A 54870-nucleotide genomic window follows, 5' to 3' on the forward strand; every position below is an offset into this window, starting at 1 on the left:
TTCCCCGAGAGTTCTCGCCCACCAGGGCGAGGAACGCGTCCTCCAGGCGCCGCCGAGGCACCACCCGGTCCACTCCGATGCCGGCGCGCACCAGCCGCCACCATGACCGCCAGCAGCTACAACCAGAACTACGTGGCGGGCAACGCCAACGACGGCAACGCGTCGACCTACTGGGAGAGCGCCAACAACGCGTTCCCGCAGTGGATTCAGGCGGACCTGGGCGCCACTGTCAGCGTGGACCGGGTGGTGCTCAAGCTGCCACCTGCGGCGGACTGGCAGACCCGTACGCAGACGCTGTCGGTGTTGGGTTCGACAAACGGCTCGTCCTTCACCACCCTGAAGGCGTCCGCCGGCTACACCTTCAACCCGAGCAGCGGCAACACCGCGACCGTCAGCTTCACCGCCGCCAGCACCCGCTACGTACGCGTGCAGGTCACCGGCAACACCGGTTGGCCGGCCGCGCAGCTCTCCGAGGTCGAGGTGTACGGCGCCACAGGCAGCACCGACACCCAGGCACCCAGCGTGCCGGGGAACCTGGCCTACACCCAGCCGGCCAGCGGACAGATCCGGCTCACCTGGTCGGCGTCCACCGACAACGTCGGGGTGACCGGCTACGACGTCTACGCCAACGGCGCGTTGCGGGGCAGCGTCAACGGCTCGACGCTCACCTACACCGACAGCCAGGCGGACAGCGCCACGGTCTCGTACTACGTGCGGGCCAAGGACGCGGCCGGCAACCAGTCGGCGAACAGCAACACGGTGACCCGGACCGGCACCGGCAACCCGCCGACCGGTTCCAACCTGGCGATCGGCAAGCCGATCAGCGCCTCCGGGTTCGTGCACACGTTCGTGGCCACCAACGCCAACGACAACAACGTGGCCACCTACTGGGAGGGCAACGGCAACCCGAGCACCCTGACCGTGCAGCTGGGCGCGAACGCCAGCCTCAGCCAGGTCGTCGTGAAGCTCAACCCGGACTCGGCGTGGGGTGCGCGTACCCAGAACATCACGGTGCTCGGCCGGGACCAGGGCTCGTCGAGCTTCACCACGCTGGTCGGCGCGGCGAACTACAGCTTCAACCCGAACAGCGGCAACACGGTGACGATCCCGGTCTCCGGCGCGGCGGCCGACGTACGGCTCTCGATCGCCTCGAACACCGGTGCGCCGGCCGGTCAGGTGGCCGAGTTCCAGGTCTTCGGAACTCCGGCGCCGAACCCGGACCTGACCGTCACCGGCATGTCGTTCAGCCCGTCCGCACCGGTGGAGACCAGCACCATCACGCTCTCCGCGACGGTTCGTAACGCGGGCTCGGCGGCTTCCGGCGCGACGAACGTCAACTTCTACCTGGGCTCCACCCGGGTGGGCACGGCTTCGGTCGGCGGTCTCGCGGCCGGTGCCTCGACCACCGTCAGCGCCAGCATCGGCACCCGGGACTCGGGCAGCTACCCGCTCAGCGCCAAGGTCGACGAGTCGAACACCGTCGTCGAGCAGGACGACACAAACAACAGCTACACGAACCCCAGCCCGCTGGTCGTCGCCGCGGTCGCCAGCTCCGACCTGGTCGCCTCGGCGGTCGCCTGGTCGCCGGGCAACCCGTCGGCGGGCAACACCGTGACCTTCTCCGTGTCCATCCGCAACGCCGGCAACCAGGCTTCCGCCTCCGGTGCGCACGGCATCACCCTGACAGTGCTCAACGAGTCCGGCACCGTGGTCCGTACCCTGACCGGCTCGTACTCCGGCCTGATCAACGCCGGCGCCACCGTCGGCCCGATCAGCCTGGGCACCTGGACCGCCGCGAACGGCAAGTACACCGTCCGGGTGGTGCTCGCCGTGGACGGCAACGAGCTGCCGGTGAAGCAGGCCAACAACACCAGTGACCGGCCGCTCTTCGTCGGTCGCGGCGCCAACATGCCGTACGACATGTACGAGGCCGAGGACGGTGTGATCGGCGGCGGCGCGGCCGTCGTGGGACCGAACCGGGAGATCGGCGACCTGGCCGGCGAGGCGTCCGGTCGGCGGGCGGTGACCCTCAACTCGACGGGCAGCTATGTCGAGTTCACCACCCGGGCCAGCACCAACACGCTGGTCACCCGCTTCTCCATCCCGGACGCACCGGGCGGCGGTGGGATCAACTCGACAATCAACGTCTACGTCAACGGCACCTTCCACAAGGCCATCGACCTGACGTCCCGGTACGCCTGGCTCTACGGCAACGAGGCCAGCCCGGGCAACTCGCCGAGCGCGGGCGGACCGCGGCACATCTACGACGAAGCCAACGTCATGCTCAACTCCACGGTCCCGGCCGGCAGCAAGATCCGTCTTCAGAAGGACCCGGCCAACACCACCACCTACGCCATCGACTTCATCAACACCGAGCAGGTGGCACCGATCGCCAACCCGGACCCGGCGCGCTACACCACGCCGACCGGCTTCACCCACCAGGACGTGCAGAACGCCCTGGACCGGGTGCGGATGGACACCACCGGCAACCTGATCGGGGTGTACCTGCCGGCCGGCAACTACTCCACCTCGTCGAAGTTCCAGGTGTACGGCAAGGCCGTCCAGGTGACCGGCGCCGGTCCCTGGTACACCCGGTTCAACGCCCCGTCGGGCCAGGACAACACCGACATCGGCTTCCGGGCTGAGAACTCGGCGGCGAACTCTTCCTTCAAGAACTTCGCCTACTTCGGCAACTACACCTCGCGGATCGACGGTCCGGGCAAGGTGTTCGACTTCGCCAACGTGTCGAACATCGTGATCGACAACATCTGGAACGAGCACATGGTGTGCCTCTACTGGGGCGCGAACACCGACTACATGACGATCAAGAACTCCCGGATCCGGAACATGTTCGCCGACGGCATCAACATGACGAACGGGAGCACCAACAACCTGGTCAGCAACAACGACGCCCGGGCCACCGGTGACGACAGCTTCGCGCTGTTCTCGGCCATCGACGCGGGCGGCGCCGACATGAAGGACAACATCTACGAGAACCTGACCTCGACCCTCACCTGGCGGGCCGCCGGTGTCGCCGTGTATGGCGGCTACGGCAACACGTTCCGCAACATCTACATCGCGGACACCCTGGTCTACTCGGGCATCACCATCAGCTCGCTCGACTTCGGCTACCCGATGAACGGCTTCGGCGCCAACCCGCCGACCCGGTTCGAGAACATCTCGATCGTGCGGGCCGGTGGTCACTTCTGGGGTGGGCAGACCTTCCCGGCGATCTGGGTCTTCTCCGCCTCGAAGGTGTTCCAGGGCATCCGGGTCAGCGACGTCGACATCATCGATCCGACCTACAGCGGCATCATGTTCCAGACCAACTACGTCGGTGGGCAGCCGCAGAACCCGATCACCGACACGGTCTTCACGAACGTCTCGATCAGCGGTGCCCGCAAGAGCGGGGACGCCTACGACGCGAAGTCCGGCTTCGCCATCTGGGCGAACCCGATGCCGGAGGCCGGGCAGGGGCCGGCCGTCGGGTCCGTCACCTTCAACAACCTCCGGTTGAGCAACAACGCCGTGGACATCCAGAACCCCACGACAACCTTCACCATCAACCGCAACTGAGCTGGCCGGTAGCCGACGCCGCCGGGGGGTGCACCCCTCCCGGCGGCGTCGCGCCGTGTCGGCCCTCGCCCGCGGCGAACCGGGCCGCGCCGGCAGCCGCGTCCGTGGCCAGCGAGTCCATCCCGTACGCCAACTCGGCCGCCAGCGCCTCCGGCTCGGGCCGTCCCGCGCCGGCCAGCAGCGCCGCCCGGTCGTTGCGCAGGCAGGTCTGCGGATGCCGGGCGATCGCCGCCGCCAACTCCTCGGCTGCGGCCCGCGCCTGGCCAGGTGGCACCAACCGATTGACCAACCCCATCGTGTACGCCTCGTCGGCCGGCACCGGGCGGCCGGTGAGGATCAGGTCCATGGCCCGACTCTCGCCGATCAACCGGGGCAGCCGGACGGTCCCACCGTCGATCAGCGGCACTCCCCAGCGGCGGCAGAACACCCCGAGTGTCGCGTCGGACTCGGCGACCCGCAGGTCACACCAGAGCGCCAGTTCGAGCCCGCCCGCCACCGCGTACCCGGAGATCGCCGCGATCACGGGCTTGCTGAGCGTCATCCGGGTCGGACCCATCGGACCGTCCCCCTCCGGCTCGACCCGGTTGCCGCTCGGTGTGCCGATCGCCTTGAGGTCTGCGCCGGCGCAGAACGTCCCACCTGCGCCCCAGAGCACGGCCACCGCCGCATCCGGGTCGGCGTCGAAGGCCCGAAACGCGTCCGCCAGCGCCCGAGCCGTAGGACCGTCCACGGCGTTCCGCGCGTCCACCCGATCCAGCACAACTGTGGTGACCGCCCCAACCCGCTCCACCCGCACACCCATCCCGCCAGCATGCCGGCCCGGCCCCACCCCCACAATCCCCGTCGATCTTGCACTTGTGGTTGCCGGTTCGCGGCTTGTGCCCCGGATTATGTGAGCAGAAACTGCAAGATCGGCGGCATGGGTGGTGCGGCAGGTTTGTCGCCGACGACCGGTTTGGGACGGCGAACGCCGGGAAGTCGGTACGCGTGCGAGCACTTTTGACGAAAGTTGAGCAGGACTCCCGGCTGGACCGCGCGGGTGACCGGTTGCAGAAGGTCGTCCTGGGGACGCTGCGCCCACGCCGGCTGCGTGACCTGCTGCACGGGGTGACCCTCGGGCATCCGCTGCACCCGGCGATGGTGCAGGTGCCGGTCGGCGCGTGGATCAGCGCCGCGGTGCTGGACCTCATGCCCGGGCAGCGCCGGCCCGCCACCGTGCTGGTCGGTCTGGGCACCGTCAGCGCGCTGCCTGCGGCGATCGCCGGTCTGAACGACTGGGCGGCACTCGCCCGCGACCAGCGCCGGGTCGGCCTGGTGCACGCCGCCGCCAACACCGTCGGCATGACGCTCTACGCCGGCTCGTTGGCCGCCCGGCTGTCCGGCCGGCACGGAATGGGTCGCGCCCTCGGCTTCCTCGGACTCTCCACGGTGAGCCTCGGCGCGTACATCGGGGGTCACCTGGCGTACAAGCAGGGGGCGCAGGTCAACCAGAGCGTTTCCGAGCTGCACCGGATGACCGATGGCTGGCACTCGCTAGCCGACATGGCGACGCTGCCGCAACGCACCCTGATCACCCGAGAGGTGGACGACGACATCTCGGTAATCCTCTACCGGCACGGTGACGAGGTGACCGTGATGTTGGAGCGCTGCCCGCACCAGAGCGGGCCCCTCGGCGAGGGCGAGGTGCAGGAGATCGACGGCCATGCCTGCGTGGTCTGCCCGTGGCACGGCAGCGCCTTCCGGCTCAACGGCGGCGAGGTCGTGCAGGGACCGTCCGGCAACGACCAGCAGATCCTGCCCACCCGGATCCAGAACGGCGTACTCCAGACCCGCCTGCCCTGACCCTCTCCCTCCTCCGGGGCAATGTTGCCCATGACGATGATGCCGCTGAGTCATCAAGATGCCTCAGCGGCATCACGCTCTCCGGGCACCTCGCCTCGGGCGCACTTGCCCTGCCGCTCAGCTGCGTCGGTGTCGGCCGACCGGCGGACCGTCGGGCACGGAGTCCAGGCCGTGCCCGCCGTCGAACAGCCCGCCCTCGTCACCAGCACCGGCCCAGCCCTCGTCACCACTCCAGCCCTCAGCGCCGGTGGCCGTCAGTCCGCCGCCGTGGGGTGCCGTGCCGCCGGAGAGAGCCATCCCGCTGCCGGGAAAGGCCGTGCTGCCGGGAAACGCCATTCCGCTGCCGGCAGGCGGCACAGCACCGCTGGTAGGTGCGACAGCACTGCCGGTAGGTGTCATCCGGCCGCCGCGAGGTCCAAAGCCGTTCTCGCTTGGTGCCGCGCCGCCTTGCCGCGCCGCCGGGGCTTCGATGGCCGCAGCCGCCCGGCTGGCAGCCCAGGCGGCACCGCTTCCGGCCGCCCCACGACTGCCCCGCCGGCCCGCGCCGCCCCGGGATGTGCGGGAGGACGCGGCCAGTCGGGGCGCCGCCCCGGCGGTCGCTGGACGGCGGCGCAGCCCCAGGACTGCGCCGATCTGGGCGCCGACGATGCTCGCCACCGCCAGCACCGCAGAGACAGCCAGCGGGCGGTTCACCCGATCGGCGGCACCGACCCGGGCTGCGCCGACAGTCATCGCTGGTGGTTGGCCCGCTGACTCCGTACCGCTGGGTGGTGCCGGGGCCACCCGCGGCGGTGCGGCCCGCTCGGGCGCCGGCCGGGGCGCGGGCGGCTTGGGCGCTGCGGGCCGGTCGACGAGCCGACCGGTGGCGTGCTGCCGAGCGCCCTGGTCGGCGGCCTCCGTGGGCAGTCGGAGCAGTTGGCCGGGGCGGATCCGGTCCGGGTCGTCGAGCTTGTTCAGCTTGGCGAGCTGTCGGTAGTCGCCGAACTCGTCCAGGTACCGCTCGGCCACCTCCCCGAGGTAGTCGCCCCGCGCCACCCGGTACACCGGCGCGGCCGTGTCCGGCGTCGTCGCGGCTCGGGTCGGCGCGGCCAGTGTGGTGACGGCGGTTGTGCTCGGACTCGCGTACACCGGAGTTCCGTAGACCGCCGCGGCGCTGGCGGCGGCCGGGCTGGCGACCAGGATCAGCGCGATCGAGCCGAGCAGCGCGGCGGCGGCCTTCTGCTGGCGGCCCATCCCGGGCAGCTTCGGTGCCGGTCGGCGCAGGGTCTGTGCGCCCAGTTCGACGAGGACGGAGAAGGCGAACGTGGCCCAGCCGAACCAACCGGCCACCGCCAACGCCCGCAGGAAGAGCTGACCGTCGTCCCGGCTGGTCAGCGCGGTGCCCACCTCGCTGATCGTGGGGAGGTGATCGGGCAGCGGGTTACCCGCGAAGGCGAGCAGCGCGATCGGCGCGCCGACCAGCAGCGCCAGAAGCACCGCCAGTGCGCCGATGCCGGTGAGGATCCGTCCGGTCCGCCGTACGACGGACCCACCCGATACGGGCATGGCTGCCTTCCTTCCTACGGTGTTGCGGTGATGGCACGCGCTGTGGCCTCGCCGGTGACGGTGATCGCCTTCTCCTGGATGAACGGTCCGATCATCGAGCGGTGGTAGGTGATGGAAACGGTCACCCGGATCAGGGTCTCCCCGTCAACCTCGGGGAAGTTCACTGTGTGGCCGGCGGTGTTCACGACGGACAGGTAGTTGGCTACCGCATCGCGCGCCTCCGGCTCGTTGATCCGCTTCGGTCCGCCCTCGATGGCGGTGGCCCTGTCGATGGCCTGACCGCCGGCCCGGGCCGCCTCGGAGGCCAGGTTCTGGGCGTTTTGCAGGGTGCGGAGCTGACCGGCGGCGTCGAAGGAGAGGCCGATGATGGCCAGTACGCCGACCATCGTCACCGCGAGGAAGATGCTCACCCGGCCGTGCTCACCTGCCCGCGAGGGACCGGCAGCCGACGTGGTGGCAGTCATTGCCGGCTCCGGTAACGGTCAAGCGGGGAGGTGAACTGCGCCGAGATCTCCTTCTCGCTCGTCATCCCGGGCAGGATGTCGAGTGTGATGTCCCGGAAGGACACCACGCACTTGAGCGTCACCGTCACAGTGGCGTTCGAGCCGACCTCGCTACTGAAGGCCTTGTCGAAGCTGGACGGGTTGTCGGGCGACCTGCCGGTGAATGCCGGGTCCAGGTCGTTGACGCAGGCCAGGCCGTGCCAGTCCAGCTGGGCCTGGGCGGCCTCCACCGCCTCCTTCCGGGCGGTGCCGGAATCCCGGGAGATCGAGGCGGCGCGGGCGGCGTCGTGCGCTGCCGCGTCGAGCGCCTCAGCGGCAACCGCTGTGCGTCCGACCACACCTGCCAGCACCATCAGCGCGATGAACGCGGGCGCGAGGACAGCCACCTCGATGGAGACCGAGCCCCGCTCGGCGGTACGGGTCATGGCGGGGTCACCCTCTCCACCGTTCCGTGGGCGGTCTGCTGTATCGCGAAGTCCACGCCCGGCACCACTGACAGGGACCGGCCGCTGACAGTGCAGGTCACGTCGGTCGCGGTGGTCACGCAGGTCGGGCCGGCCCTGTCCCAGCCCACCAGCCAACCGCCGGCGGCCCTGAGGAAGCGGGAGGCGCTGTCCACCCCGGCGCCGTTACTCGCCTGGTACGTCCGCTGTGCGTTGACGCCGCTCTGCGCGGCGTTCAACGCCGTGGAGCGGGCGAGGAAGACCGCCGCGACCTGGATCGAGGCGAAGAGCAGCACCAGGATCAGCGGCATCATCACGGCGAGTTCCACCGGGTTGGCACCCCGCTCGCGGTCGCCGGCCGCGAGGCGGTGCCGAGCGGCGATGACCGCTCGACACCATCTCGGGTACGCGGCTCGACGCATCTCGACTACTCCGGGACCGTGTATCCCGGAATACCGTTCATCCAGCCCCTGGCCTTGGTGAGGGCCAGGGCGGTGACGGCCATGGCGACGGCGACCAGGCCGGCGATTATCACCGCGGTGGGCACCGGGCTGTCACCGCGCTCGCCGTCGCGGCGTAGCTCGGCCAGGCGCGTCGTCATCACGACGTGCAGGTAGCTGAGGATGGACATGACGTTCTCCTTCAAGGGGTGGGGTCAGACACGGGCGATGAACGGATAGAGGACGAATCCGAGCAGCACGAAGACGAGCAACGCGCCCGGGATGTCGAGCTTGCTGGTGATCCCCTCGGCGCGAGCCAGGTTGTCGGTGCGGATCTGGTCGCGCAGCGAGTCGGCCCGGCTGCGCAGCGTCTCGTGCACCTGCGCGCCCTCGCTGCCGGAGGAGCGCATGATCGCGCCGACGTCGCCCAACTCGGGAATGCCGATCTTGTCGGCGAGGTCGCGCAGTTCGTCCCAGGGCGCGTGCATCTGCATCTGGGCGATCCGCAGCGACTCCTGAAGCCGGTCGAACACCCAACCGTCGCAGACAGCCGCGGCCCGCTCCAGCGACTGCACCGGCCCGTGCGCGGCCGAGAGCTGCAACGCCACCAGATCGAGGTAGGTGCAGACGGCCTGGCGGAACTCGTCACGGGCGGCGTTGGCCCTGGTCAGCACGGCGCGGTGTGCCAGCAGGCCGGCCAGCAGCGCCAGGCCGAGGCTGCCCAGCACCGGCACGACCAGCGGGAATGGGACGCCGAGCACCCACAGCACCACCCCGAGCACTGTCGGTGTGGCCAACCCGATCAGCGCGGAGAGCAGCACCGACAACGCGTACTGCTCGGAGGTCTGATCGATCAGGGCGAGCTGCATCTGTGGAGGCCGCAACCAGCGGGACATCCCGGTCAGCCAGTCGAGTCGCCGGGACGCGGGCGCGTCGAGGCGGCCGGTGCCCGGCGGCTGATGCAGTCGGCGCAGCGCCGGCCCGAGCGCCGGTGTCGCCGGCACCAGTTCCCGGACCACCAGGAACACACCCAGACCGATCCCGGCGCCACCGCAGACAGCGAGGGCGAACTGCCAGTTCACGATCATGTGAGCCGCCTTTCGCTCGCGACAGCGGGGCCCCGCTGCGCTGCGCTGCCCGCGCTCACGCGATCACCTCGGCGGGGTTGGGCGCCGGCAGGAACCGGGCCGGCCGCTGCGGCTGGCTCATCGACCGCACCCAGGCCAGCAGGCCGATGAAGGCGGCACCGAGGGCGGCCATGATCACCTGCCCGATGGGTGTGCCGTACGGCCTGATGTACTCGGTGTTGATCAGCCCGTACGCCAGGGTCGCCAGCGTCATCCCGGTGAGGAAGCGGACTGCGAACCGGGGCTGGGTGCGCTTGGCCTCGATCTCCCGACGGGTCGCCACCTCCGCTGACGCCGCGCCGGCGATCGAACCGAGCACGTCACCAAGCCGCTCACCCCGGTCCGACAGGTGCAGGATCAGCGCCGCGACCACCTGGTCGCAGACCGGGTCGGCGATCTCGTCGGCGAACGCCAGCAGTGCGGAGCGGGCCATCCAGCCGGCCTGGAGGCGGGCGGCGAGCAGCCGTACCTCGTCCTCGACGCCTGGTGGCACGCTGCCGATGGTCCCGATGATCGACTGCTGGAGGCCCTGCCCGGTGCCGGAGACGTCCTTGAGTCGGCGGGTCCACTCGCCGACGGCCTCGATCCGAGCGATCGCCCGCTGTTCGGCCTTGCCCACCCCGAACAGCCACGGGGTGCCGGGCACCGCCACCGCCACCAGCAGGCCCACCACCGGCAGCCCGGTCAGCAGGAACGCCAACGCGCCGGCGACCAGCGCGGCTACCAGCAGCGCCTGATAGCCGCGCTGCTCGGCCGGAGTGTTGCCCGGCCCGCGCCACAGTCGGCTCAGCCCCGGCCCGCTGCCCGGCTGCGGCCCGGGGGGTCGACGGGTGCCGACCAGGGCGACCACTGCCAGCAGCAGCCCGGCCACACAGGCGGCGCCGGAGACCACCGCGATCAACTCCAGGCTGTCGAGCATCAGGTCACCGCCGGGCCAGTCGGGTCTGCCGAGGCCGCCGCCAGGCACCGGCACCGGCCTCGACCCACCGGGTCAGCAGCCGCGCGTCGTAACCCACCCTCAGCAACTGGTCGCGGACCCGCTCCGGCAGGTGCCGGGGGACCGCACGACCGTCCGGGCCCGGCCCGAAGACAGTGGTGGTGGTGATCCGACCGGCTTCGCCGGCCCCGATCACCTCCTCCACGTGCGACACGAACCGGTGTTTCCGCCCACCGATCGCGGTCTCGTCCTCGATGGTGACGTAGACGATCAGGTCGAGCGCGTTCCCGGCCATCCGACGGGCCTGGTCGACTGTCATCTCACGGCCGTGCGCCAGGGCCAGCTCGACGATCCGTTCACCCACACCGGCGGCGGTACGGGCGTGGATGGTGCACATCGACCCCCGGCTGGTCGTCATCGCCTGGAGCATCGGCACGATCTCCCGGGACCGCACCTCGCCCACGATGATCCGCAGGACGCCCATCCGCAGCGACAGCGGGATCAGGTCGGCGATGGTCACCTCGCCGGCTGGGCGGCCGTCGAAGCCGCGCTCGCCGTGACCCTCCCGCGCCTCGAAGCTCATCACCGCCCGGTGCCGCTCCCGGCGGCGGGCCGGGAGCAGCTCCCGACTCTCCTCCAGCAGCACGTACGGCTCATCCTGCGGGATCTCGTTCATCAGCGCCCGGATGACGGTGGTCTTCCCGGCGCCGGCCAACCCGGCGACCATGATGTTCAGACCGGCGCGCATCGCCGCGCGCAGGAAGTCGCGCAACAGCGGGTCGATCATCTCGTCCAGGTCGCCCCGGGCGCCCGCCAGGTCGTCGAGGCTCACATCCAGTGTGTTGTGCTTGCGGATCACCGCGTACGGGCGGTGGCTGACCAGGAACACAGCGGCCAGCCGGCTGCCGTCGGGCAGTTGCAGGTCGAGGGTGGGCTTCACAGTGGAGAGGGATCGCTCGGTAGCGCCCGCCCGACGGGCCGCCGCCTGGAGGATCTCCACCAGCTCGGCGTCGCTGTCGGCGATCGGCTCGGCCCAGTCCACCCCGCCGCCGTGCCGGGTGATGCGCACCTGGTCGCAGCCGAGGATGTGCACTTCCTCGATGGTGTCGTCGACGAGCAGCGTCTGTAGCCGGCCGAGCCCGACCAGCTCGGCGGTCACCTGGTCGAGCAGCAGGCGTTCGTCGCCGGCGGCCATCGGCGTGCCGGCCCGGCGCACCGAGTCCGCGTACGCGGCGACCACAGTGACGGCGAGTCGGGCCCGCTCGGTGTCCTCCTCGTCGACGGTGAACTCCCGGCCGCGCTGCCAGAGGGTGAGCCGTTCGGTGAGTTCCCGGCGCAGCTCCCGGACGACCTGGAAGTCCATCCGGGCCCGGGGCGGCGACTCCGGCGGCGGGGTAGGTGCGGGCGTGGGCTGCGGCTGCGGCCCGGACTGGTGGTGCCGGCCGTTCGGCACGGCCAGGGGCGGCGCGGTGGAGGTCACTGCCGGTGGCTGCTGACGCGGGTCGGTGGATACCGGCTCAAACCGCATCCGGCACCACCTGCTGCACGGGCCACGCCAACCGGGCCCGTCGCCGTTCCAGCAGCGCCCCGATCGGGACCTCCAGCGCGGCCGCCGCGCGCATCAGTGGCCGACCGGCCCGCACGGTTCCGCCCAGGGCGAGCACCCCTGCGGTACGCGGATCGTGCGGCAGCCGTGCGATGACCGGCAGCTTCAGGGCGCGGCTGATCTCGGCCCGCCCGTGCCCGTCGCCGACCAGCAGCAGCCGCAGGGTGCCCGGGGGCACCCGGTGTTCGGCGAAGTCCCGTTCGATCGCGGTGACCACCGCGCGGGTGCCGGAGAGGTCCGGCAGGTTCGCCCGGGTCACCAACAGCACCACCGAGGCGGCCCGCAGCACCGGCCACGGAGGCCCGGTCACGTGCAGCCGACCACAGTCGACAAGGACGTCGTAGCCGGGGGTGCCGCGGTCGAGGGCGTCGAAGTAGTCGGCGAAGCGCTGCCAGAGCGGGGTGACGCTGCCGCTCTGGGCCGGGTCGACGAGGCCGGGCAGTAGCAGCCGTTCCCGACGGGGTGCGTCCAGGTCGACCAACTGGGACCAGAACGCGGTTTCCAGGTTGCCGTCGCGCAACTCCCCGACGGCCAGCTCTCCGATGCCGCGTGGGCCGTCCAGTTGGCCGCCGAGATATCCGGCGAGGATCGAGCCGCCGGCCGGGTCACATTCGGCGACCACCAGCCGCCGGTGCCAGGCCAGCGCGCAGGCCAGCGCCGAGGTGGTGACGCCGGGCGAACCCTTCGCGGACACCAGCGCGATGATCGCCATGCTCAGGCCGCCTCGGTCAGGACGACGGCGAGCCGTTGCTGCGCGGCGAGCGCCACCACCGCCGGCACGTCACGGGTGAGCAGCGCCAGGTACAGGACCTTGTCGTCGCTGGCCGGGCTGACCATGTCGATGACGGTGGCCGTGAACCGGGTGCCGGCGGCGGCCTTGTCTCCGTCGGCGTCATTGTCCGGAGTGCTGACCAGCAGAACCTTGTCACCGGGGTGCAGTTCGCGGGCCGGCACCTGGGCGGTCTTCAGGCCGAGTGCGATCTGCTGCTGGCCGGGGCCGAGCAGCGGGTCGTCGGTGACCTGTCCCAGGGTGAGCAGCGTGCCCGGAAGCAACGCGACGGCGGCTCGTTTGCCGACCACCTCGTCGAGTCGTGCGGCGGGCACCGGGCGCAGCCCCTGGCCGCCAGCGACCTGCACTGTGACCAGGTCCGCTGCGCTGATCTCCCGGCCCACCTCCACCGGTCGGGCCACCGCCAGATAGCTGCCGGTGGCCCGTACCGAGGTGACAGCGAAGGCCGCGCCCAGCCCGCCCAGGGCGATCAGGAGGACGGCGAGACCGAGCAGACCGGGACGGACCCGGCGTTGGCGGACCACTGTGGGTGGGTTGACGGGTGCGTCCACCGACGGGGTCCCGTTGCGCGTCGCGAGGCTCATCTGGTGACCACCTGAAGTTCGTTGATCCTGATCTGCACGATGCCGCTTCTCCGGGTCTGCGGGATCACCCGCCTTGTGGCGTCGCTGTTGGTCCACCAGCTCACCGTCCAGTGCGTGGTGGCGGTGACGTCGTAGGTGTCTGCCTTCGGGTAGCCCTCGTCGTAGCCGCAGTTCGGGGAGCTGGCACCCGCCCGCGTGCCAGTGGCCTTGTACTCGGTGCCGGCGCCGTGGCAGGTGACCTTCTCGCCGTTGCCCATGTCCCAGACGATCCGGTCGACCTTCGCTTCGATGTAGACGGTCAAGCCTCTGTCGGACTCGTCGGCGTACAGCGGGCCGAAGTAGTTCTTTCCTGCGGTTGCCCACATCCACACGGGTAGGCCGACCAGGCCGGGGCCGATGTCCTTGCGGGGCGCGACCTTCAGCCGGGCCGGCAGCAGGCTGATCTTCGCCAGGGCGCGACGGGCCAGCTCCTCCGGGTCCGGTGGTGCGCCGAAGCCGGCCGGCGGATCGGCCAGCGTCACCATCACCTGCGTACCCAGGTCGCCGCCGTTGCAGGTTTGCAGGTACCACTGCTCACCCTCGGGCGGCTCGACCGTCCCCTCGGTCAGCTTGTAGTAGCACCCGTCGCCGTTGTTGAACCAGCCCAGGTCCTCGTCGTAGCAGGGGATGGTCCGCCCGTTCCACTGGCAGCCGCCACCGCCGCCACCGCCGCCGTCATCTCCGCCCCCACCGTCGTCCCCACCGCCCCCGGGATCACCGGGATTGCCGGGCTCGTCGTCCCAGACGCTGCAGTCGGGTTGGTCGGGTGGGCAGCCCGCCCCCGGGTCGGCCCGTAGGGCGGCGGTGGCGAGCGGGGCCGCACCGACTACCAGCAGGAGCGTGAGGCCGAGCCCGGCGAGCGCCCGTCGGATCGTCGCGGCCCCGCTCAGCACGGCTGGTCCCGGTGCGTCGCGCCGTAGTTGATCAGCCAGCGGCCGTCGGGATAGCGGGTGGCGGTGGCGGTGGAGAGGTGTCTGCCGCCACCGCTGCCCGGGACCGAGCGTTTGTCCTTGGCGTAGACCAGCCGGTAGCCGGTCGTGTCCAGGCAGTCCTGAATCTCCACCGTGGCCGGCTTCGCGTCCAGGCTGACGGCGGTAATGGTCGGGTCGGACTTGATCGTCCCGGTACGCATGGCGCCGTGCTCCTTGGCCTCGCGAATGGACACCCGGACCCGAGTCAAAAGTGGATCACCAAGGAACCGGGACAGTTCCGGCGAACGCGGATCACTGCGCAGGCCCGCCGTGCGCGAGGCCGCGAGATACCCGGAGTACGCGTCAAGCGCCGCCTTTTCGGCAGCGCGCCGGTCAACGTCGGAATCGGTCCGGGGTCCGTTGTCGCGGACTTCCGTCGGCCGTTCGACAGCCTCCCGTCCGCTGGCGCAGGCGGTGACCGGCATCGCCGCCACGCCCACCAGCAGGCAGATCGCCGCTCTTCTGAGCTGCCGTCCGCGCACCGTCGAGCCTCCTCGTGGTCGCCCGGGGCGGTGACGGTTCACCGCCGTCGGGCATGCGGAAGCGCGCCCGGATCAGCACATCCGGAGCCGTTCATTGCGCTTCTGCATTCACCGTTACGGATCTTTTTCAAATTGGGGGTCCTGTGTCGTCCGATGGTGAAGGTGAGGCTTGCGTCACACCCAAGGGGCGAGCATAGGCTGACGCTCGCCGATGCAACAGAGGCAATTCAAGCGAACACTCAGCGTGATGACAGGTGGTGGTGGCGGGTGTCCGCACTGTGCCCCGGGCAATGGGTGAGCGAACTGTCGTTATCTGTGGGGTGCCGCCGGGCCGAATGGGTTGACCGGAGTCGCCTCACCGGTCGCGGGAGTGGGACATCGCGGTCTCATCCCGGCATTCGAACCGCGTCGGCTCACTGTCGGCGGGCCGCCTCGCCCATCGGCACGCCTCACTCGGAAAGGGCTGGAAGCAGGCTCGCAGGCTCTGGTCGGCACGTCGCTTTCTGCGCCATCCGCTACACCGCTGCGAGCGTTCAATCACGATCCGTGTTCGTCATCGCGGGGGACCAGTTGGCCGCAATGGAGGCGACATGGCGCTGACCGGCCCCCCGGAGGCCATCCCCGGTCGGGAGGACCCACCCGATCGGAGCCCGGCAGCACGCACCCGGCTCTCGACAGTGTTCGCGATCCTCGCGGTCAGCCCGCTGATGCGGTTGGCCGCGCTGCGCTACGCCGTACCCCCGGGTCTGCCCAGCCGGCGCGGCTGCGACGCCTGCGGCGCGCCGGTCGGCCTGACCCACCCCTGGCCGGCGCTCGGCCCGGCAGCCCGGTGCGGTCGGTGCGGCGCCCGGGTCGGCCCACCGCCGGCCACCGTCGAACTGGTGGTGCTCGCGGCGGCGGTGCTGCTGGCGCTCGCCGGGCCGCCGGGCGGGGCGCTGCCGGCGCTGATCTGGTGGCTGGGCTGGACCATCCCGGCGATCGTCGTCGACCTGGCCGTGCACCGGTTGCCGGACCGGCTCACAGTGCCCGCGGCGGCCGGGACCTGGCTGCTGCTCGGCGTGGCCGCGCTCGACGCCGACCCGGGGCACTGGCTGCGAGCAGTCATCGGCGGCGCCGGGCTGGCGTTCTTCTTCGCCAGCACCGCGGTGCTGCTCGGCCGCCGCGGCTTCGGGTTGGGCGACGCCAAGCTGGCGCTCAGCGTCGGCGCGCTGCTCGGCTGGTACGGCTGGCCGGTGCTGCTGTTCGGGCTGGTGCTCACCTTCGGGCTCTCCGCCCTGGTGAGTCTGGGCCTACTGGCCACCCGCCGCGCGAACTGGAGCACCCACCTGCCGTTCGGCCCGTTCCTGCTGCTCGGCACAACGGCCGCCCTCCTGCTAACGCCCTGACCCCGCCCCGCCCCGCCCCCGCGATCTTGCATTTTCTGTCCCGGCGTAAGGCGCGTTCCGCTCATATCGACAACCGAAAGTGCAAGATCGGCGTGGCGAGGGGGCGCGCTCTCACTCCAGGTCGCGCTGCCGATCAGGGGCGGGAGCGGCTGGCCAGTTTGGGGACCGGGCCGTCGGGACGGTTGGCCCGGCGGCGGAGCACCTCGCTGGTCGGGCGGGCCAGCAACGGGGTGAGCACCACGGCGACCAGGGCGCCGAGCAGCACGCCAGCGATCACGTCGTGCGGGTAGTGCACGCCCACGAAGACCCGGGAGAAGGCGGCGAGCGCCGCCAGGGGGAGCGCGACCAGGCCGAGTCGGCGGGAGAGTAGCAACGTGGTGACCGCCAGCGCACCGGCGATGGTGGCGTGGTTGCTGGGGAACGACCAGTCGCCCGGCGGTGGGCAGATGCCCGCGATGATCTCCCGACCGATCGTCCGGCAGGGGCGATCCTCGTCCACCACGGTCTTGAGGAACTCGCTGCCCACGTACGCCAGAAGGGTCGGCACCGGCGCGATCAGGGCGAGTGCCCGGTCGTGCGGGCCGCCGGACCGGCGGCTCAGCGCGGCCATCACCAGCAGCGCGCCGAGTAGCAGGATCACCCCCTCGGTGGCGTGTCCGACGAACCACTGCACCGGCTCTGGGCTGCCGGCGGCGGCGTCGACGACGTCGCTGTACCACTCGGCGCTGAGCTCCGGAACGTCAATGCTGCCGTTGTCGACCATGCATCACCTCACTTCACGTTCATACCCTGTTCACCTTGGGGACACCCTAGGAACGCGCCAGAGGGCATCGCTGCTGTCGAAGGTCGGGTGGTCTGCCAGACCTTCGTCCAGGATTCGCACAGCGGGCTCTGGTTGGCTGTCGCACTACGTGGACATCGACAGGAGGCCCAGTGCAGACCGGTTCGGCCACCGATCAACATCGGTCCAGCGCCCCCACTGCCGATGACGAGACCTGGCGGATCCGGCGCACCGCAGCCGACGTGGACCGACTCGGCGAGACCGAGTCGGTCTTCGCGTTGGGCAACGGGTGGATCGGCTGGCGTGGGGTGCTCGACGAGGGTGCCCCGTGCGGGATGCCGGGCAGCTACGTCAGTGGCTTCCACGAGCGGCGCGAGCTGAGCTATCCCGAGGAGGGGTACGCGTTTCCGCAGGCCAGCGACACAGTCATCAGCGCACCCAACGCCGCACTGATCCGGCTCTGGGTCGACGACGAGCCGCTGGATCTCCGGACCGGGACGCTGCGCAGTCATGAACGGGTGCTCGACCTGCGTACCGGCGTGCTGCGCCGGGAGACCGAGTGGATTTCACCGGCCGGGCGGGGCGTCCGCATCCGCAGCACCCGGTTGGTGTCCCTGCCGCGTCGCCCGGTGGCCGCCGTCCGGTACGAGGTCGAACCGTTGGACACCGCCGTTGAGCTGCGGGTCTGCTCGGACCTGCTGGCCAACGAGAAGGTGCCGCAGCGTTCGGACGACCCTCGGGCCGCCTCGGTGCCCACCGACCCGCTGACCGCCGAGACGTACCGTGCGACAGGCCTCGACGGCGTGCTGGTGCACCGCACCGAGCGCAGCGGCCAGCGCGTCGCTGTCGCGGTCAGTCACCTGCTGGAGGGCCCGGGCACTGTGACGACCAGCGGTGACTGCACGCCCGACCGGGTACGGCTGACTGTGGCGGGTCGCCTGCACCCGGGGGAGCGGTTGCGGCTGACGAAGTTCGCCGCCTACGAGTGGGCGACTCTCGACGCGACGCCCGCCGACGAGTTGGCAGCCCTGGTCGCCACCGAGGCGGACGCGGCGCGCGCGGACGGCTTCGACGCCCTGCTCACCGACCAGCGCGCCGCACTGGACGCGGCGTGGCAGGTCGCCGACGTGCGGCTCGACGGCGATCCGGAGCTTCAGCAGGCAGTTCGGTTCGCGATGTTCCACCTGATCCAGGCCGGTCGCCCGGACTCCGACCGGACCATCTCGGCCAAGGGGTTGACCGGCAACGGCTACGACGGGCACGTCCTCTGGGACACCGAGAGTTACGTCCTCCCGGTACTCACCTACCTGGCCCCGGCGGTGGCCCGCTCCGCGTTGAGGTGGCGGCACGCTCACCTGCCCGAGGCGCGGGAGCGGGCGGCCGAACTGCGGTTGAGCGGCGCGACCTTCCCGTGGCGCACCATCGGCGGCCGGGAATGCTCCGGCTACTGGCCGGCGGGCACCGCGGCGCTGCACGTCAACGCCGACATCGCCGACGCGGTGTTGCGCTACGTGGCGGCCACCGACGACCAGCGGTTCCTGACCGAGGCGGGCCTGGAACTGCTGGTGGAGACCGCCCGGCTCTGGCACGGCTTCGGCCACTGGTCGGACGAGGGCGACTTCCACCTGCACGGGGTGACCGGCCCGGACGAGTACGCGGCGCTGGTCGACGACAACGTGTTCACCAACCTGATGGCGAAGCGCAATCTGCGCGGCGCGGCGGACGCCGCCGAGGGACATCCCGAGCTGGCCGGCCGGCTCGGCGTGGACCGTGACGAGGTGGCGGGCTGGCGGGCTGCCGCCAACGCGATGGCCATCCCCTACGACAGTGAGCGCGGGGTGCACCAGCAGGCAGCCGGCTTCACCGAACAGCCCGAGTGGGACTTCGCGAACACCGGTGACGACGACTACCCGCTGCTGCTGCACTTCCCGTACCTGGAGCTGTACCGCAAGCAGGTGGTGAAGCAGGCCGATCTGGTGCTGGCCATGCAGCTCTGCCCCGGTGAGTTCACCGCCGACGAGAAGGCCCGCAACCTGGCCTACTACCAGGCTCGGACGGTCCGCGACTCGTCGCTGTCGGCGGCACCGCAGGCCGTGCTGGCCGCCGAGGTCGGGCACCTGGATCTGGCGTACGACCTGTTCGCCGAGTCGGTCCTTCAGGACCTGGCCGACCTGGGCGACAAGACCGCCGACGGGCTGCACCTGGCCTCGCTGGCCGGCGCGTGGCTGGCGCTGGTGCAGGGCTTCGGTGGGCTGCGCGACGACCGGGAGGTGCTCTCCTTCGACCCCCGGCTGCCGCGCCGGATCGACCGGCTGGCGTTCAGCCTGCGCTGGCGCGGTCACCGGTTGCGGGTCACGTTGACTCCGGCCGAGGCCCGCTACGAGCTGCCCGACGCCGCCGCGGATGCCGAGGTCGAACTGTGGCACCACGGCGAGTCGCTGCGGCTCACCGCTGCCGAACCGGTCAGCCGGCCGATGCCGCCGGTGCCCGACCCCGGCCCGGAGCCGCCCTCCCCGCCCGGCCGTCGCCCCACCCGCCGCTCAGCCGACTGAGCCGCCCCGACCGCCGCAGCTTCGGCTCCGGCCCGCCAGGCTTCGTCCCAGGTCGGCGCGGCGCTGGCTCAGGTCGGGGCGGGACCGCCGGCCATCCGCTCGCGGACGTCCTCCAGCGCCTCGAAGGCGTACGCCCAGTTGTGGCATTTGAAGCTGCGCAGACCGTCGATGGCTGTGTGACAGTCGGAGCAGCGGACCCCGGCGATGGCATCCGGGATCTCGGTGTTGACGTACTTGCGCTCGCCCAGGATGACCGTGGCGATCATGGCCTTGTCGTGCAGGCCGGAGAGCGCCGACGAGACGATGTCGTACCAGGTGATCCGCCGCCGGCACTTCGGGCAGTCGGGTTCGTCGCCGCTGACCCAGAGCGGCGCGCCGATGCTGCGCGCCGGCATGCCGAGCAGTTTCTCCAGCCGCCGGACGTCCGACTCGGGGGTGGTCCAGCGGTGTCGGCCGGGCAGTGATGCGGGCGAGTCGTACACGGCGCGGAACAGGTCGTGGTCGACCTGGACTGTCTCGCGCTGAGCGGTCATCGGCGTCCCTCCTCGTTGAGTCGGTGCCCCCACCGTGGCCAGTGGTGACCATGGGCGCAGCCGGATCAACGACACGAGGGGCCAGCGGGTCGTCGCCGCGGTCCGCCGCTGACAGCGCTTTCGCCTCCGGTGGACGGTCTCGGGTGGTACGACGGACGCAGGGCGTGCGCCAGCGGGAGGAGCGCCGATGGCGAGCAGACCCGAACGGCTGCTGCGGGGCGGCGACTCGCCGCTGAGCGCGTCGTTTCTGGAGCTGTTCTTCGATCTGGCGTTCGTGCTCGCGCTCAGTCAGTTGGCCGCCCACCTGCTGCACGACCTCAGCATGGTCGGCGCGCTGCACACCGCCCTGCTGTTGGCGGGGGTCTGGTGGATCTGGGTGCCCACCACCTGGTTCGCCGACTGGTACGACCCGGAGAGCCCGGCGGTGCGGTGGCTGCTGGTCGGTGCCGCGCTGGGCGCCCTGCTGGCCGGGGTGGCGATCCCGCAGGCCTTGGACGGGCGGGGGCTGCTCTTCGCCGGCGCGTACGTCTCGGTGCACATCGCCCGGGGCGTGGTCACCGCCGTCGGGCTGCGCGGTCATCCGCGGCAGATCCGGACGCTGCGGATCCTGTGCTGGTTCAGCGTCTCGGCCGTGCCGTGGCTCGCCGGCGGGTTGCTGCCGCAGTGGCGGGTGCCGCTGTGGCTGCTCGCCCTCGCCCTCGACCTCATCGGTCCCCGGCTCGGCTGGCCCACGCCGGGGATGGGCCGGACCAGACGGGAGGAGCTGCACCTCGCCGGTGAGCATTTCGCCGAGCGGTACCAGCAGATCATGATCATTGCGCTCGGCGAACTCGTTCTGGTCGCCGGCCTGTCGTACGCCGGCACCGACCTCCACTTCCCACAGACCGTCGCGTTTCTGCTGGTCTTCACCATCGCCGTGCTGATCGGTCTGCTCTATGTCACGCCCGCCGGCCAGCGCCTCGGCCCGGCCATCGAGCGCGCCGACCCGGCCCGGCTCGGCGTGATCACGGGTTATCTGCACCTGGTGATGATCGCCGGGTTGGTGGTCACCGCCGTCGGCGCCGAGTTGAGCATCGCCCACCCCCTGCGGACCGGTGACACGACAGCCGTCGTGGTCATTCTGAGCGGCCCGACGCTGTTCCTCGTCGGGCGGATCCTCTTCTCGGCGGCGATCCACCGGCGACTCTCCTGGCCCCGGGTCGCCGCCCTGTTCGTGCTGGCCGGTGCGGCGGCCGTGCTGCGGTTGCCGCTGTTGGCGGTCAGCGCTGTGGCCACCGGGGTGGCGCTCGCGGTGGTCGTCCTGGATCACGCCGGCATCGGTTCCTACCGCCACCGATCTGGTGCGTAGCCAATAAGCCTGACTAAAGTCAGGTATATGGACTCGGCCCTCATCGCCGCCGTGCGGCGGTTCAACCGGACGGTCACCCAACGGGTAGGTGCGCTCGACGACGAGTACATGGCCCAGGGACGCCCCCTGGGGCAGGCGCGGCTGCTCTGGGAGATCGGCCCCGACGGTGCCGAGGTCGCCGCGCTGCGGGCCCGGCTCGGCCTGGACTCCGGACACCTCAGCCGGCTCCTGCGCGCCCTGGAGAACGACGGCCTCATCGCCGTCGGACCGGCCGACCAGACCGGCGGCGACGGCCGGGTCCGCGTCGCCACCCTCACCGACGCCGGCCGGACCCAGTGGGCCGACCTCGACCAGCGGTCGGACGATCTCGCCGCCTCGATCCTCGAACCACTCACCGAACACGGTCGCGAACGACTCGTCACCGCCATGGCCGATGTCGAACGGCTGCTCGTCGGCTCGATGGTCGTCATCGAGCCATGCCCGCCGAGTGACAGGCGAGCCCGCGCGTGCCTGCGGGCCTACGCCCGCGACATCGCTCGACGATTCGACGACGGCTTCGACCCCGCACTGAGCAACCCGGTCCACGACGACGCGCTCGTCCCGCCCAACGGGGTTCTCCTGCTCGCCACGCTGAACGGCGAACCGATCGGCTGCGGCGCTGTCAAACTCCACCCCGACGCGCCCGCCGAGATCAAACGCGTGTGGGTGGCCGACACCGTACGTGGGCTCGGCGTCGGGCGGCGGCTGCTGGGTGAGCTGGAACGGTACGCCGCCGAGCGCGGCGCGCCAGCGGTCCGGTTGGACACCAACCGCAACCTCACCGAGGCGATCGCCCTGTACCGGGCGACCGGTTACCGGGAGATCGAGGCGTACAACACCGAGCGCTACGCCCACCACTGGTTCGAGAAACAGCTCAGGCAGTGACGGCCTCGAGGGCTATCCAGGTGGCGACGGCGGCTCAGTTGGGCGTTCTCGTGGCCCGTTGCGGATCCCCGGGCTTGCGCAGCAGCTTGCCCGCACCACTCGTCGTCATCCGCTCGCCCGTCCTGTGGTTTATGCGCGCTCTGCGGCATTCGTACCATGGGGCAGGGGGAGTCAGTCGGGCTACCCGATGGAGCTGAGCCGGTGCGCGGTGCTGGCGAACGACCGGATGAGTTCCGTCTCGCCACTGGTACGCCAGATCAGCCCCCACCGGGCCGGCGGGGCGTCGTGGATGGGCACGTAGGCGATGTCCGGCCGCGCGTAGTAGCGGGCAGCCTGGGCGTGCACGGGCGAGACGGCTTCGCCAGTGGCGAGTATCGGGATCATCTCCTGGAAGTTGGAGACCGACGGGCCGATCGGGATGAACCGTCCGCTGGGTGTGCGTACTGGTACCAGGATCTCCCGCCAGTAGTCCGGCCGGGCCCCGCCCATCACCGTCTCGTCCGCCAGGTCCTCGTAGGAGACCGATTTCCGGCCGGCCAGCCGGTGGGTCGCCCCGACGGCCAGCACTATGGGTTCGGTGTAGATCACCGGGCCGACGGTGAGGTCCGGTTCCTTGACGGGCAGCCACACGATCTGCACGTCGATGTCGCCGGCGCGCAGCCGACCGAAGGGGTCGCCGAAGTCGACATGCCGGATCTGCACCTCGCACTCACTGTGCTCCTTCGCGAACCCGTCGAACAGCTCGCGGAAATCATGGAGGTTGACGGCGATCGACCCGACCCGCAGCACCCCGGTCTTGCCCCGGGCGGCGAGCCTGGCCCGGTCCATGCCCTCGTGCAGACCTCGGTACATGGGCTGAATGTCGTCGAAGAGCCGTTGGCCGATCGGTGTGAGTTTCACCTGCCGGTTGTTCCGCTCGAACAGCGCGGCGCCGATCCGGCGTTCCTGCTTCTTGATCGCCTGGCTGACCCGGGCCTGGGTCACGTGCAGCCGCTCGGCGGTACGGGTGAAGTGCAGTTCCTCCGCCAGGGTCAGAAAGATCTCGATGTCGCGGAGTTCCATGTGCTGTTCCCGATCCACCCATTAGCGAAGGGTTATGGCACGTTACCGGTTGTGATCTTGTAGCCCGGTGCCTCGCCGGGCAGGCTGACGGACGTCGTCGCCGAACAGCATCCGGCAGCCTGAACGAGGAGATCGTCGTGCGCAAGCTCGTGTATTACATCGCCGCCACCCTGGACGGCTTCATCGCCGGTCCCGACGGCGCCGACCCCACCGGTCCCGGCGGGTTCTGGCCCGTCCCGGACGACTACCTGCGTCACCTCGTCGCCGAGTACCCGGAGACCCTTCCCGGTCCGGCCCGGCAGGCGTTCGGCATCACCGACCAGGGCAGCCGGTTCGACACCGTGCTGGAAGGGCGTCACTCGTACGAGGTGGGCCTGAAGGCCGGCGTGACCGACGCGTACCCGCACCTGCGCCACCTGGTGTTCTCCCGCACGCTGGGCAGCAGCCCGGACCCGGCCGTCGAGGTCATCGGCCAGGACCCCATCGCCACGGTACGAGAGCTGAAGCGGCACGACGGCAGGGACGTCTGGGTGATCGGCGGCGGCGCGCTGGCCGGTGCCCTCTACCCCGAGATCGACCAGCTGATCATCAAGCTTGCCCCGTTGACCATTGGCGCCGGCATCCCGCTCTTCGGCCGCGACGCCGTCTTCGCACCACGCGCCTGGCACCTGACCGACCACACAGTCCTGGACAGTGGCGCTCTCTTCCTCACCTACACGCGCACACCGACCGGAAACGAGTCAGCAGGAACTCGCCACATACTCCAGCCCTCGTGAGTGGTGGCGCGTCGGCACGTTGGGCGAGAACGGCGAGCCCGTCGGGTTCGTCGTTCCCGCCCGCAACGCCTACCACCCGGGATCGCCTACCTCGGCGTCGTTCCGGAGCACCGGGGCCACGGGTACGTCGACTGCCTTCTCGCCGAAGGCACCCGAACGCTGGCCGCCGAGGGGGTCCCACGCATCCGCGCGGCCACCGACCTGGGCAACGTACCCATGGCAAGGGCGTTCGCCCGCGCCGGTTACGGCAACTTCGAGCGGGCCATCAACATGGCCTGGTAGCGCGAGCGACAGGCTGCCCCCAATCAGCCCTTCACCGCGCCCGCGGTGAGCCCCTCGGTCAGGAAACGCTGCCCGAGGGCGTACATGATCACTACAGGGATGCTGACGAGCAGCGACGCCGCGGCGAGTTGTCCCTGCGGCACGACGTCCCCCGCGATCATCGACTGCATCCCCACCGGGAGCGTCTTGTACTCGTCCTTCGTGATGAACACGAATGCGAAGAGGAACTCGTTCCAGGCGTTGGTCAGGGTGAAGAGCGCAACCGCCAGCAGCCCTGGCTTGGCCAGCGGCAGCACCACCCGGCCGAACGCCTGGATGCGGCTGCAACCGTCGACAAGCGCGGCCTCCTCCAACTCGATGGGGATCGACGAGAAGTACCCCACCAGCAGCCAGGTGGCGAACGGCAGCGTGAAGGTCGGGTACGTCACCACGAGGGACCACAACGAGTCGGTGAGCCGGGCGCCGATGAGCATCTGATACAGCGGGATGAACAGCAGCGCGCCCGGCATCACGTAGGTGAGCAGCACAGTGACGGTGAAGCCCTGCGCCCCACGGAACCGCAGCCGGGCCAGCGCGTAGCCCGCCAGGGCGGCGCAGACCAGTGCCACAGCGGTCGACGCCGCCGACACCAGCAGGGTGTTGAGATACCAGCGGCCGAACGGCTGGTTGTCGAACAGCGCGCCAAACTGCTCAAGCGTCCATGGCGTCGGCCACAGGTCGTCGGTACGCATGACGACCTGGCCCTCGGACTTGAAGGCCGTGACGGCGATCCAGTACAGCGGGCCCAGCACGAAGAAGAGCAGGCCGGCCAGCGCGGCCCAGGAACCCAGGCCCGACACCACTGACGACGACCGGCGACCACCTCGGGACTGGAGGGTCGAGACCACCCGGCCGACCCCCGCCGCGATCAGCAGGATCACACCGAGGACCACCGCCGCCTTCCAGAAGATCTGCGGTGACGCCCAGGCCAGCAGACCGGTGACCATTGCGGCGACGACCCACGGAAGCGCCTTCCGCACCGGCGCGGCCCACCGCCGTGCGCCGATCCACTGCGCTGTCCGGCGTCGCCGGGGCAGTTTGATGTTGGTGTCCTGGCGCAACAACCGGACCAGGACGAACACCAGCCCGCCGATGATCGGCAGCATGACGAGCGTGACCGCCGCGCCTGCGCCGTACTGGAGTTGCAGGATGGCCTTGGAGTAGGCGATGAGCACGTACGGCGCCGTCACGTCGCCAGGGCCGCCCTGCGTCAGCAACCAGACCAGGTCGAAGTTGTTGAACGTCCAGATCGACGACAGGGTCACCGTCACGGTGATCACGTGGCGCAGTCCGGGCAGCGTCACGCTCTTGAACCGCTGCCACGACGAGGCGCCGTCGATTGTCGCCGCCTCGTAGAGGTCCGCTGGGATGGCCTTCAACCCCGCGAGGAAACACACGGTGAAGAACGGCACTCCCTTCCAGACGTTGACGAGGATCACCGACGGCATGGCCAGTGACGGGTCGGACAGCCAGCCCGCGGGCCAACTGTCGACGAGGTGCGCGCTGGCCAGCAGCGGCCCGATTCCGGTGGCGGTGAGCAGCGTGTTGACGCTGCCGAAGATCGGGTCGAGCAGCGCGCGCCAGCTGAACGCCGTCACCACCGTCGGCACCACCCACGGCACCAGGAGCAGCCCGGCCAGCACGGCCCGGCCACGACGGCGGTGGTGCAGCAGCAGGGCCGCGGCCAACCCCAGCACGACCTTGAAGACCTCGGCGTACGCGGTGAATACGAACGAGTTCACCACGCCGGTGTGGAACTGGTCGTCGCCGACGAGCGCGAGGTAGTTGTCCAGGCCGACGAAGACGCTGTCCTGCCCGTGCCGTTCCGTGGTGCTGGTGATGATCGACCGGGCGATCGGCACGAGAACCAGCCCGCCGACCAGCACTGCCATCGGCGCCAGGAACAGTGCAGCGAGTCGCCAGTCGCGGCCCAGCCGCCGCTGAACCGCGGTGAGGGAGCCAGGCCCCGACGGCGAGGATTTCCTCGCCGCCGGGACCCGCGCAGGACGGACTGACCTCACTGTGGCAGCCCCTGCTGGTTGAAGATCTGCACCATCTTCGCGTGGGCGGCCGTCACGGCCTGCGCCGGCGCTGTGCCCTGCACCACCTGCTGCATCATGTCGGTGAGGACGTAGGCCGACCCCACCGCCTGCTGGCCCGCGCTGGCCTTCTGCGGGAAGGCCAGGCCGTTCTTCGTGTTCAGCGGCAGCTTCAATTCAGTGATCTTGCGCAGCATGGGGAACGCCGGGTCGCCGCTGGTGAAGAACGGGTCGGCATCCCAGACCTTCTCCCAGGCGGGCATCACCAGGCCGGGTGCCTCCTTCGCCACACCGAGCAGCGCTGGTGCGCTGACCAGGTACTGAGCCAGGAGCTTGGCGAGCGCCGGGTTCTTGGCACCCTTGAAGACGACGAAGCCCTGCGACTGGCCGAGCAGCAGCGGGTTGTCGGTCGCCGGCCCGATGCAGTCGGAGAACACGTGGGTGTTCTCGTGCACCGGGTTCTTCTTGGTCCTGGAGTCCGCGTAGACGCTGAACTGGTTGCGGGTGTAACCGAGGATCCCGGCGAGCCAGTTCTCGTTGTTGCTGGTGTCGGTCCAGCTCGCGATTCCCGGCGGCAGCATCGGCTTGTACTTGGGGTTGGTGTAGATGTCGCCAAGGAACGTCACCGCCTGCACGGTTTCCGGGCTGTTGAAGGTGACCTTCCGGCCGTCGTTGGCGGCGATCGACCCGCCGTAGGCGTTGATCAGCGCCTCGATCATGCCGTTGCCGTCACCGGACCGGTTCACAGTCATGCCCCAGCCGAACCGGCGCTTGCCCGGATCGGAGATCTCCAGGCACAGGTCCCGCAGCTCCTCCCAGCTGTAGATGTCCTTGGGAGTGATGCCCTTGTCCTGCATCCAGTCCTTGCGCAGGAACGACCCGATCCCGATGAAGTGGTACGGGATGGCGAACCACTTGCCGTCGAAGACGCAGAAGTTCTTGGCCTCGGCGCAGGGCTCGCCGTACTTGGCGGTCAGCGCCTTGACGACGTCCGTCACGTCCTCCAGGTCGCCCAGCGCCTGGAACTGCGCGACGAACCGCGAGTCGGTCATGAACGCCAGGTCACGGGCCACCCCGCCCTTGACCTCGGCGTCGATCTTGGCCACCACGTCACCGGCGTCGGCCTGGACCAGACTGTTCTCGATCTTCGTTCCGGTGGTGTCGGCGAACTTCTTGATCGAGCTGTCGAGGGCTTCGTTCGCCGCCGTCGAGTACAGCTTCTGCGACAGCATGCCCATCGAGGAGCCCTTCATCGCCGCCGCGGCGTCGATCAGCTCCTGCGGAACCTCCGGCTGCACCTTGCTGGGCGATTCGGACTCGCCCCCGCACGCGGCCAGACCGGCCGCGCCGAGCACCCCCACTCCCATCCCCAGAAAGCCGCGCCGGGACCATGCCGGTTTGATCTCCATGAACATTCGCCTCCTTGAAGTCTCCGCACCTCTGCACGCCGAAGGCCTGTCTGACGAACACCGCGATGCTCGTGCTCCAGGCGTGTCCATGACGGCGACCAGAGACGCGTCGCCCCCATCGATCAGCGCGTTCGCGTGCTCGTTGTCGAAATGCGTCGGGTTGCCACGGTGCCGGCGGGCTCGTTCGTGCCGCCGTTCACCGTCGTCCTGCCTTGGCGTCCGTGTGGGCCGCGCGAGAGAATCCGCGTGTCGCTCGCCGGGTAGCGCGACGAGGTCGAGGCGATCGACGACCGGGCCGAGGAAGCAGCGCTGACGTTCCAGTTCGGTCGGGTCACGGGACCACCGCCGTTCGAGATTTCGAACCAGGTTCGATATACCGGATCGAGTGGTCGCGACGCTAAGGCAGCGTGGAGAGCGATGTCAATGTTTCGATGTTGTTTCGAGCCGAAAGCGGGAGGTTGGCTAACGAGGCTGCGCCCGGTGACCCATCCGAGCCGACAACTCGGCCGCGCCCTCGCGAACCAGCCCGGTCCACTCCACCTGCACCTGAGGCGTCCAGCGAATGATCGGCGCGGACAGGCTCATCCCAGCGATGACGGCACCGGTATGGTCCCGGATCGCCGCGGCGACGCAGCGCATCGCGCTGTCCGACTCGCCAACGTCGACAGCGACGCCCTCCACCCGGACACGTTCGAGCTGCTCACGAAGAAGGTCCGGGTCGGTGATGCTGTCCGGCGTCATGCCCGGCAGGGGTTCCTTTTGCAGGACGGCGTCCAGGTCCGCCTGATCGAGGGCCGACAGCAGTACCTTGCCGACCGCCGTGCAGTGGGCGGGCAGCCGCAGCCCGACCCCGGAAACCATCCGAACGGGGTGGGTGCTGTCGAACTTCACCAGGTAGATGACGTCGGCGCCGTCGCGTACCGCCACATGAACCGCCTCGTCGCACGCGGCGGCCACGTCCCGTGCGACGCCCTGCGCCTCACGTACCAGATCAAGCCGGCCCGCGAACGCCGCGCCGAGTTGGAACAGCGGCATGCCGAGCCGATACTGCACCGGCTGACCCGGTACGGAGATCAGGTACGAGCGAGCCTCAAGCGTGACGAGCAGTTCGTGGACCGTGGTGCGGGGCAGGTCGAGCCGCTCCATCACCTGGCGGGCCGACAGTTGGGGGCAGTCCAGGAACAGTTCGAGGACGTCGAGTGCGCGGTTGAGTGCCGGTACCACACGGGGCATGTCGATAGTCCCTTCGCAGTGCCGGCCCCGTGTCAACGATCTCCACACGGGCCGGCACTTGAAGAGGATATCTACGTCGGCTCCCGACGCCAGGTCGCGGACTCGTCGTCCATCAGGGCGGTCCCGGCAGATCGAGGTCAACTGGTGTGCTGCAACACCGGGACGATCCGGAAGTCCACAGTGGCCTGTTCGATGGTGGCGTGCACCGGGGAGTCGGCCATCTCCGTCATGATCCCCGAGGCGCTGCGCCGGCCGTCCGCGGCGGAGTCCCACGCGACGATGTCGGTGATGGTGCCGTCGTCGTCCTGCATGATCCGACGCCACCGGAAGCCGGGCTGACGCCGCAGGTAGTCGTTGATGTCTTCGTTGGCGTTGACGAAGTCGGCGCCGGTCAGGCCGGGGACGAGCCGGAACGTCGTCATCTCAAGCGCTTCGCTCATGGGTGCACTCCTCGTGATGCGCGGTCAGCCCTGCACGGTTGACCGCATGATGATCTCGTTGACGTCGACGCTGCCCGGCTGGGCGATCGCATGGGCGATCGCGTCAGCGACCGCCGAGGCAGGCATTCCCAGCTCCTCGGCCGCCGCGTGGACGGCAGCCCGCACCCGAGGGTCGCCACCCCGCTCGGTGAGTTCCGAGTGGGTGTAGCCGGGGCTCACCAGGGTCACCCGGATGTCCTGGCTCTCCTGGCGCAATCCTTCGGTGAGTGCCCGTACCGCGTACTTGGTGGCGCAGTAGACCGCAGCCGTCGGGTCGACGCGGTACGCGGCGGTGGAGCCGATGTTGATGATGTGCCCCGCGCCACGGGCGCGCATCAACGGCAACGCGGCGGCGATGCCGTACAGGGTGCCGCGCAGGTTCACCTCGATCATCTGGTCCCACTCGTCCACCCGCAGCGTGTCGAGGGTCGACAGGGCCATCACGCCGGCGTTGTTCACCAGCACGTCGATGCGACCGTGTCGTTCGTGGGCGCCCTCGACGAAGGAGAGCACGCTGTCGCGGCTCGTGACGTCCAGCTCATGGTGGTCGGCGGTGCCGCCAGCGTCGCGCAGTTCGTCGACGAGCGCGGTGAGCCGGTCGACGCGTCGGGCGCCGAGCACGACGTGATGACCGTCGGCGGCCAGCCGGCGGGCGGTCGCCGCACCGATACCACTGCTCGAACCGGTGATGAGAATGATCTTCGAGCCGGCACTGTTTCCCATTGATCCTCCTGTTGCACTTCGGGCCCGCTGCCCGAGCGCCGCAGCTCAACGATCCGGCTGGTACGCGGGCCCTGGAAGGGCGAGGTTTCCGGGGTGCGCCACACCCCGGCACCGTGTCCGGTTAACTCGGTTCAGGCAACCTCTGTCCCGTAGGCCCTCGATGTGCCGATCACGCCAACCGGCGGACCGGCCGGCGACGGTGGTCCGACGTCTTAGGCTGATCGGCATGCCCGATTCAAACCGGCTCGGGGAATTCCTCCGGGCCAGTCGCGGACGAGTCGACCCCAAAGAGGTCGGACTGCCCAGCGGTGGCGACCGCCGGGTACCCGGACTGCGCCGCGAGGAGCTCGCAATCCTGGCCGGGGTGAGCGCCGACTACTACGCCCGCCTCGAACAGGGCCGGGAGCGCAACCCCTCCGCACCGCTGCTCGACGCGATCGGTCGGGCCCTGCACCTCGACCCGGACGCGCGCCGCCATCTCTTCCGGCTCGCCGGGCTCCACCCTCGCCTCGGCCCGGACAACTCCCGGGACTCCGTGCACCCGGCGCTGCTGCGGCTGCTGGACGCCTTCCCCACCGCCGCCGCCTACGTGCTCAGTCCCGCATTCGAGGTGCTGGCCACCAACAGCGTGGCGGCTGCCCTGCTGTCCCCGTTCATCGGCCCGACCAACATGGTCCGGGTGCTGTTCCAGCATCCGCAGGCCCGCGCCGTCTTCCCCGACTGGCCGTCCCTGACCGAGAACGTCGTACACGCCCTGCGACTCAACGCCGGTCGCTTCCCGGAAGATCCCCAAATCCGGGCGCTCGTGGCCGACCTGCAACGCGACTCGCCGGCGTTCCGCACCCTCTGGGCGGACCAGACAGTGCGGGGCCTGACCCGCATGTTCAAGGTCATCAACCACCCCGAGGCGGGACAGGTCCAGCTGACCTACCAGACCTTCGACGTCCGCGACGCTCCCGGTCAGCAACTTCTGGTCGGCACGCCTGAACCGGGCAGCGCCGAGGCCCTGGCCGCCCTGGCGGCAGCAGATCGGGTGATCGCAGCCCAGCCGCCGGGTGGCAGTCAGCCATCCGAGGGAGCCTCCGACCACCCGGCCGGCAGGCGGGAGCCATGACGGGCCACGGTGGGGTCGAGCTGATCTGAGGCGCGTACCGCATGCCACAGCACACTCCGATGGACGCATCCGCGACGACCCCGGGCATCTGGCGCATCATGCTCGGACGGCTCAATGCGGCGATGCCGGTCGAGGATGATGAGGACCCACGTCCTTGCCCCGTGGTATCGGTCCAGTCGGCTAACGATCGACGTAGTGGTACCGACAGGCGATGATCTCGACGTCGTCCTTACTGATCCGGTACACCAGCCGGTGTTCACGATCGATCCGGCGGGACCAGAAGCCGGACAGCTCTCCCCGAAGGGGCTCCGGCTTTCCGATGCCCTCGTATCCGTTGCGCATCACGTCCGCGATGAGATCATTGATGCGCTTGACCAGCTTCCGGTCCGTGTGGCTGAGGTACTGGTTCCACGCCGTCGCGGTGAAGACCAGCCTCACGCGATGTCCCGGACGGTGGCCGGGTCGATCAGGTCCCGCTCAGCCGCATCGCCCTTCTCAAGCTCTGCCATCGACCGGCGCAGCGCGGCGGCGTTGCTCGGGTTGCGGAGGAGATACTCGGTCTCCTTCATCGACTCGTACTCCGCGAGGGGCACGATCACCACGGGCTCGTGGCCGGATCGGGTGACCACCACTTCCTCCGCGTCGTTGATGACGCTGTCGAGTTCGGCGGCCAGGTTCTGCCGTAGCTGGGTGAAGTTCACGGTCCGCATAGCCACCTCCAGGGCAAGTACAGAAAACTGTACCTCGGGTGGGCCTACGGCGACGTGCACATGCGTCTCCGCCTACTTGCTGTACTTCGCGCTGCACCGGCCCGAATCACGGCAACGGCGGCCGCATAAGGGCCGCCGACCTGCATAAGAGTGGGCCGCCAGGGACTCGAACCCTGAACCTATGGATTAAAAGTCCACAGCTCTGCCATTGAGCTAGCGGCCCGCGCGCTCAGGTTACCCGACGGTGAGCGTCGACGGCTCTCGGCTTCCGGCCGGCCGTCGATGGCTGCGGCCGGCCGGTGCCCGGCCGCAGTTGATCATCACCGGTCGGGGGCGATGCGGAGGGTTCCAGGCGCTGGATCGGTGCGCTGGTGTGAATCGAGCGACCTCGCGCGGCGGCGCATGGGTGTGGGTCGGTGGGGAACCAGGACCGACATGGGATCAGGTCGATTGCCTGCCGTGGCGGCTTCCGGAGAGGAGATCGGGCCCGATGGCGTACGCCAGCCGGGTGGGGAGGTGCACGCCTGGCTGCCCGGCCAGAACCAGACGGTCTGTGGGCTGGCGCTGAGTCGGACCCGCTTGCGTCGCTTCCCGCATGTGCGCTTCGACTACTCGGGCACCGATGTGCTCACTCAGGCGGACGCGGTGGGCTGTATCTGCCCACGCTGCCTGGCCGCCACCGCCGGTAGGCGGGGCAAGGAGAAGCACGGCTGGGTACGGGAGTTTCCTCGCCCTTGATCGACTCGGGATTCAGGAAGTCGGGCTGTCCTGCGCGCGCGGATGCCGCGACTTTCGGGAAGCCGAGTGGATCAAGCCGCGCGAGCCACGAGCCGTGGGTGGTTGAGCTGCTGCTGGGCGGGTACGGGGTCGGGCATGCGGATCGTGGTGGTGGGGGCGAGCGGCAACGTCGGTACGGCGCTGCTGCGGCGGCTGCGCCGGGAGCGGGGCGTGGAGCTGGCCGGGGTCGTGCGACGGTTGCCCGGCCCGGATGCCGGCGAACCGTACGACCAGGTGGAGTGGCACTCCTGCGACATCGGCGCGCCGAGCGCGGTCGGGCAGCTCGCCGAGGTGTTCGCGGGTGCGGACGCGGTGGTGCACCTGGCCTGGCAGATCCAGCCCAGCCACGACCAGCGGGTCTTGCGCCGGACCAACGTCGAGGGCAGCCGGGCGGTGATCAACGCGGTGGTCCAGGCCGGTGTTCCGGCCCTGGTGTACGCCTCGTCGGTCGGCACCTACGCGCCCGGCCCGAAGGACCACCCGATCAGTGAGCGGTGGCCCGCCACCGGCGTGCCCGGTTCGTCGTACAGCGAGCACAAGGCGGAGGTGGAAGCGCTGCTGGACATTGTCGAACGGGATCAGCCGACGCTGCGGGTGGTGCGGATGCGACCCGGGTTGATCTTCCAGCGGGCCGCTGGTGCGGAGATCACGCGGTATTTCCTCGGCCCGTTGGCGCCGGTGCGGCTGCTGCGCTTCGGCCGGATCCCGCTGGTGCCGACGAACCGCCGGTTGCGGATGCAGGCGGTGCACGCCGATGACGTGGCCGACGCGTACGCCCGGGCGGTGTTGGGTGATGCGCGCGGCGCCTTCAACGTCGCCGCGGACCCGGTGCTCACTCCGGAGCTGGTGGCCCGGCACTTCCATGGTTGGACGGTGCCGGTCGCCGCACCGGTGCTGCGGGTGGCGGCGGCGCTGACCTGGCGGGCGCGACTGCAACCTGTCGACGCGGGCTGGGTGGAGCTGGGTCTGAACGCCCCGCTGATGTCCAGCGAGCGCGCGGAGACCGAGCTGGGCTGGCAGCCCAAGATCAGTGCGCTGACGGCGCTCAAGGAACTCTTCGCCGGAATGGCCGACGGCGACCACACGCCGAGCCCGCCGATGTCCGGCGCACGGGACCTGCCCGGCCGCCCCGCCGCCCTCCTCCACGCCCGCCCCCCAGGCGAAGGAAACCCCTACTGACCCCACCCACCTTGTTGATCAAGAGCTTTCGGTCAAGAAACGCCGCCCCGATGACCGAAACCTCTTGATCACCGGCGCGGGCGCGGGCGCGGGCCGTGGCGCGCGGGCGGGTTAGGAGAGCTTGGAGCCCGTGAGCGTGGGGTTGCGGGCGCCCAGGAAGAAGATGCCGGGGAAGCCGCGGGTCTCGAACTTGGCGCTGGGGTTGCGGCGCAAAGTCGAGTTTTCGATCCTCATCGTGCCGGTGCGGTTGTTGCTCACGAAGAAGACCGCGCCGCCGCCCTCGTTGGCAGTGTTGTTCTCGATGATCGTGCCGGCGATCCGTACGGTGAACTCGTTGCCGTCGCAGTAGATCGCGCCACCGCTGCCGCCGCCGGGCGTACCGGACTTTGCCGGGTTGGCACCGCTGCCGATCGCCTCGTTGTTCCTGAGCAGGCTGTTCAGCACCACCCACGACACGCCGATGCTGCTCAGCGCCCCTCCGTTGGAGCAGGAACCGCCGTCGAAGGTGCTGCCCACCACGTACACCGGCTTGTTCTCGTACTGGCTCAGCACCCGGACCGCCGCGCCACCCAGGTCCGGGCCGGTGCGGTCGCAGCGGTTGCGGACGAAGCGCGAGTTGACCACCTTCAGCCGCCCGCCGCGCACGAAGATCGCCCCACCGCCGCCGCCCTCGGCCTTCTCTCCGGTGGAGTTGCCGTCGGCGAAGGTGAGGTTCTGCACTGTGAGCTGCGGGTGATCCTGGTTCTGGCAGTGCGAGGTGGTGAAGCCCTGGGCCTCGTCGCAGGTGTTCATGTAGAGGATGCGGCGCTGCCCCTGGCCGCTCAGCGTGACGGTGCCGCCGCCGTCCAGCACGATCTTCGGCCCGTTGGCGTTGCGGACCTTCGCGGTGGCGGCCATCTTGATCGTCACCGGGGCCGGTCCACAGTTGAACGTGATGACACCGCCGGCCGCGACGGCCTTCACGACAGCCGCGGAGGTGCAGCTCGCCGGGGTGCCGGTGCCGATGGTCCGGGTCGGCTTCGAAGTGTCCACCGCCCGCGCCTCGGCCGGCACGGTGGCAGTGCCGTTCGGGTTGCCGGCGGCGAGCACCTTGGTGGCGGGCTTCGGGCTGGTGCTGGCCCCCGGGCCGCCGAGGCCGTCCCGCGCCCCCGGCGCGTCGCTCTGACCGCCGGTGGGCAGCGCCGTCGGCGAGGCGGTCGAGCCGGCCTCGAAGGCGGGGGCCGGGTCGTTGGGCGCGCAGGCGGGCAGGGCCGCGGTGGCGACACCGAGGACGAGGAGAGCGGCAAGCGACGTCATGCGCACCCAGTGATGCTAGGAGCCGCGACGGCATCGCGACGAATCCGCCGGGCCGGTTTAATGCGCAGCTAAGCCGCGCCCCGCGCCGCCCGCCGCTCGCCCGCGCTGTCGCTCGCCGCCCGCCGCCGCTCGCCCGCCGCCCGCCGCCGCCCGCCGCCGCTCGCCCGCCGCTCGCTGTCGCCGGCCGCCCGCCGCCCGCCGCGCCGGTTGTGGCGGCGTGACCGCTGGTCAGGCGTGGGAGAGGGCGAAGGCGGTCAGGAAGCCGGCGACCGTGATCAGGCCGACGAGCAGGTGCGCGTTCTCGAACGCCTCCGGGACCATGGTGTCGGTGATCATGGCGAGGATCGCCCCGGCGGCCAACGCGGTGATGGCGGCCATTACCTCCGGCGGAGCGCCACCCAGCAGCGTGTTGCCGACCAGCGCGGCGACGCCGCTGATCAGCGCGATCCCGGTCCAGAGCAGGAACACGTACCGTCGGCTGCGGCCGGCCTGGCGCATGCCGGCGGCGCTGGACAGTCCTTCCGGAACGTTGCTGAGGAACACCGCCGCCACGGTGACCAGGCTGACGGTGCCGCCGCCGAGCAGGCTGGCGCCGATCACCACCGATTCCGGTACGCCGTCGAGCAGCGCGCCGACGGCGAGCGCCGAGCCGGAACCGGGCTGTTCGCTCTCGGAGGGTTGCTGGTCGCCGGACCGTTTCCGGTGCCGGGCACCGTGTCGGGCGAGTGCCAGGTTGGCGAGGGTGTAGGTCACCGCACCGGTGGCAGCGCCGAGAGCGGTGGGCAGCAGCCCACCCTGCGCGTGCGCCTCGGCGATCAACTCGAACGACACGGCGGAGAGCAGCACCCCCGCGCCGAACGCCATGATCGACGCGATGACGCGCTGCGGCACCCGGGCGAACCAGCCGACCGCTGCCCCGACCAGCAGAGCCGACCCGGCCAGCAACCCCCATCCACCCGCCTGTAACCACTCCGGCATTCGCGGGACCGTACCCACTGCCGCCGAGGCGACAAACCCGTTTGTGAGGTGGGCTCAGAAGTCGGCGAAGAGGTACGGCACCCGGCGGGGGAAGAGGCCGCGCAGTTCCGTGGCGGCGTCCACCGGCACCTCGCCCAGACCGCGTAGCGGCAGCTCGGCCGGGTCCAGCACCCCGTACGCGAGGGCGGAGAGCCCGGCGGCGGTGAGCGTGGCCGTCGGCGCGCGGCCGGTGGTGTCGTCGACCAGCTCCAGCGCGCCGGTAGTGCCGTCGAGCAGGTGGGTGCCGGCCAGCCAGCGGTCCCCGGTCAGCTCGATCCGCACCCGGCCCGGGCCGGCGGGCAGCCCGCTCAACGCGTCCAGCGACAGCAGCCGGGCCATCGGCGCGGACGCACCCGGCACTGCCGTACGGGCCTCGACGTGTACGTCCAGGTCGGTCAGCCACAGCTCGGGCAACTCGTCCGGCGGAACCTGAACGCTGATCCGCTCGATCTGGTCGACGTGCCGGGCGAAGAACTGCAACAGCAGCGTCCGCGCGAGCGGGTCGGTGACAAGCAGTTCGTTGCCGTGCAGCGTGCCGCCGTGTTCGTCGATCCGGTACGTCACCGCGCCGGTGACCTCCCCGTCGACCCGGGCGGTGAGCAGCCAGTACTCGTCACGGTCACGCATTCCGACCGCCCGGTAGTCCGGGAAGATCGCGAAGCCGTGTCGTTCCTGGAGGTTGCGCTCGGTGAACGCCCGCCACGCCGGATAGCCGGCGGCGACGCGTTCCCAGCCGACCTCGCCGGGCAGGTCCACCCGGAGCAGCGAGCCCAGGTTGGCCGGGGTGAAGGTGACCCGGCGTGGCTTGGGCAGCCCGATGTAGCCGAACCGGGCGTAGAAGCTGGGCCGGAACGGGTAGAGCGCGCTGAGCGGGTGGCCCTCGTCGCGCATCTCGTCGAGGAGTTGGTGCAGCAACGTCCGGACGTGCCCCTGCCGGCGGGCCAGCGGATGGGTCGCCACCCCGGCGACACCGGCCATCGGCAGCACCACCCCGCGCAGGTTCTGTCGCATCGGGATGGCCGAGACGGCGGCCAACGTGGTGCCGTTCTCCTCAGCGATCAACGTCCGGTTGCCCTGGTTGTAGGGCAGGTAGTCCCGGAACTCCGCGGTGCGGGTGGCGCTGAGCGGCGAGGACTCGAAGGCGTACGCGGCCAGCGGGAAGCTGGTGGTGAGACGGTCGTCGTCGGTCACCCGGCGGATGGTCATTCGCCCATCTCAACCCGCCGCGCGGGTCGCAGCAACCGGATTGGCCCGATCTACGGCCGGGCCGGCGTCAGCCGACCGGCAGGTGCCGCAGGTGGCGACGGCGGCGCAGGCGGACGCTGGCCACCGCTGCCACGCCCAGAGCCAGCAGGGCGGTGACGGCGAGCCCGTGCAGCAGACCCCGGGAGAGGTAGCCCTGGTCGGTGTTGTCGACCGTCCAGGTGGCGATCTCCCGACTCGACCAGAACGGTGTCAACCTCGCCCCGGACCCGGCCGGGTCGATCAGCATCTGCACCGTCACCATTGTGAGCAGCAGCAGCGTGCCCTCCAACTCGCGGGGCAGCAGCGCACCGATCAGCATCCCGAACGGCGCCGCCACCGCCACTGAACAGAGCAGCGCCGCCGCCAGGCCGCCGTACCGCAGGTCCGCGCCGTCGATCATCGGGAGCAGGAAGAAGGGTACGGAGATGACCAGCCCCACCGTCCACAGGCCGAGCATCCGACCGAGATAGAGATGGTGTGGGCGGTACCCGGCCAGCCGCAGCCTCGGCTCCAGTTCGCGGGCCGCGGTCGTGGCGAACAGCGCGGCGGTGCTCACCGCCCAGCCCACGCCGAGCAGCAGCGAGCGGACCGACTGCCCGAGGTAGGCGTCCCGCCGGATCAGGTAGAAGGTCAACGGCATCAACAACAACAGCAGGAGTACGCCCCGACGTCGCAGCAGCTCCCGCACTGTCATCTCGGCGACGGTGACGAGCCGGTTCACTGGCGGCCTCCCTGGTTGTCGGGCGCGTGCCGCACGGTCTCACGTGCCGGGGTCAGGTCGAGCACGATGTCCACCCGGTCGAGTTGGTTGAGCAGGTGGGTCACCACGACGATGGCCGTGCCGGCGTCGCGCAACCTGCTGAGCTGGTCCCAGAAGTTGACGTACGTGCCCTGGTCGAAGCCCTGGTACGGCTCGTCGAGCAGCAGCACGTCGGGGGCGCTGAGCGTGGACATTGTCAGGTTGAGCTTCTGTCGGGTGCCGCCGGAGAGATGGCGGGCCTGCACGTCGCCGCCCGCCTCCCAACCGAGCTGCCGCGCCGCCGCCCGACCGGCGCGGCGGGCCGGGCCCCGGGCCACACCCTGACCGGCGCCGACCAGCACGAAGTGCTCGTCGGCGAGCAGGAAGTCGGCGGTGCCGCCGGACTGCGGGCAGTAGCCGAGCCGCCCGGAGACGGCCACCTCGCCGGCGTCGGGTGACATGAGTCCGGCGCAGATCCGGAGGAAGGTGCTCTTGCCGCAGCCGTTCGCGCCGACGACTGCGGCGATCTGTCCGGCCCGGACGGTCAGCGTGGCGTCGCGCAGCACGGTTCGCCGCCCGTACCTCTTGGTGATGCCCGCCGCGTGCAGCCGGACCGGCCCGGGGCGCGGTCCGGGCGCGGTGCCGATGCTCTCCACGACCGCGCCCGCGTACTGCTGGGGTGGGCCGAAGACGACCCAGGGGTCGCCGCCGCCCTCGCGCAGGTGGGTGGCGGCCTCGGCGACCACGTGCCGTGCGGCGTCCGCCGCGACCCGGCGCTGGTGCAGCTCGGCTGTGAGCGTACGCAGCCAATCGTCGGCGTTCACCGGGTGACCCCCTTCGTGACGATGTCGTTCACCGGCCGGACGAAGCTGAGCCAGGCGCTGCCGCCGGCGCGGAGCGCCTCATGCCCGTCGTCGGTGAGCCGGTAGTACTTGCGGGCCGGCCCGGCGCTGCCCTCCCGCCACTGCGCGGTCACCAGGCCGGTCTTCTGCAGGCGCAGCAGCACGGGATAGAGCGTGCCGCCCTGGATCGGCCCGACGCCCGCCACGTCGAGCGCCTGGGCGAGCTGGTAGCCGTAGGACTCGCCTTCGGACAGCAGGGCCAGGACGCAGATGTCGAGCACCCCCCGCAGCCACTGCCCGCGCCGGTCGGAATCCACGCGTCGGACAGTAGCGGCGCAAGCTAGATGGCACAACCACCTACTGGGGCAGCGGAACCCGAACCGGCCGGTCCGGGTGAGCCGCCGAGTGGAGCCGTACGGGTCAGCGGGCGACGACGTCGGAGACCACGACTGTGACGTTGTCCGGCGCGCCGGCGTGGTGGGCCAGCTTCACCAGCTGCTCACCGCACTGCTGGCGGTCGGCGTACATGCCCAGGGCCGCGGCGATGGCCTCGTCCTCGACGTAGTCGGAGAGCCCGTCGCTGCACAGCAGCAGCCGGTCACCAGGGACCACTGTGAGCACCCCGACCGCGGGTGGGGTGTCGGCACCCTGCACGGCCCGGGTCACCAGGGACCGCTGTGGGTGGTGGCGGGCCTGCTCGGGAGAGAGGGTGCCCTGATCGACAAGCGCCTGCACGAACGTGTCGTCCCGGGTGAGCTGGGTCAGCTCCCCGTCGCGCAGCAGGTAGCAGCGGGAGTCGCCCACCTGGGCCAGCACCAGTGTCTCCCCGGCCAGCAGGGCCGCGGTGAGCGTCGTACCCATGCCGTCCCGGCTCGGGTCGACGGTGATCGCGGCGTGGATGCGCTGGTTGGCGGTGCTGACCACGGCACGCAGCGCGTCGGCGGCGCCGTCGGGGTCGGTGGGCGGAGCCAGCTCGTCCAGGATCCGGATCACGATCTCGCTCGCCACCTCGCCCGCAGGCAGCCCACCCATGCCGTCGGCGACGGCGATCAGGCGGTCACCGGCGAGGGCGGAGTCCTCGTTGTTGGTGCGCACCAAGCCGATGTCGTTGAGGATGACCGAGCGGAGGATCAGCGTCATGGGGTCAAGCTTGCCAAGAACAACCCGCATTCGTCTCTACGCCTCCTACCTAGGTCGAGAAATGATTGCGATTTTCGTCGACGAGGCCGACGGTCCGTAACCGATCGGCGGGGTCTCAGCGGCGCGGGTAGCGCAGTAGCAGGCTCGCGGCGACCTCCTCGTCACCCACCGCCGCGTAGCTGTGTGGCACGTCCGACACCCAGCGGAGGTGACCGCCGGCCGGGGCGGTCAGCGGCGCGTCGGCCGGCCCGGCGCGCAGCACCCCGGCGAACACTGTGACGTGCTCGGTGACTCCCGCCGGGTGGGCGGGGGAGAGCTGGCCGGGGCCGGGCGCCACCCGCATCCGGTACAGCTCGTAGGTCGCGTCGGTGTCGGTGAAGACCTCCAGCAGGGTGGCGGTGACAGCGGTGCCGTGCACTGTGGGCCCCGCGGCCGGCTCCGCCAGTACCGCCGTCAGCGGTACGCCGAGCTGCGCGGTGACCGCCCAGAGCGTCTCCAGGGTCGGATTGCGGGTGCCGTGCTCCAGGCCGGAGAGGGTGGCCTTTCCGACACCGGCGAGCCGGGCGAGTGTGGACAGCGAGATCCCCTGCTCCTCGCGCAGGGCACGGACCCGACGACCGACGACGGCGGGATCCACGTCGAGGCCCGGGCGCGGGGCTGGTGGTGGGTGCGGCACCCGGCTATCGTGCTACACGCTTCCGTTCCGTAAACGGAACAGTCGGGAGGATGGGGTGGCCGGACGCGTGCAACCGGTGCTGGCCGGGGTGGTGACCGCGCTGGTCGGCTTCGCCAGCTCGTTCACAGTCGTGCTGGCCGGACTCCGAGCGGCGGGCGCGTCGGACGCGCAGGCCGCCTCCGGCCTGCTCGCTCTCTGTGTGGCGAGTGGGTTCGTCGCCGCCTGGCTGGGCTGGCGGTACCGGATACCGATGAGCGCGGCCTGGTCCACTCCGGGCGCTGCGCTGCTGGTGGCGACCGGGCCACCGCCGGGCGGATGGCCGGTGGCGGTGGGCGCCTTCCTCGTCTCCGGTGTGCTGATCGTCGCGGCCGGGTTGTTCCCACCGCTCGGCCGTGCGGTGGCCGCCATCCCCAAGCCGGTGGCCGGCGCCATGCTCGCCGGGGTGCTGCTGCCGTTGTGCACCGCCCCGGTCCGCGCGTTGGTAGAGCTGCCGGTGGTGGCCGGGTCGGTGGTGGTCGGTTGGCTGCTGCTGCACCGGTTCGCCCGACGCTGGGCGGTGCCCGGTGCGCTGGTGGTGGCCGTGGCGGCGATCGCACTGACCGCACCGCCGACCGGCCTGACCGGGGCCGCGCTGATCCCGTCGGTCACGCTGACCACGCCGGCCTGGAATGCGTCCGCACTGGTCGGGTTGGCCCTGCCGCTGTTCCTGGTCACCATGGCCGCGCAGAACGTACCCGGCATGGCGGTGCTGGTCGGCTACGGCTACCGCCCGCCGTTCGGTGCCGCGCTGCGGACCACCGGCCTGGCCAGTCTGCTCGCCGCCCCGGCCGGCGGGCACGCGGTGAACCTCGCGGCGATCACCGCCGCGCTGGCCGCCGGCCCCGACGCGCACCCCGACCCGGAACGCCGGTGGATCGCCTCGGTCACCGCGGGCGCTGGTCTGGCAGTGCTCGGACTGGGCGCCGGCGTGGCCACCACGCTGGTGGCGGTCGCCCCACCGATCCTCATCGAGGCGGTCGCCGGGCTGGCGCTACTGGGTGCCCTCGCCACAGCGCTCGCCTCGGCGGTGACCGACCCGGCGACCCGCGAGGCCGCCGTGATCACCTTCGTGGTGACCGCGTCCGGGGTGACGCTGATCGGCGTGGGCGGCGCGTTCTGGGGCCTGGTCGCGGGCTGCCTGATGCTGCTGCTCTTCCACCGCCGCCAACCCGCCGCGTCCGACCAGGCCGCCACGCCCGACCAACCCGCCCTCACGGCACCCGATCGACCCGCCGCGTCGGGTCAGGCTGCCGCCGAGGCGCAGGGGAGATCGACTCGGGTTTCATGAAGTTGGGCTGTCCTGAGGCTCCGGACGCCCCGATTTCATGAAACCCGAGTCGATCAGGGCGGTTGGATCACTCCTCGGGGGGCAGATCGGCCACCCCGACGGCCAGGAGGACCCGGCCATCGGCCACCGATCCGATCCGGTCGGCCGGTACGTAGACAGCGCCGGTGCGGGTCAGGTCGGTCGAGACCTTCAGATAGCCGCTGTGCAGCAGCCGCGCCGCCAGGTCGGCCGGGACGTCCGGCTCCTCGACAGCGGTCGCCTCGATCAGTTCGTCCAGGCTGCTGCCCGGGTCGGCGGTCGGTGTCTGGACCGTCACCGCGTTCGGGTCACCCCGCTGGACGAGGTCCACCGTGCCGACCTCGGTGCCAGCTGAGTCGATCACCGGCATCCCGGTGGTGATCCGCGAGATGGTCGCCTGCTGCTCGTCCTGCTGGTCCATCCCGCTGCGGTTCCCAGGGCGGCGCGCCGCTAAACGCCGCCCGCGCCCGCGCCCGCGCCCGCTCGCCGTTCGGCCGGCTCCGCACGCCTCCGCCCGCTCGCCGTTCGGCCGGCTCCGCACGCACGCCTCCGCCCGCTCGCCGCTCGGCCCGGCTCCACCCGCCCAGACGCGCAGCCGCAGCCGCAGCCGCAGCGGCGGCAGCCGTAGCCTCGGCCGCGGTGTGGGTCGGCACCTTGGCCCAGAGCAGCGGCGGCCCAGAGCAGCGGCCGTTCCAGCGCAGCGGCGGCGGCCCAGAGCAGCGGCGGCAGCGCAGCGGCAGCGTTCCAGCGCAGCGGCGTTTCAGAGCGGCGGCTTGGAGGCCCGGAGGCAATGGTCCGGAGAGCGTGATGACTCTGAGTCATAGCTATGACTCAGAGTCATCACCGTCGACAGCAATGCCGCCTCCACGGCCCGTCCACTCAGCTGTTCGGGAGGGTCCAGCCGCCGGGCTGGCGGGGGGACAGCTCCCGCCAGGTGTCCGGGCCGTCGAGCAGCGCCCGGACAGTCTCCTCGGCCTCGTCCACACTGCCGTACTCGTAGAAACGGGAGATGCCCTCGGCGCCGCCGGCCCGCTGCTCGACGTGCCACCGGTCGGCGTCCACCCGGAGGAAGACGTCCCGCCGGGCCAGCCGCCCCCACTTCCCGTTCCACCAGTGCTTTCGCTGCTCCATGGCGGGACTCTATCGAACACACGTACGAGAAGGTGCGGCCCCTGCGGGAATCCCGCAGGGGCCGATGTGCATCCGTTCGGGTCAGCGCTGCGTCGGCGGCTCCGGGCGGCGGCCCAGCACGTCGTCCAGCGCCCCACGCTGCTGGCCGGGGGTGGTGTGGCCGGCGGAGACCAGGGCGTCCCGGATCTCGGTGAGCAGCTTGACCTCCTCGCTCGGCGCCGAGGGCGGCGGCTCCTCGCCCCGCTTGCGCCGCTCGGCCAGCCGGTTCATCGGGTAGACGACCAGGAAGTACAGCGCCAGCGCGGTCAGCAGGAAGGTGATCACCGCGTTGACGAACGCCACCCAGTCGAATGCGATGCCGCGGAAGGTGGGTGCCGTGCCGGCCAGGCCCTTGTCGCTGCCGGTGATGAGCAGCACGAAAACCCGGATCAGCGGGTCGAGGAACGACTTGGTGAGCTGGGTGACCACGCCGGTGAACGCGGCGCCGATGACGACACCGACCGCCAGGTCGACGACGTTGCCGCGCATGATGAAGTCTTTGAAGCCCTTGAGCATTCGTACTCCCGAGGTGTCCGCTTTTCTGTCGGGCACAACCTATGCCCGTTCGGCGGGTTCCAGAAAAGCGCCGGCTTCGAGCGCCGCCCGGCCGGGATCGCCGGCCCGGATCGCCTCGACCAGCCGGGTGTGGTCGACGTAGCGCTCGGGGGTGAGCTCCCCGCCCATGGCCTGGGCGACGGTGCTGCGCAGGGCGGTGCCCACCGAGGCGTACAGCTCGGCGAGCATGGCGTTGTGCGCGGCGGCGACCACCGCCGTGTGCAGTGCCGCGTCGGCCTCGACGAACGCGTCGACCCGGCCGCCGTGCCAGGCGGCCTCGCGTTGGGCGAGCGCGCCGTCGAGCGCTGCCAGGTCCTGCGGGGTACGCCGTAACGCGGCGAGGCGGGCGGCCTCCACCTCGAAGGCGCGGCGTACCTCGATGACCTCGGTCATCCGGTCGTCGCCGAGTCGGCGGGCGACCACCGGCGCCAGTTCGTCGGTGGACACCACGTAGGTGCCGGAGCCCTGCCGGCACTCCAGCACCCCGGCGTGCACCAGGGCGCGGACGGCCTCGCGGACCGTGTTGCGCCCGACGCCCAGCGCGGCGACCAGTTGCGGCTCGGTGGGGATGCGCCCGCCGACGGGCCATTCGCCACCGAGGATCCGGGCGCGGAGTTGCTCGGTGGTCTGCCGGACCCGGTGGCCGCGGGGTGGCACGGCGGGCTGGCCGAGGGGCGGCGCCGGCGGCGCGGGGGGGAATTCAACCGACGGTGGCACTGGTTACATCACCGGTCCCAAATTCATCCCATGATTGTAGGTTAACGGTCATGACCCCGCCACCAACAGCCGCTCCGGCGCTGCCCGCCCCCGTCGACAGTCGCCCGACGCGGGACCCCGGCACCGGCCGGCGGACGCACCCGGCGACCGGTGGCGCGCTGGTGCTGGTCGGGATGCTGCTGGTCGCGCTCAACCTGCGTGCCGTGGTGACCAGCCTCGGCGCACTGCTCGACGAGGTCCGCGACGGGCTCGGCCTCTCCGGCGTCACCGCCGGCCTGGTCACCACCCTGCCGACCATCGCGTTCGCCGGCCTCGGCGCGCTCACCCCGTGGCTGGTACGCCGGGTGGCGCCGGCCCGGGTGCTGGTGGTCGCCATGTTCGCCCTCGCCATGGGCCAGGTGCTCCGGGTCGCCACCGACTCGGCCTTGATCTTCGTGCTCACCAGCGCGCTGGCGCTGTCCGGCATCGCGGTCGCCAACATCCTGCTGCCGATGCTGGTCAAGCAGCACTTCCCGCACCGCACCGGCCTGGTCACCGGGGCGTACACGATGGCGTTGACTGTGGGCACGACGGTGGCCGCCGCCTCCGCGGTGCCGATCGCGCACGCCTTCGGGTCCTGGCGGGCCGGGCTCGGCGTCTGGGCCGCGATGGCCGCGGTGGCCGTACTCCCGTGGGTGCCGCTGGCACTGCGGACCCGGGCCGCGGCGCGGCGGGCGACCCCGACGGCGGTCGTCGCCACGCCGACGCGGGTCCGGCCGGCGCGGACCCGGCTGGGCTGGGCGATGGCGGTCTACTTCGGGGCGCAGTCGCTCAGTGGGTACGCGATCATGGGCTGGCTGGCCCAACTGTTCCGCGACGCCGGTTACCAGCCGGAGTCGGCCGGGCTGCTGCTCGCGGGGGTGACCGCGCTCGGGGTGCCGATCGCGCTACTGATGCCCACCCTGGCCGGTCGGCTCGGCAGCCTGCGGCCGCTGGTGCTCGGGCTCACCACCGCGTCGGCGCTGGCCTACCTGGGGTTGGCGCTCGCGCCGCACGGCGCCGCGCTGCTCTGGGTCGCCCTGCTGGCGATCGGTCAGGGCGCGTTCCCGATGATCCTGACCGCCATCGGCCTACGCGCCCGCACCGCCGAGGGCACTGTCGCGCTCTCCGCGTTCGCGCAGAGCACCGGGTACGTGATCGCCGCCCTCGGCCCGCTGATGGTCGGCATCCTCTACGAGGCCACCAGCGGTTGGACCGCGCCGATCGGGTTCCTGCTGGGTGCCCTCGCCGTGCAGACGACGGCGGGTATGGCTATCGCTCGTCCCCGTTACGTCGAGGACGAGTGACGAACGCCGACGGTCAGGAGGACGCCGGCGTCGATTCGCCGGCGACTGCCTCATCCACCGACGGGTAGGTGTGCAGCACCTCGACCAGCCCGCTCACCTCAAGGATGCGCAGCACACCGCGCTGCGGTGCGGCCAGCCGGACCACGCCGCCGGCCTCGTCACAGCTGTTCTTGGCGCGGACGAAGACCGACAGACCGGTCGAGTCGCAGAACGAGACCTCCGCCAGGTCGAACACCAGCCGGTTGCGGCCCTTGTCGAGCAGGTCGGTGATCTGGTCCTGTAGCTGCGGTGCGGTGGCCATGTCCAGCTCGCCCGCGACCGACACGACGACCACGTCGCCGCGTTGTTCCGTGTGCACCGTCAACGACATTCGCCAGACCTCCTGTTATCGGGGGAACGGTATCCCACGACCACCCCCGGAGGTAGAACGGGAGCCGTCATCCGGTGGCCATCGTCATTCCGTTGCTACGGGGCAAGTAGTTGGTCAGGCCCCGGTGATAGAGTCCGCCCGGTCCAGGTCAAGGGGGTTCGAAATGGCGTTGAGCACCGAAGAAAGTGGTCGGCTCGTCGCGCTGCTCAACGGGCAGGACGAACGGGTCACGACTCGGTGGACCGAGATCGTCACCAGTTCGTTGCGAGGCCGGCTGAGCCAGGCGGAGCTGCGCCGACAGGTCCAGGACCTGCACCGTGCCATCGTCGCCAGCGGCGAACAGGGCTCCATCGATCTGTCCGCCGACAGCGCCGCCGAACTGCGCGCCGCGCTCTCCGAGCTGTCCCGTGGCCGGGCCCGGCAGGGCTTCTCCGCCACCGAGACCACCATCAGCGTCTTCGCGCTGAAGGACGTGCTGGCCGAGCTGGTGCAGGAGGCCGGTGGCACTGACGCGCTGAAGGACTACGTCGCCTTCTCGAAGCTTGTCGACGAGATGGGCCTGTTCACCTTCGAGAGCTTCGTCCGCACCCGGGAGAGCCTGATCGCGGATCAGGCCGAGCAACTGCTCGAACTCTCCACGCCGGTGGTGAAGCTCTGGGAGGGTGTCGTCGCCGTCCCGCTGGTCGGCACCCTGGACTCGGCCCGGGCCCAGGTCGTCATGGAGCGGCTGTTGCAGACCCTCGTCGACACCGGCTCGCCGTACGCGATCATCGACATCACCGGCGTGCCGGCGGTGGACACCCAGGTCGCCCAGCACATCCTGAAGACCGTGGTGGCCGCCCGGCTGATGGGCGCCGACTGCATCATCTCCGGCATCCGCCCGCAGATCGCGCAGACCATCGTGGCGCTCGGCATCGAGTTCGGCGACATCGCCACCAAGGCGAGCCTCGCCGACGCGCTGCGCCACGTGCTGCGGCTCAACGGGGTAGAGACCGCCCGCCGCCAGCCGCGCCGGGACATCTGATGGAGCGGGTGCCGATCCTCAAGATCGGGGACATCCTGCTCGTCTCCATCCAACTGGACATGTCCGACCAGACGGCGGTCGCGCTCCAGGAGGATCTGGCCGAGCGGATCGTCGACACCGGCTGCCACGGCGTCATCATCGACATCACAGCGCTGGACATCGTCGACTCGTTCGTCGGGCGGATGCTCTCCACCATCGCGTCGATCTCCAAGGTGCTCGACGCGGAGACGGTGGTGGTCGGGATGCGTCCAGCCGTCGCCATCACCCTTGTCGAACTCGGGCTGTCGCTGAACGGCATCCGTACCGCGCTGAACGTGGAGCGCGGCATGGAGCTGATCGCGGCGGCCCACGCCGACGAGCTCGACTACCAGCTCGACGACGAACCGGACGTCGAGACGGCCACGCCGTGACCACGGGCGTCGACCTGGGCCAGCCGCAGGCGCAGTCGGTTCGCAGCGATGAGGACGTGGTGCGCGTCCGGCAGTTGGTCCGCGCCGTGGCGGTGTCCGTCAAGCTGTCCCTCGTCGACCAGACCAAGGTGGTCACCGCGGCGAGCGAGTTGGCCCGAAACACCCTGGTGTACGGCGGTGGCGGGTCGGTCGAGGTGACGGTGGTCAACAACGGCCGACGCAATGGCGTGCAGATAGTGTTCGCCGACTCCGGGCCGGGCATCGCCGACCTCGACCTGGCCATGACCGACGGCTACACCAGCGGCGGCGGTCTCGGCCTCGGCCTCAGCGGGTCCCGCCGGCTGGTCGACGAGTTCCAGATCGAGACGTCGGCGGAGAGCGGTACGCGAATCACGGTCACCAAGTGGTCCAGGTGAACGCCGACGCGGTCACCGACAGCGGCATCTGGTTCCGGGTGGAGGCCAGCAGCGCGGCGAGCGCCGTCCGGCGCGCCGCCGAACGTCTCGGCGCGCAGGTGGAGATGGGGGCGGCGCGCATCGCCGACCTGGCCATCGTGGCGGCCGAGCTGACCAGCAACCTGGTCAAGCACGCCGACGAGGGTGTCCTGCTGCTCCGGCCGGTACGCCGCGCCGGGCAGGCCGGGGTGGAGTTGGTGGCGATCGACTCCGGGCCCGGCATGGCCGACCTGACCGTCTCGTCGCAGGACGGGCACTCGACCACCGGCACACTCGGCATCGGTCTGGGTGCCATCGTCCGGCAGGCCAGCTGGTTCGACGGATACTCACTGCCCGGCCGGGGCACCGTCCTCGCCGTGCAGGTCTGGCCGGCCGAGGCGGCGCGACCGTCCTGGGCCGGCGCCCTCACCCGACCCCTGACCGGCGAGACGATCAGCGGCGACGGCTACGCCGTCCGGGTCGTCGACGGGCGGCACCAGGTGCTGGTGAGCGACGGGTTGGGGCACGGCCCGCTCGCCGGGGCCGCCACCGACGCGGCCCTGGCCGCATTCCGCGACGCCCCGGCCGGCCCACCGGCGATGGTGGTCGGTCACCTGCACCGGAGCATGTCGCACACCCGGGGTGCCGCGCTCGCCGTCGGAGAGCTGATGCCGGAGGCAGGCGTGCTGCACTACGCCGGCCTGGGCAACATCGCCGGCGTGGTCGTCGAGGGTGACGGCCGCCGTCGGGGGCTGGTGTCGCTGCCCGGCATCGCCGGCCACCAACGGCCCACGATCCGGGAGTACGACTACCCGTTCGGTCCCGGCGCCCGGCTGGTGATGCACAGCGACGGGGTGGTCGACCGGTGGCGGATAACCGACTACCCGGGCCTGGCGGAGCGATCCCCGCTGGTGATGGCGGCGACCCTGCTCCGAGACGCCGGTGTGCGACGCGACGACGCCTGCGTACTTGTCGCGAGGTCGTGGGCGTGAGCGGGGACCCGGCAGCGCTGCCGCTGCTCCAGATGGCGCTGCGGGTCGAGCAGGACATCTTCGTGATCCGTCAGCGGGGGCGCGAGGTGGCCGCTGTGGTCGGCCTCGAACACCAGGACCAGGTGCGAATCGCCACCGCGCTCAGCGAGGTCGCCCGCGATCTGCTGCGGACGACCGGCGGTGCCGACGTCTCCTTCCACGTCGACACAGCCGCCGACGGCCGGTTTCACCTGCGCGCCGACCTGGCCCCGATGTCCCCGCTGCCGGACGGCCGCTACCAACCGCAGTCCGGCGCGGTGTCCCGACTGGTCGACACACTGAGCGTGTCGACCGTCGAGGGGGTTACGGTCGTACGGATGTCCCGACGAGTCCCGGCCAACGCGCCGACGCCGACCCCGGAGCGGCTCGCCGAGTTCCGTGCCGAACTCGGCCGTACCGCGCCGGCCAGTGCGCTGGATGAGCTGACCGTGCAGAACGGGCAGCTCATCTCCGCACTCGACGAGGTGCGCAGTCAGCGCGACGAGCTGGCCGTGCTGAACGAGGAGCTGGCCGAGACCAACCGCGGCGTGCTGGCGCTCTACAACCAGCTCACCGAGGAGCTGGAGGAGACCAACCGCGGTGTCGTCGCCCTCTACGCCGAGCTGGACGAGAAGTCGGCCCAGCTCCGGGCGGCAAGTGAGTCGAAGAGCCGGTTCCTGGCCAACGTGAGCCACGAGCTGCGCGCCCCGGTCACCGCGATCATCGGCCTGGGGCGGCTGCTCACCGACTCCGCCTCCGACCCGCTCACCGACGAGCAGGGCCGCCAGGTCGATCTGATCCGCTCGTCGGCGGCAGATCTGCTCAACCTGGTGAACGAACTCCTCGACCTGGCCAAGGCGGAATCCGGCCGGATCGAGCCGGAGCTGGCCGAGGTCGACCTGCGGCCGGTCTTCGGGCAACTGCGCGGCACCCTGCGCGCGCTGGCCACCCGCCCGGAGGTGGAGCTGGTCGTGGAGGAGCCCAGCGGGCCGGCGGTGCTGCGCACCGACGAGGTGCTGCTCGGTCAGGTGCTGCGCAACCTGCTGCACAACGGGTTGAAGTTCACCGAGCGCGGCGAGGTGCGACTGCGGGCCAGCCAACACGGCGACCGCTGGCAGTTCGAGGTCAGCGACACCGGGCCGGGCATCGCTCCTGAGCTGCGCGACCGGATCTTCGAGGAGTTCTACCAGATCCCCGGAGCCACCCGGGTCGGCGGCACCGGCCTCGGTCTGCCGTACGCCCGGCGGTTGGTGACGCTGCTCGGCGGGTCACTGGAGCTGACCAGCACGCCCGGCGAAGGCAGCACGTTCACCGTCTCCCTACCCGTCGGCGGGGCGTGACGGCATGGACGGCGTACCGACAACCATCCTGGTGGTCGACGACAGTCGTACCAAGCGTTACCTGCTGGTCAGTTGGCTGACCCGGGCCGGGTTCACAGTGCTGGAGGCGGAGAACGGCGCCGAGGCGTTGGCTCGGGTCGAGGAGGACCGGATCGACCTGGTGGTTCTCGACGTCCGGCTGCCCGACCTGAGCGGCTACGAGGTCTGCGAGCAGATCAAGGCACGGCACCCGGCGATGCCGGTGGTCCACGTGTCGGCGCACGCAGTGGACGTGGCCGACCGCGCCCAGGGGCTCACCCGGGGCGCTGACGCGTACCTGACCGAGCCGATCGAGCCCGAGGAGCTGATCGCCACCACCCGGGCGGTGCTGCGCTACTACCAGGCCCGGCAGCGCGCCGAACTGCTCGCCGAGCGGCTGCTCGGGTTGGCCGACACGACAGTCGCGGTGCACGCCGCGCCGACCTTCGCGCGCCTGCTGGAGGCCGCAGCCGAGGGCGCCGCCCAGATCTTCAAGAGCCCGGCCGCGGTGATCGCCGAGACCTTCGACGGCGACTGCCTCGCGGGTGTCTGCGCCGGTCCCGGCGAGGTGGCCGCCGTGGTGCCATGGGTCGTCGACGACACCGGGGTGCCGACCGGTGCCACAGTGCGAGTGGAGACCCCGGCGAACTGGGCGCTCGTCGACTGGCCGGTGGACGACACGGTGACAGTCGCCGCCGCCCGACTGCGCGAGGACCGGGCCCCGCTGTACGTGGTGGTCCCGACCGCCACCCAGACCGCGCGGACCCCGGTGCTCAAGCAACTGGCTCAGGCGGTGGCGGCGGCAGTGGAGGGGCAGCGCTCGTTCGACGAGGAGCACCGCATCGCTGTCACCCTCCAACGCAGCCTGCTCCCGCGCGGACTGCCCACCGTGGCCGGCCTCGACCTCGCGGTGCGCTACGAGCCGGCCAGCGCGCAGACCGAGGTGGGCGGCGACTTCTACGAGCTGGTGATGCTCGACGGTCACCTGCTGCTCGCGATCGGGGACGTCGCCGGGCACTCACTGCACGCGGCGACGGTGATGGCCGAGCTGCGGCACGCGGTGCGGGCGTACGCGGTCGAGGGCCACCAGCCCGGCGAGATCCTGCACCGGGTCAACGAGCTGATGCGGACACTGCTGCCGAACGAGCTGGCGACGCTCTGCGTCCTGCTGATGCACCCGCCGACCGGACGGGTCCGGCTGGCCAGCGCCGGGCACCTGCCGCCGCTGCTGATCCAGGACGGCAAGGTCGAGTTCGTGCAGCATTCAGCGCCGCTGCTCGGCGTCCGCGCCCCGCGCCCGGCCGACCTGGAGTTCGTGGTGCCGGCCGGGGCCACGCTGGTCTTCTACACCGACGGGCTGATCGAGCGGCGGGACGCCACCATCGACGAGGGGCTTGCCGCACTGGCCGGGGTCGCCGCGACCGTCGACGGTGACCTGGACCAGTTCTGCGCCCGGCTGCTGGTGGAACTGGCCCCACCGGAGATCCAGGACGACGTCGCCGTGGTCGTCCTGCGGCGGCGCTGATCTGCCAGCGCTGCCGGCGCTGTCAGCTCCTCGGCTTCCTCAGCGCACCGAGCGGGCGTACGCGGCGGGGGACACCCCGGCGACGGCGGTGAAGTCGCGGACCAGGTGGGCCTGGTCGCTGTAGCCGAGGTCGGCGGCGAGGTCAGCCCAGCTCAGCGGGCCACCAGCGGCCTGTTCGACAGCCTCCTGGAGCCGGTAGCGGCGGATCACCCACTTCGGCCCGACCCCCACGTACTCGATGAAGAGCCGCTGCAACCGGCGGACCGGAACGTCGTGCCGCGCGGCGAAGTCGTCGACGCGCAGCACCGTCCGGTCGGTACGGATCGCCTCGGCCAGTCGGACAGCCTCCTCGGCCATCGGGTCCGGTTCCGGTTGCCAGGCGGTGAGGAGGGTGTCCAGCGCCCGGCAGCGCTCGTCGTCGCCGGCCGCCGAGGTGGGTGCTCCCGGGGACGTGCCCGCGCCCACCGGGACGTCGACGTGGGTCAGCCGGCCGGCGGGCATCGGCACCCTACGGCCGGTCAGCTCACTGACCGCGCGCCGCCAGAACGGGTGGAAGCCGCCGGGGCGGAACTGCACCCCGGCCACCCGGCCGGTGCCACTGAGCGTGATCCGGAACAGGTCGCGGCCCACCCCGGCCACCTCGCCGGACTCGGGCCCGTCGTCGTCCCGTCGGAACACCACGTTCACCGCCGGGTGCGGCACGACCCGCTGCTCGAACGGCGCGCTCAACGCCCAGTCGATCAACCAGTAGTGCTCGACCCACTGGCGTAGCGACTCCGCCGGCAGGTGTCGGCGGAAGCGCATCTCGCGCAGCAGGCGCCCGGGGTCGAGAATCCCCCGGCTGTCGCCACGCGGTCGCTGTCGCATTTGTTCAAGACCACCCTCATACGCTGGCCCTATGTCCACTCAGACTAGCGAGCTGCTGGCGGCCGCCGCGCCGCGAACCGTCGATGTCGTACGGGGTGTCTCCGACGACCAACTGGACCTGCCCACCCCGTGCAGCGACTACCTGGTCCGTGATCTGCTCAATCACCTCTTCCAGGTGGTGGTCAACTTTCAGGACCTGGCCGAGAAGCGTCAGGTGGAGTGGGCCGAGAAGCCCGACCACCTGGGTGACGGCTGGCGGGACCGCTTCGAGGTGGAGGTCGGCCGGTTGGTGACCGCCTGGTCGGACCCGTCCACACTGGAGGGTGTGTCACCGGGCATGGGTATGCCGCAGCCAGTCATCGGCGGCATGGCCCTGCTGGACCTGACAGTGCACGGCTGGGATCTCGCGGTCGCCACCGGCCAGCCGTACGACCCGGCTCCGGAGGCGGTGGCCGAGCTGCACGCGCTGGTGGAGCGGTTGGGTCCCACCGCCCGCAAGATGGGCGTCTTCGCCGACCCGCTACCCACCCCCACCCCCGACCTGCCCCCCGACCTGACCCACCTCCTGACCCAGACCGGCCGCACCCCCACCTGGCCCCAAACCCCCTAACCCCACCCCCCGACCCCCACCCCCCGACCCCCACCCCCCGCCTCCGCCCCACCCACTCCGTTGATCATGAAGTTTTTGCCATCTGTCGCGGCGTGTCGGCGCAATAACTTCATGATCAACAGCGTGAGGGGTGGGTGGGGGTAGGGGTGGGTGGGGGTGGGGGTTGTTGACTTGGGTATTCGCTGGGTGAATAGTGGGTCGGGTGTCCACGCCGCATGTTCTGCTCGGGCTGCTCGCTGGGGGCAGCCGGCACGGGTATGAGCTGAAGCGTGCGCACGACGAACGGCTGCCGAGGGCTCGGCCGCTGGCCTTCGGGCAGGTCTACGCCACTCTCGGCCGCCTCGAACGTGACGGGCTGGTGGCTTCCGCCGGGCAGGACCGGGTGGGCGGGCCGGATCGCACCGCGTACGCGCTGACCGACCAGGGGCGGGACGCACTGGACCAGTGGCTGTCCACTGTGGAAGCACCAATGCCGTACGTGGCCAGCACGCTCTTCGCCAAGGTGGTCGTGGCGTTGCTGGTCGCCGATGTCGATCGGGCCCGGTCGTACCTGGTCGCCCAGCGGGCCGCGCACACCGCACGGCTGCGTGAGCTGACCACGGTCAAGGGTGACCCGGCCGCCACCCTCAGCGACGTGGTAGCAGCCGATTTCGCGATCGCCCACCTCGACGCGGATCTGCGGTGGCTGCACGCCACCCTGGGCCGGGTCGCCGACTGGCACCGGGAGGTGCATCCGTGACGCAACTCCAGGCTCGCGGCGTGGTTCGGGCGTACGGCCCGACGCCGGCGCTGCGCGGCGTGACGCTCGAGGTGGCGGAGGGCGAGATCGTCGCCGTCACCGGGCCGAGTGGCTGCGGCAAGTCGACCCTGCTGCACTGCCTGGCCGGGATTCTCCGGCCGGACGTCGGCGAGGTCACCTGGCGTGGGCACCGCATCGACACCTGGTCGGAGGCGGCCCGGTCCCG

General features: G+C 70.8%; 58 protein-coding genes, 1 tRNA gene and 1 pseudogene (1 of these 60 only partly in view). 22 read left to right on the plus strand and 38 right to left on the minus strand.

Annotated features, from left to right (window positions below; translation table 11 throughout):
• The first annotated feature begins 102 nt into the window (after positions 1-102).
• On the plus strand, positions 103-3576 hold the full coding sequence (locus AB0B98_RS21270; protein ID WP_357364694.1) for a discoidin domain-containing protein: 3474 nt from the start codon (positions 103-105) through the stop codon (positions 3574-3576).
• On the opposite strand, the gene AB0B98_RS21275 is transcribed toward AB0B98_RS21270, so the two are convergent.
• Positions 3563-4378 carry a crotonase/enoyl-CoA hydratase family protein gene (locus AB0B98_RS21275; protein ID WP_238672796.1) on the minus strand — a complete coding sequence of 272 codons (816 nt, stop codon included), beginning with the start codon at positions 4376-4378 and terminating at the stop codon, positions 3563-3565. The two genes, AB0B98_RS21270 and AB0B98_RS21275, sit on opposite strands and share 14 nt — an antisense overlap.
• A 185-nt stretch (positions 4379-4563) precedes the next feature.
• Between AB0B98_RS21275 and AB0B98_RS21280 the strand changes: the two genes are divergently transcribed.
• The gene (locus AB0B98_RS21280; RefSeq protein WP_238672797.1) at positions 4564-5418 is read left to right on the plus strand and encodes a Rieske 2Fe-2S domain-containing protein; all 855 of its coding nucleotides are present in this window, start codon (positions 4564-4566) and stop codon (positions 5416-5418) included.
• A gap of 594 nt (positions 5419-6012) precedes the next feature.
• Here the strand turns inward: AB0B98_RS21280 and AB0B98_RS21285 are convergent.
• From AB0B98_RS21285 to AB0B98_RS21340, 12 genes and pseudogenes are all read right to left on the minus strand, one after another.
• A pseudogene (locus AB0B98_RS21285) lies at positions 6013-6963 on the minus strand (LysM domain-containing protein); the annotation flags it as partial.
• A gap of 14 nt (positions 6964-6977) precedes the next feature.
• Positions 6978-7427: a pilus assembly protein TadG-related protein gene (locus tag AB0B98_RS21290; RefSeq protein WP_357364696.1), complete on the minus strand. Its 450-nt coding sequence runs from the start codon at positions 7425-7427 to the stop codon at positions 6978-6980.
• Positions 7424-7891 (minus strand): TadE/TadG family type IV pilus assembly protein, encoded by a 468-nt coding sequence (locus tag AB0B98_RS21295; RefSeq protein WP_357364698.1) that lies wholly within the window; start codon positions 7889-7891, stop codon positions 7424-7426. The genes AB0B98_RS21290 and AB0B98_RS21295 overlap by 4 nt, the downstream gene beginning before the upstream one ends.
• Positions 7888-8331, minus strand: a complete 444-nt coding sequence (locus AB0B98_RS21300) for a TadE family protein (RefSeq protein ID WP_357364699.1) — start codon at positions 8329-8331, stop codon at positions 7888-7890. Before AB0B98_RS21300 ends, AB0B98_RS21295 begins: the two co-directional genes overlap by 4 nt.
• Positions 8332-8336: 5 nt before the next feature.
• Positions 8337-8540 carry a hypothetical protein gene (locus AB0B98_RS21305; RefSeq protein WP_357364701.1) on the minus strand — a complete coding sequence of 68 codons (204 nt, stop codon included), beginning with the start codon at positions 8538-8540 and terminating at the stop codon, positions 8337-8339.
• A gap of 24 nt (positions 8541-8564) precedes the next feature.
• A complete protein-coding gene (locus AB0B98_RS21310; protein ID WP_357364703.1) occupies positions 8565-9437 on the minus strand; it encodes a type II secretion system F family protein in 873 nt (290 codons plus the stop codon).
• A 55-nt stretch (positions 9438-9492) separates the two neighbouring features.
• Entirely contained in the window at positions 9493-10395 is a 903-nt protein-coding gene (locus AB0B98_RS21315; RefSeq protein WP_357364705.1) for a type II secretion system F family protein, read from the minus strand.
• A 4-nt stretch (positions 10396-10399) separates the two neighbouring features.
• On the minus strand, positions 10400-11941 hold the full coding sequence (locus tag AB0B98_RS21320) for an ATPase, T2SS/T4P/T4SS family (protein ID WP_357364707.1): 1542 nt from the start codon (positions 11939-11941) through the stop codon (positions 10400-10402).
• Positions 11931-12731 carry a ParA family protein gene (locus AB0B98_RS21325; RefSeq protein ID WP_357364709.1) on the minus strand — a complete coding sequence of 267 codons (801 nt, stop codon included), beginning with the start codon at positions 12729-12731 and terminating at the stop codon, positions 11931-11933. Before AB0B98_RS21325 ends, AB0B98_RS21320 begins: the two co-directional genes overlap by 11 nt.
• A gap of 2 nt (positions 12732-12733) precedes the next feature.
• The gene (locus AB0B98_RS21330; protein WP_357364711.1) at positions 12734-13393 is read right to left on the minus strand and encodes an SAF domain-containing protein; all 660 of its coding nucleotides are present in this window, start codon (positions 13391-13393) and stop codon (positions 12734-12736) included.
• On the minus strand, positions 13390-14265 hold the full coding sequence (locus AB0B98_RS21335) for a hypothetical protein (protein WP_357364910.1): 876 nt from the start codon (positions 14263-14265) through the stop codon (positions 13390-13392). Before AB0B98_RS21335 ends, AB0B98_RS21330 begins: the two co-directional genes overlap by 4 nt.
• 53 nt (positions 14266-14318) lie before the next feature.
• Entirely contained in the window at positions 14319-14885 is a 567-nt protein-coding gene (locus AB0B98_RS21340; RefSeq protein ID WP_238672807.1) for a hypothetical protein, read from the minus strand.
• Between the two features lie 707 nt (positions 14886-15592).
• Here AB0B98_RS21340 and AB0B98_RS21345 point away from each other — a divergent pair.
• A complete protein-coding gene (locus tag AB0B98_RS21345) occupies positions 15593-16270 on the plus strand; it encodes an A24 family peptidase (RefSeq protein ID WP_357268402.1) in 678 nt (225 codons plus the stop codon).
• A gap of 133 nt (positions 16271-16403) precedes the next feature.
• Here the strand turns inward: AB0B98_RS21345 and AB0B98_RS21350 are convergent, their stop codons facing one another.
• Positions 16404-17033 (minus strand): phosphatase PAP2 family protein, encoded by a 630-nt coding sequence (locus AB0B98_RS21350; protein ID WP_357364713.1) that lies wholly within the window; start codon positions 17031-17033, stop codon positions 16404-16406.
• Between the two features lie 170 nt (positions 17034-17203).
• Between AB0B98_RS21350 and AB0B98_RS21355 the strand changes: the two genes are divergently transcribed.
• Positions 17204-19603, plus strand: a complete 2400-nt coding sequence (locus tag AB0B98_RS21355; protein ID WP_357364715.1) for a glycosyl hydrolase family 65 protein — start codon at positions 17204-17206, stop codon at positions 19601-19603.
• Between the two features lie 68 nt (positions 19604-19671).
• On the opposite strand, the gene AB0B98_RS21360 is transcribed toward AB0B98_RS21355, so the two are convergent.
• Positions 19672-20136 (minus strand): hypothetical protein, encoded by a 465-nt coding sequence (locus AB0B98_RS21360; RefSeq protein WP_357364717.1) that lies wholly within the window; start codon positions 20134-20136, stop codon positions 19672-19674.
• Positions 20137-20323: 187 nt separating this feature from the next.
• Between AB0B98_RS21360 and AB0B98_RS21365 the strand changes: the two genes are divergently transcribed.
• The gene (locus AB0B98_RS21365; protein WP_357364719.1) at positions 20324-21484 is read left to right on the plus strand and encodes a low temperature requirement protein A; all 1161 of its coding nucleotides are present in this window, start codon (positions 20324-20326) and stop codon (positions 21482-21484) included.
• A gap of 27 nt (positions 21485-21511) precedes the next feature.
• On the plus strand, positions 21512-22408 hold the full coding sequence (locus AB0B98_RS21370; protein ID WP_357364721.1) for a helix-turn-helix domain-containing GNAT family N-acetyltransferase: 897 nt from the start codon (positions 21512-21514) through the stop codon (positions 22406-22408).
• 180 nt (positions 22409-22588) lie between these two features.
• Here AB0B98_RS21370 and AB0B98_RS21375 read toward each other — a convergent pair whose 3' ends face one another.
• Entirely contained in the window at positions 22589-23470 is an 882-nt protein-coding gene (locus tag AB0B98_RS21375; RefSeq protein ID WP_357364723.1) for a LysR family transcriptional regulator, read from the minus strand.
• Between the two features lie 137 nt (positions 23471-23607).
• Between AB0B98_RS21375 and AB0B98_RS21380 the strand changes: the two genes are divergently transcribed.
• Positions 23608-24246 (plus strand): dihydrofolate reductase family protein, encoded by a 639-nt coding sequence (locus tag AB0B98_RS21380; RefSeq protein ID WP_357364725.1) that lies wholly within the window; start codon positions 23608-23610, stop codon positions 24244-24246.
• Positions 24247-24528, plus strand: coding sequence for a GNAT family N-acetyltransferase (locus AB0B98_RS21385; protein WP_357364727.1), 282 nt, complete (start codon positions 24247-24249; stop codon positions 24526-24528).
• 23 nt (positions 24529-24551) lie between these two features.
• Here AB0B98_RS21385 and AB0B98_RS21390 read toward each other — a convergent pair whose 3' ends face one another.
• From AB0B98_RS21390 to AB0B98_RS21410, 5 genes are all read right to left on the minus strand, one after another.
• Entirely contained in the window at positions 24552-26459 is a 1908-nt protein-coding gene (locus tag AB0B98_RS21390) for an ABC transporter permease subunit (RefSeq protein WP_357364729.1), read from the minus strand.
• Between the two features lie 125 nt (positions 26460-26584).
• On the minus strand, positions 26585-28015 hold the full coding sequence (locus tag AB0B98_RS21395) for an extracellular solute-binding protein (RefSeq protein ID WP_357364731.1): 1431 nt from the start codon (positions 28013-28015) through the stop codon (positions 26585-26587).
• 462 nt (positions 28016-28477) lie between these two features.
• On the minus strand, positions 28478-29248 hold the full coding sequence (locus AB0B98_RS21400) for an IclR family transcriptional regulator (RefSeq protein ID WP_357364733.1): 771 nt from the start codon (positions 29246-29248) through the stop codon (positions 28478-28480).
• A 137-nt stretch (positions 29249-29385) separates the two neighbouring features.
• Complete coding sequence (locus tag AB0B98_RS21405; protein ID WP_357364735.1) at positions 29386-29688, minus strand: hypothetical protein; 303 nt, start codon at positions 29686-29688, stop codon at positions 29386-29388.
• 24 nt (positions 29689-29712) lie between these two features.
• Positions 29713-30450, minus strand: coding sequence for an SDR family oxidoreductase (locus AB0B98_RS21410; RefSeq protein ID WP_357364737.1), 738 nt, complete (start codon positions 30448-30450; stop codon positions 29713-29715).
• Positions 30451-30676: 226 nt separating this feature from the next.
• On the opposite strand from AB0B98_RS21410, the gene AB0B98_RS21415 reads away from it, so the two are divergent.
• Positions 30677-31564 carry a helix-turn-helix transcriptional regulator gene (locus AB0B98_RS21415; RefSeq protein WP_357364739.1) on the plus strand — a complete coding sequence of 296 codons (888 nt, stop codon included), beginning with the start codon at positions 30677-30679 and terminating at the stop codon, positions 31562-31564.
• 180 nt (positions 31565-31744) lie between these two features.
• Here the strand turns inward: AB0B98_RS21415 and AB0B98_RS21420 are convergent, their stop codons facing one another.
• The 3 genes from AB0B98_RS21420 to AB0B98_RS21430 all read right to left on the minus strand — a co-directional run bounded on the left by AB0B98_RS21420 (position 31745) and on the right by AB0B98_RS21430 (position 32497).
• Positions 31745-32002, minus strand: coding sequence for a Txe/YoeB family addiction module toxin (locus AB0B98_RS21420; protein WP_357364741.1), 258 nt, complete (start codon positions 32000-32002; stop codon positions 31745-31747).
• Positions 31999-32274, minus strand: a complete 276-nt coding sequence (locus tag AB0B98_RS21425) for a type II toxin-antitoxin system prevent-host-death family antitoxin (protein ID WP_030500666.1) — start codon at positions 32272-32274, stop codon at positions 31999-32001. The genes AB0B98_RS21420 and AB0B98_RS21425 overlap by 4 nt, the downstream gene beginning before the upstream one ends.
• A gap of 151 nt (positions 32275-32425) precedes the next feature.
• A tRNA-Lys gene (locus tag AB0B98_RS21430) sits at positions 32426-32497 on the minus strand.
• A 236-nt stretch (positions 32498-32733) separates the two neighbouring features.
• Here AB0B98_RS21430 and AB0B98_RS21435 point away from each other — a divergent pair.
• Positions 32734-33012 (plus strand): hypothetical protein, encoded by a 279-nt coding sequence (locus AB0B98_RS21435; protein WP_357364743.1) that lies wholly within the window; start codon positions 32734-32736, stop codon positions 33010-33012.
• Positions 33013-33147: 135 nt separating this feature from the next.
• Entirely contained in the window at positions 33148-34230 is a 1083-nt protein-coding gene (locus AB0B98_RS21440) for an NAD-dependent epimerase/dehydratase family protein (RefSeq protein WP_357364745.1), read from the plus strand.
• A 111-nt stretch (positions 34231-34341) separates the two neighbouring features.
• On the opposite strand, the gene AB0B98_RS21445 is transcribed toward AB0B98_RS21440, so the two are convergent.
• The 8 genes from AB0B98_RS21445 to AB0B98_RS21480 all read right to left on the minus strand — a co-directional run bounded on the left by AB0B98_RS21445 (position 34342) and on the right by AB0B98_RS21480 (position 41185).
• Positions 34342-35526: a hypothetical protein gene (locus AB0B98_RS21445; RefSeq protein ID WP_357364912.1), complete on the minus strand. Its 1185-nt coding sequence runs from the start codon at positions 35524-35526 to the stop codon at positions 34342-34344.
• A 228-nt stretch (positions 35527-35754) separates the two neighbouring features.
• The gene (locus AB0B98_RS21450) at positions 35755-36504 is read right to left on the minus strand and encodes a ZIP family zinc transporter (protein ID WP_357364747.1); all 750 of its coding nucleotides are present in this window, start codon (positions 36502-36504) and stop codon (positions 35755-35757) included.
• Between the two features lie 54 nt (positions 36505-36558).
• The gene (locus AB0B98_RS21455) at positions 36559-37734 is read right to left on the minus strand and encodes a GNAT family N-acetyltransferase (protein ID WP_357364749.1); all 1176 of its coding nucleotides are present in this window, start codon (positions 37732-37734) and stop codon (positions 36559-36561) included.
• An 82-nt stretch (positions 37735-37816) separates the two neighbouring features.
• The gene (locus AB0B98_RS21460) at positions 37817-38509 is read right to left on the minus strand and encodes an ABC transporter permease (protein WP_357364751.1); all 693 of its coding nucleotides are present in this window, start codon (positions 38507-38509) and stop codon (positions 37817-37819) included.
• Positions 38506-39351, minus strand: a complete 846-nt coding sequence (locus tag AB0B98_RS21465; protein ID WP_357364752.1) for an ATP-binding cassette domain-containing protein — start codon at positions 39349-39351, stop codon at positions 38506-38508. Before AB0B98_RS21465 ends, AB0B98_RS21460 begins: the two co-directional genes overlap by 4 nt.
• On the minus strand, positions 39348-39686 hold the full coding sequence (locus AB0B98_RS21470) for a PadR family transcriptional regulator (protein WP_357364753.1): 339 nt from the start codon (positions 39684-39686) through the stop codon (positions 39348-39350). Before AB0B98_RS21470 ends, AB0B98_RS21465 begins: the two co-directional genes overlap by 4 nt.
• A 103-nt stretch (positions 39687-39789) precedes the next feature.
• Entirely contained in the window at positions 39790-40509 is a 720-nt protein-coding gene (locus AB0B98_RS21475; protein ID WP_124770664.1) for a protein phosphatase 2C domain-containing protein, read from the minus strand.
• A 115-nt stretch (positions 40510-40624) separates the two neighbouring features.
• Positions 40625-41185, minus strand: coding sequence for an XRE family transcriptional regulator (locus tag AB0B98_RS21480; RefSeq protein ID WP_357364754.1), 561 nt, complete (start codon positions 41183-41185; stop codon positions 40625-40627).
• A 55-nt stretch (positions 41186-41240) separates the two neighbouring features.
• On the opposite strand from AB0B98_RS21480, the gene AB0B98_RS21485 reads away from it, so the two are divergent.
• Complete coding sequence (locus AB0B98_RS21485; protein WP_357364757.1) at positions 41241-42512, plus strand: benzoate/H(+) symporter BenE family transporter; 1272 nt, start codon at positions 41241-41243, stop codon at positions 42510-42512.
• Between the two features lie 67 nt (positions 42513-42579).
• On the opposite strand, the gene AB0B98_RS21490 is transcribed toward AB0B98_RS21485, so the two are convergent.
• The 4 genes from AB0B98_RS21490 to AB0B98_RS21505 all read right to left on the minus strand — a co-directional run bounded on the left by AB0B98_RS21490 (position 42580) and on the right by AB0B98_RS21505 (position 44912).
• The gene (locus AB0B98_RS21490) at positions 42580-42951 is read right to left on the minus strand and encodes a hypothetical protein (RefSeq protein ID WP_091395802.1); all 372 of its coding nucleotides are present in this window, start codon (positions 42949-42951) and stop codon (positions 42580-42582) included.
• 458 nt (positions 42952-43409) lie between these two features.
• Positions 43410-43661, minus strand: coding sequence for a hypothetical protein (locus AB0B98_RS21495; RefSeq protein WP_238668674.1), 252 nt, complete (start codon positions 43659-43661; stop codon positions 43410-43412).
• Positions 43662-43742: 81 nt separating this feature from the next.
• Entirely contained in the window at positions 43743-44216 is a 474-nt protein-coding gene (mscL, locus tag AB0B98_RS21500) for a large conductance mechanosensitive channel protein MscL (protein WP_357364759.1), read from the minus strand.
• A 39-nt stretch (positions 44217-44255) separates the two neighbouring features.
• The gene (locus AB0B98_RS21505) at positions 44256-44912 is read right to left on the minus strand and encodes a FadR/GntR family transcriptional regulator (protein ID WP_357364761.1); all 657 of its coding nucleotides are present in this window, start codon (positions 44910-44912) and stop codon (positions 44256-44258) included.
• Between the two features lie 110 nt (positions 44913-45022).
• On the opposite strand from AB0B98_RS21505, the gene AB0B98_RS21510 reads away from it, so the two are divergent.
• Positions 45023-46297, plus strand: a complete 1275-nt coding sequence (locus AB0B98_RS21510) for an MFS transporter (protein WP_357364763.1) — start codon at positions 45023-45025, stop codon at positions 46295-46297.
• Between the two features lie 13 nt (positions 46298-46310).
• On the opposite strand, the gene AB0B98_RS21515 is transcribed toward AB0B98_RS21510, so the two are convergent.
• Positions 46311-46667, minus strand: a complete 357-nt coding sequence (locus AB0B98_RS21515) for an STAS domain-containing protein (RefSeq protein ID WP_357364765.1) — start codon at positions 46665-46667, stop codon at positions 46311-46313.
• A gap of 163 nt (positions 46668-46830) precedes the next feature.
• Between AB0B98_RS21515 and AB0B98_RS21520 the strand changes: the two genes are divergently transcribed.
• Genes AB0B98_RS21520 through AB0B98_RS21545 form a run of 6 tightly spaced genes read left to right on the plus strand, consistent with a single transcriptional unit; the run spans position 46831 to position 52428 of the window.
• Positions 46831-47691, plus strand: coding sequence for an STAS domain-containing protein (locus AB0B98_RS21520; protein ID WP_357364767.1), 861 nt, complete (start codon positions 46831-46833; stop codon positions 47689-47691).
• Positions 47691-48101, plus strand: a complete 411-nt coding sequence (locus tag AB0B98_RS21525; RefSeq protein WP_357364769.1) for an STAS domain-containing protein — start codon at positions 47691-47693, stop codon at positions 48099-48101. Before AB0B98_RS21520 ends, AB0B98_RS21525 begins: the two co-directional genes overlap by 1 nt.
• On the plus strand, positions 48098-48517 hold the full coding sequence (locus AB0B98_RS21530) for an anti-sigma regulatory factor (RefSeq protein ID WP_238668679.1): 420 nt from the start codon (positions 48098-48100) through the stop codon (positions 48515-48517). The genes AB0B98_RS21525 and AB0B98_RS21530 overlap by 4 nt, the downstream gene beginning before the upstream one ends.
• Positions 48514-49527, plus strand: a complete 1014-nt coding sequence (locus AB0B98_RS21535) for a SpoIIE family protein phosphatase (protein ID WP_357364914.1) — start codon at positions 48514-48516, stop codon at positions 49525-49527. Before AB0B98_RS21530 ends, AB0B98_RS21535 begins: the two co-directional genes overlap by 4 nt.
• Positions 49528-49559: 32 nt before the next feature.
• Complete coding sequence (locus tag AB0B98_RS21540; RefSeq protein ID WP_357364916.1) at positions 49560-50885, plus strand: sensor histidine kinase; 1326 nt, start codon at positions 49560-49562, stop codon at positions 50883-50885.
• A 4-nt stretch (positions 50886-50889) separates the two neighbouring features.
• Positions 50890-52428, plus strand: a complete 1539-nt coding sequence (locus AB0B98_RS21545; protein WP_357364772.1) for a SpoIIE family protein phosphatase — start codon at positions 50890-50892, stop codon at positions 52426-52428.
• A 39-nt stretch (positions 52429-52467) separates the two neighbouring features.
• Here the strand turns inward: AB0B98_RS21545 and AB0B98_RS21550 are convergent, their stop codons facing one another.
• The gene (locus tag AB0B98_RS21550; RefSeq protein WP_357364774.1) at positions 52468-53295 is read right to left on the minus strand and encodes an AraC family transcriptional regulator; all 828 of its coding nucleotides are present in this window, start codon (positions 53293-53295) and stop codon (positions 52468-52470) included.
• Between the two features lie 31 nt (positions 53296-53326).
• On the opposite strand from AB0B98_RS21550, the gene AB0B98_RS21555 reads away from it, so the two are divergent.
• From AB0B98_RS21555 to AB0B98_RS21565, 3 genes are all read left to right on the plus strand, one after another.
• The gene (locus AB0B98_RS21555; protein WP_357364776.1) at positions 53327-53905 is read left to right on the plus strand and encodes a TIGR03086 family metal-binding protein; all 579 of its coding nucleotides are present in this window, start codon (positions 53327-53329) and stop codon (positions 53903-53905) included.
• 202 nt (positions 53906-54107) lie between these two features.
• Positions 54108-54644 (plus strand): PadR family transcriptional regulator, encoded by a 537-nt coding sequence (locus AB0B98_RS21560; protein WP_238668682.1) that lies wholly within the window; start codon positions 54108-54110, stop codon positions 54642-54644.
• Positions 54641-54870, plus strand: the 5' portion of a protein-coding gene (locus tag AB0B98_RS21565; protein WP_238668683.1) for an ABC transporter ATP-binding protein. Its footprint extends 472 nt past the window's final position; only the first 230 of its 702 coding nucleotides appear in the window; it begins with the start codon at positions 54641-54643; its stop codon lies beyond the right edge, outside the window. Before AB0B98_RS21560 ends, AB0B98_RS21565 begins: the two co-directional genes overlap by 4 nt.

The organism is Micromonospora sp. NPDC048947 (genome assembly GCF_040649495.1).
GTDB classification, from domain to species: Bacteria; Actinomycetota; Actinomycetes; order Mycobacteriales; family Micromonosporaceae; genus Micromonospora; species Micromonospora alfalfae.

Bases quoted from the DNA above. Each gene is read 5' to 3' on its own strand.
- AB0B98_RS21270 (WP_357364694.1), top strand. From the start codon at position 103: ATGACCGCCAGCAGCTACAACCAGAACTACGTGGCGGGCAACGCCAAC.
- AB0B98_RS21275 (WP_238672796.1), bottom strand. From the start codon at position 4,378: ATGGGTGTGCGGGTGGAGCGGGTTGGGGCGGTCACCACAGTTGTGCTG.
- AB0B98_RS21290 (WP_357364696.1), bottom strand. From the start codon at position 7,427: ATGACTGCCACCACGTCGGCTGCCGGTCCCTCGCGGGCAGGTGAGCAC.
- AB0B98_RS21295 (WP_357364698.1), bottom strand. From the start codon at position 7,891: ATGACCCGTACCGCCGAGCGGGGCTCGGTCTCCATCGAGGTGGCTGTC.
- AB0B98_RS21300 (WP_357364699.1), bottom strand. From the start codon at position 8,331: ATGCGTCGAGCCGCGTACCCGAGATGGTGTCGAGCGGTCATCGCCGCT.
- AB0B98_RS21305 (WP_357364701.1), bottom strand. From the start codon at position 8,540: ATGTCCATCCTCAGCTACCTGCACGTCGTGATGACGACGCGCCTGGCC.
- AB0B98_RS21310 (WP_357364703.1), bottom strand. From the start codon at position 9,437: ATGATCGTGAACTGGCAGTTCGCCCTCGCTGTCTGCGGTGGCGCCGGG.
- AB0B98_RS21315 (WP_357364705.1), bottom strand. From the start codon at position 10,395: ATGCTCGACAGCCTGGAGTTGATCGCGGTGGTCTCCGGCGCCGCCTGT.
- AB0B98_RS21320 (WP_357364707.1), bottom strand. From the start codon at position 11,941: ATGCGGTTTGAGCCGGTATCCACCGACCCGCGTCAGCAGCCACCGGCA.
- AB0B98_RS21325 (WP_357364709.1), bottom strand. From the start codon at position 12,731: ATGGCGATCATCGCGCTGGTGTCCGCGAAGGGTTCGCCCGGCGTCACC.
- AB0B98_RS21330 (WP_357364711.1), bottom strand. From the start codon at position 13,393: ATGAGCCTCGCGACGCGCAACGGGACCCCGTCGGTGGACGCACCCGTC.
- AB0B98_RS21345 (WP_357268402.1), top strand. From the start codon at position 15,593: ATGCGGTTGGCCGCGCTGCGCTACGCCGTACCCCCGGGTCTGCCCAGC.
- AB0B98_RS21350 (WP_357364713.1), bottom strand. From the start codon at position 17,033: ATGGTCGACAACGGCAGCATTGACGTTCCGGAGCTCAGCGCCGAGTGG.
- AB0B98_RS21360 (WP_357364717.1), bottom strand. From the start codon at position 20,136: ATGACCGCTCAGCGCGAGACAGTCCAGGTCGACCACGACCTGTTCCGC.
- AB0B98_RS21365 (WP_357364719.1), top strand. From the start codon at position 20,324: ATGGCGAGCAGACCCGAACGGCTGCTGCGGGGCGGCGACTCGCCGCTG.
- AB0B98_RS21370 (WP_357364721.1), top strand. From the start codon at position 21,512: ATGGACTCGGCCCTCATCGCCGCCGTGCGGCGGTTCAACCGGACGGTC.
- AB0B98_RS21375 (WP_357364723.1), bottom strand. From the start codon at position 23,470: ATGGAACTCCGCGACATCGAGATCTTTCTGACCCTGGCGGAGGAACTG.
- AB0B98_RS21390 (WP_357364729.1), bottom strand. From the start codon at position 26,459: ATGGCAGTGCTGGTCGGCGGGCTGGTTCTCGTGCCGATCGCCCGGTCG.
- AB0B98_RS21395 (WP_357364731.1), bottom strand. From the start codon at position 28,015: ATGGAGATCAAACCGGCATGGTCCCGGCGCGGCTTTCTGGGGATGGGA.
- AB0B98_RS21400 (WP_357364733.1), bottom strand. From the start codon at position 29,248: ATGCCCCGTGTGGTACCGGCACTCAACCGCGCACTCGACGTCCTCGAA.
- AB0B98_RS21405 (WP_357364735.1), bottom strand. From the start codon at position 29,688: ATGAGCGAAGCGCTTGAGATGACGACGTTCCGGCTCGTCCCCGGCCTG.
- AB0B98_RS21410 (WP_357364737.1), bottom strand. From the start codon at position 30,450: ATGGGAAACAGTGCCGGCTCGAAGATCATTCTCATCACCGGTTCGAGC.
- AB0B98_RS21415 (WP_357364739.1), top strand. From the start codon at position 30,677: ATGCCCGATTCAAACCGGCTCGGGGAATTCCTCCGGGCCAGTCGCGGA.
- AB0B98_RS21425 (WP_030500666.1), bottom strand. From the start codon at position 32,274: ATGCGGACCGTGAACTTCACCCAGCTACGGCAGAACCTGGCCGCCGAA.
- AB0B98_RS21440 (WP_357364745.1), top strand. From the start codon at position 33,148: ATGCGGATCGTGGTGGTGGGGGCGAGCGGCAACGTCGGTACGGCGCTG.
- AB0B98_RS21445 (WP_357364912.1), bottom strand. From the start codon at position 35,526: ATGACGTCGCTTGCCGCTCTCCTCGTCCTCGGTGTCGCCACCGCGGCC.
- AB0B98_RS21450 (WP_357364747.1), bottom strand. From the start codon at position 36,504: ATGCCGGAGTGGTTACAGGCGGGTGGATGGGGGTTGCTGGCCGGGTCG.
- AB0B98_RS21475 (WP_124770664.1), bottom strand. From the start codon at position 40,509: ATGACGCTGATCCTCCGCTCGGTCATCCTCAACGACATCGGCTTGGTG.
- AB0B98_RS21490 (WP_091395802.1), bottom strand. From the start codon at position 42,951: ATGGACCAGCAGGACGAGCAGCAGGCGACCATCTCGCGGATCACCACC.
- AB0B98_RS21495 (WP_238668674.1), bottom strand. From the start codon at position 43,661: ATGGAGCAGCGAAAGCACTGGTGGAACGGGAAGTGGGGGCGGCTGGCC.
- mscL (WP_357364759.1), bottom strand. From the start codon at position 44,216: ATGCTCAAGGGCTTCAAAGACTTCATCATGCGCGGCAACGTCGTCGAC.
- AB0B98_RS21510 (WP_357364763.1), top strand. From the start codon at position 45,023: ATGACCCCGCCACCAACAGCCGCTCCGGCGCTGCCCGCCCCCGTCGAC.
- AB0B98_RS21515 (WP_357364765.1), bottom strand. From the start codon at position 46,667: ATGTCGTTGACGGTGCACACGGAACAACGCGGCGACGTGGTCGTCGTG.
- AB0B98_RS21520 (WP_357364767.1), top strand. From the start codon at position 46,831: ATGGCGTTGAGCACCGAAGAAAGTGGTCGGCTCGTCGCGCTGCTCAAC.
- AB0B98_RS21525 (WP_357364769.1), top strand. From the start codon at position 47,691: ATGGAGCGGGTGCCGATCCTCAAGATCGGGGACATCCTGCTCGTCTCC.
- AB0B98_RS21540 (WP_357364916.1), top strand. From the start codon at position 49,560: ATGGCGCTGCGGGTCGAGCAGGACATCTTCGTGATCCGTCAGCGGGGG.
- AB0B98_RS21545 (WP_357364772.1), top strand. From the start codon at position 50,890: ATGGACGGCGTACCGACAACCATCCTGGTGGTCGACGACAGTCGTACC.
- AB0B98_RS21550 (WP_357364774.1), bottom strand. From the start codon at position 53,295: ATGCGACAGCGACCGCGTGGCGACAGCCGGGGGATTCTCGACCCCGGG.
- AB0B98_RS21555 (WP_357364776.1), top strand. From the start codon at position 53,327: ATGTCCACTCAGACTAGCGAGCTGCTGGCGGCCGCCGCGCCGCGAACC.